This window comes from Sphingomonas sp. BK580 (genome assembly GCF_014194975.1).
Taxonomy (GTDB): domain Bacteria; phylum Pseudomonadota; class Alphaproteobacteria; order Sphingomonadales; family Sphingomonadaceae; genus Sphingomonas.
Genome location: NZ_JACIAY010000012.1, coordinates 111,716 through 157,698, shown reverse-complemented (window position 1 = coordinate 157,698; position 45,983 = coordinate 111,716). Strand labels below are relative to the sequence as shown.

46 protein-coding genes and 1 pseudogene (1 of these 47 cut by a window edge) are annotated in these 45,983 nt (G+C 71.5%); 22 read left to right on the top strand and 25 right to left on the bottom strand.

Annotation, left to right across the window (positions count from 1 at the left end; genetic code table 11):
• Positions 1-137: 137 nt before the first annotated feature.
• Complete coding sequence (locus FHY05_RS18615; RefSeq protein WP_183945926.1) at positions 138-1,748, top strand: glycosyltransferase family 39 protein; 1,611 nt, start codon at positions 138-140, stop codon at positions 1,746-1,748.
• A gap of 351 nt (positions 1,749-2,099) precedes the next feature.
• Positions 2,100-2,240, top strand: coding sequence for a hypothetical protein (locus FHY05_RS18610; RefSeq protein WP_183945925.1), 141 nt, complete (start codon positions 2,100-2,102; stop codon positions 2,238-2,240).
• A gap of 55 nt (positions 2,241-2,295) precedes the next feature.
• On the opposite strand, the gene FHY05_RS18605 is transcribed toward FHY05_RS18610, so the two are convergent.
• From FHY05_RS18605 to FHY05_RS18580, 6 genes are read right to left on the bottom strand one after another with little or no spacing between them, the layout of a single operon-like run.
• Positions 2,296-3,216, bottom strand: coding sequence for a winged helix DNA-binding protein (locus FHY05_RS18605; protein WP_183945924.1), 921 nt, complete (start codon positions 3,214-3,216; stop codon positions 2,296-2,298).
• A 4-nt stretch (positions 3,217-3,220) separates the two neighbouring features.
• On the bottom strand, positions 3,221-4,717 hold the full coding sequence (locus FHY05_RS18600; RefSeq protein ID WP_183945923.1) for an NAD(P)(+) transhydrogenase (Re/Si-specific) subunit beta: 1,497 nt from the start codon (positions 4,715-4,717) through the stop codon (positions 3,221-3,223).
• Positions 4,718-4,731: 14 nt separating this feature from the next.
• Positions 4,732-5,028 carry an NAD(P) transhydrogenase subunit alpha gene (locus FHY05_RS18595; protein WP_183924186.1) on the bottom strand — a complete coding sequence of 99 codons (297 nt, stop codon included), beginning with the start codon at positions 5,026-5,028 and terminating at the stop codon, positions 4,732-4,734.
• Entirely contained in the window at positions 5,028-5,246 is a 219-nt protein-coding gene (locus tag FHY05_RS18590) for a hypothetical protein (protein ID WP_183945922.1), read from the bottom strand. Before FHY05_RS18590 ends, FHY05_RS18595 begins: the two co-directional genes overlap by 1 nt.
• Entirely contained in the window at positions 5,243-6,367 is a 1,125-nt protein-coding gene (locus FHY05_RS18585; RefSeq protein WP_183945921.1) for an NAD(P) transhydrogenase subunit alpha, read from the bottom strand. Before FHY05_RS18585 ends, FHY05_RS18590 begins: the two co-directional genes overlap by 4 nt.
• A 7-nt stretch (positions 6,368-6,374) precedes the next feature.
• Complete coding sequence (locus FHY05_RS18580; protein WP_260181695.1) at positions 6,375-6,581, bottom strand: aa3-type cytochrome c oxidase subunit IV; 207 nt, start codon at positions 6,579-6,581, stop codon at positions 6,375-6,377.
• A 71-nt stretch (positions 6,582-6,652) separates the two neighbouring features.
• Here FHY05_RS18580 and FHY05_RS18575 point away from each other — a divergent pair, with 71 nt between their 5' ends.
• Entirely contained in the window at positions 6,653-8,068 is a 1,416-nt protein-coding gene (locus FHY05_RS18575) for a sigma-54 dependent transcriptional regulator (RefSeq protein ID WP_183945920.1), read from the top strand.
• A 75-nt stretch (positions 8,069-8,143) separates the two neighbouring features.
• On the opposite strand, the gene FHY05_RS18570 is transcribed toward FHY05_RS18575, so the two are convergent.
• Genes FHY05_RS18570 through FHY05_RS18560 form a run of 3 tightly spaced genes read right to left on the bottom strand, consistent with a single transcriptional unit; the run spans position 8,144 to position 9,758 of the window.
• Positions 8,144-8,779, bottom strand: a complete 636-nt coding sequence (locus FHY05_RS18570) for a heme exporter protein CcmB (RefSeq protein WP_183945919.1) — start codon at positions 8,777-8,779, stop codon at positions 8,144-8,146.
• Entirely contained in the window at positions 8,776-9,351 is a 576-nt protein-coding gene (gene ccmA / locus FHY05_RS18565) for a heme ABC exporter ATP-binding protein CcmA (RefSeq protein ID WP_183945938.1), read from the bottom strand. Before ccmA ends, FHY05_RS18570 begins: the two co-directional genes overlap by 4 nt.
• Positions 9,348-9,758: a metallopeptidase family protein gene (locus FHY05_RS18560; protein WP_183945918.1), complete on the bottom strand. Its 411-nt coding sequence runs from the start codon at positions 9,756-9,758 to the stop codon at positions 9,348-9,350. The genes ccmA and FHY05_RS18560 overlap by 4 nt, the downstream gene beginning before the upstream one ends.
• A gap of 65 nt (positions 9,759-9,823) precedes the next feature.
• Between FHY05_RS18560 and FHY05_RS18555 the strand changes: the two genes are divergently transcribed.
• Positions 9,824-10,123, top strand: a complete 300-nt coding sequence (locus FHY05_RS18555; RefSeq protein WP_183924206.1) for a 4a-hydroxytetrahydrobiopterin dehydratase — start codon at positions 9,824-9,826, stop codon at positions 10,121-10,123.
• Positions 10,124-10,278: 155 nt separating this feature from the next.
• Here FHY05_RS18555 and FHY05_RS18550 read toward each other — a convergent pair whose 3' ends face one another.
• Complete coding sequence (locus tag FHY05_RS18550) at positions 10,279-11,061, bottom strand: SDR family oxidoreductase (RefSeq protein WP_183945917.1); 783 nt, start codon at positions 11,059-11,061, stop codon at positions 10,279-10,281.
• Positions 11,062-11,121: 60 nt separating this feature from the next.
• Between FHY05_RS18550 and FHY05_RS18545 the strand changes: the two genes are divergently transcribed.
• Together FHY05_RS18545 and FHY05_RS18540 are read left to right on the top strand one after the other, a co-directional pair.
• Positions 11,122-11,919, top strand: coding sequence for an ATP-binding cassette domain-containing protein (locus FHY05_RS18545; protein WP_183945916.1), 798 nt, complete (start codon positions 11,122-11,124; stop codon positions 11,917-11,919).
• On the top strand, positions 11,916-13,451 hold the full coding sequence (locus FHY05_RS18540; RefSeq protein WP_183945915.1) for an ABC transporter permease/substrate-binding protein: 1,536 nt from the start codon (positions 11,916-11,918) through the stop codon (positions 13,449-13,451). The genes FHY05_RS18545 and FHY05_RS18540 overlap by 4 nt, the downstream gene beginning before the upstream one ends.
• A gap of 135 nt (positions 13,452-13,586) precedes the next feature.
• Here the strand turns inward: FHY05_RS18540 and hemW are convergent, their stop codons facing one another.
• Complete coding sequence (hemW, locus tag FHY05_RS18535) at positions 13,587-14,723, bottom strand: radical SAM family heme chaperone HemW (RefSeq protein ID WP_183945914.1); 1,137 nt, start codon at positions 14,721-14,723, stop codon at positions 13,587-13,589.
• 60 nt (positions 14,724-14,783) lie between these two features.
• Positions 14,784-15,647, bottom strand: a complete 864-nt coding sequence (locus tag FHY05_RS18530) for an oxidoreductase (protein ID WP_183945913.1) — start codon at positions 15,645-15,647, stop codon at positions 14,784-14,786.
• 94 nt (positions 15,648-15,741) lie between these two features.
• Between FHY05_RS18530 and FHY05_RS18525 the strand changes: the two genes are divergently transcribed.
• From FHY05_RS18525 to FHY05_RS18515, 3 genes are all read left to right on the top strand, one after another.
• Positions 15,742-16,644, top strand: a complete 903-nt coding sequence (locus FHY05_RS18525) for a LysR family transcriptional regulator (protein ID WP_183945912.1) — start codon at positions 15,742-15,744, stop codon at positions 16,642-16,644.
• 136 nt (positions 16,645-16,780) lie between these two features.
• Entirely contained in the window at positions 16,781-17,617 is an 837-nt protein-coding gene (locus tag FHY05_RS18520) for an alpha/beta fold hydrolase (RefSeq protein WP_183945911.1), read from the top strand.
• A gap of 179 nt (positions 17,618-17,796) precedes the next feature.
• Positions 17,797-20,736, top strand: coding sequence for a TonB-dependent receptor domain-containing protein (locus tag FHY05_RS18515; protein WP_183945910.1), 2,940 nt, complete (start codon positions 17,797-17,799; stop codon positions 20,734-20,736).
• A gap of 289 nt (positions 20,737-21,025) precedes the next feature.
• On the opposite strand, the gene FHY05_RS18510 is transcribed toward FHY05_RS18515, so the two are convergent.
• From FHY05_RS18510 to fdhD, 3 genes are all read right to left on the bottom strand, one after another.
• On the bottom strand, positions 21,026-23,917 hold the full coding sequence (locus FHY05_RS18510) for a TonB-dependent receptor (protein ID WP_183945909.1): 2,892 nt from the start codon (positions 23,915-23,917) through the stop codon (positions 21,026-21,028).
• A 323-nt stretch (positions 23,918-24,240) separates the two neighbouring features.
• Entirely contained in the window at positions 24,241-26,505 is a 2,265-nt protein-coding gene (locus FHY05_RS18505) for an FdhF/YdeP family oxidoreductase (protein ID WP_183945908.1), read from the bottom strand.
• 6 nt (positions 26,506-26,511) lie between these two features.
• Positions 26,512-27,294 carry a formate dehydrogenase accessory sulfurtransferase FdhD gene (gene fdhD / locus FHY05_RS18500; RefSeq protein ID WP_260181694.1) on the bottom strand — a complete coding sequence of 261 codons (783 nt, stop codon included), beginning with the start codon at positions 27,292-27,294 and terminating at the stop codon, positions 26,512-26,514.
• A 195-nt stretch (positions 27,295-27,489) separates the two neighbouring features.
• Between fdhD and FHY05_RS18495 the strand changes: the two genes are divergently transcribed.
• Positions 27,490-27,669 (top strand): hypothetical protein, encoded by a 180-nt coding sequence (locus FHY05_RS18495; RefSeq protein ID WP_183945907.1) that lies wholly within the window; start codon positions 27,490-27,492, stop codon positions 27,667-27,669.
• Positions 27,670-27,802: 133 nt separating this feature from the next.
• Here FHY05_RS18495 and FHY05_RS18490 read toward each other — a convergent pair whose 3' ends face one another.
• From FHY05_RS18490 to FHY05_RS18480, 3 genes are all read right to left on the bottom strand, one after another.
• Positions 27,803-28,390, bottom strand: coding sequence for a DUF1989 domain-containing protein (locus FHY05_RS18490; RefSeq protein ID WP_183945906.1), 588 nt, complete (start codon positions 28,388-28,390; stop codon positions 27,803-27,805).
• Complete coding sequence (gntA, locus tag FHY05_RS18485; RefSeq protein ID WP_183945905.1) at positions 28,387-29,100, bottom strand: guanitoxin biosynthesis heme-dependent pre-guanitoxin N-hydroxylase GntA; 714 nt, start codon at positions 29,098-29,100, stop codon at positions 28,387-28,389. The genes FHY05_RS18490 and gntA overlap by 4 nt, the downstream gene beginning before the upstream one ends.
• A gap of 162 nt (positions 29,101-29,262) precedes the next feature.
• Positions 29,263-30,318, bottom strand: coding sequence for a YdiY family protein (locus FHY05_RS18480; RefSeq protein ID WP_260181693.1), 1,056 nt, complete (start codon positions 30,316-30,318; stop codon positions 29,263-29,265).
• A gap of 366 nt (positions 30,319-30,684) precedes the next feature.
• Here FHY05_RS18480 and FHY05_RS18475 point away from each other — a divergent pair, with 366 nt between their 5' ends.
• The 5 genes and pseudogenes from FHY05_RS18475 to kdpC all read left to right on the top strand — a co-directional run bounded on the left by FHY05_RS18475 (position 30,685) and on the right by kdpC (position 36,123).
• Positions 30,685-31,545, top strand: a complete 861-nt coding sequence (locus FHY05_RS18475; protein ID WP_183945904.1) for a TorF family putative porin — start codon at positions 30,685-30,687, stop codon at positions 31,543-31,545.
• A gap of 111 nt (positions 31,546-31,656) precedes the next feature.
• Positions 31,657-31,746: a K(+)-transporting ATPase subunit F gene (gene kdpF / locus FHY05_RS18470; RefSeq protein ID WP_132911068.1), complete on the top strand. Its 90-nt coding sequence runs from the start codon at positions 31,657-31,659 to the stop codon at positions 31,744-31,746.
• Positions 31,747-31,759: 13 nt separating this feature from the next.
• A pseudogene (kdpA, locus tag FHY05_RS18465) lies at positions 31,760-33,462 on the top strand (potassium-transporting ATPase subunit KdpA).
• Between the two features lie 13 nt (positions 33,463-33,475).
• Entirely contained in the window at positions 33,476-35,509 is a 2,034-nt protein-coding gene (gene kdpB, locus FHY05_RS18460) for a potassium-transporting ATPase subunit KdpB (RefSeq protein ID WP_183945903.1), read from the top strand.
• Between the two features lie 11 nt (positions 35,510-35,520).
• Positions 35,521-36,123, top strand: coding sequence for a potassium-transporting ATPase subunit KdpC (gene kdpC / locus FHY05_RS18455; RefSeq protein WP_183945902.1), 603 nt, complete (start codon positions 35,521-35,523; stop codon positions 36,121-36,123).
• A gap of 54 nt (positions 36,124-36,177) precedes the next feature.
• Here kdpC and dnaN read toward each other — a convergent pair whose 3' ends face one another.
• Both dnaN and FHY05_RS18445 read right to left on the bottom strand, forming a co-directional pair.
• The gene (gene dnaN / locus FHY05_RS18450) at positions 36,178-37,281 is read right to left on the bottom strand and encodes a DNA polymerase III subunit beta (protein WP_183945901.1); all 1,104 of its coding nucleotides are present in this window, start codon (positions 37,279-37,281) and stop codon (positions 36,178-36,180) included.
• A 241-nt stretch (positions 37,282-37,522) separates the two neighbouring features.
• The gene (locus FHY05_RS18445) at positions 37,523-38,137 is read right to left on the bottom strand and encodes an outer membrane protein (protein WP_183945900.1); all 615 of its coding nucleotides are present in this window, start codon (positions 38,135-38,137) and stop codon (positions 37,523-37,525) included.
• Positions 38,138-38,293: 156 nt separating this feature from the next.
• Here FHY05_RS18445 and FHY05_RS18440 point away from each other — a divergent pair, with 156 nt between their 5' ends.
• The 3 genes from FHY05_RS18440 to FHY05_RS18430 all read left to right on the top strand — a co-directional run bounded on the left by FHY05_RS18440 (position 38,294) and on the right by FHY05_RS18430 (position 40,982).
• A complete protein-coding gene (locus tag FHY05_RS18440) occupies positions 38,294-38,761 on the top strand; it encodes a hypothetical protein (protein WP_221191300.1) in 468 nt (155 codons plus the stop codon).
• A 261-nt stretch (positions 38,762-39,022) separates the two neighbouring features.
• Positions 39,023-40,231: a 23S rRNA (adenine(2503)-C(2))-methyltransferase RlmN gene (gene rlmN, locus FHY05_RS18435; RefSeq protein ID WP_260181692.1), complete on the top strand. Its 1,209-nt coding sequence runs from the start codon at positions 39,023-39,025 to the stop codon at positions 40,229-40,231.
• On the top strand, positions 40,224-40,982 hold the full coding sequence (locus FHY05_RS18430) for a sulfite exporter TauE/SafE family protein (RefSeq protein WP_183945899.1): 759 nt from the start codon (positions 40,224-40,226) through the stop codon (positions 40,980-40,982). Before rlmN ends, FHY05_RS18430 begins: the two co-directional genes overlap by 8 nt.
• Here FHY05_RS18430 and FHY05_RS18425 read toward each other — a convergent pair.
• Positions 40,973-41,152, bottom strand: coding sequence for a hypothetical protein (locus FHY05_RS18425; protein ID WP_183945898.1), 180 nt, complete (start codon positions 41,150-41,152; stop codon positions 40,973-40,975). The two genes, FHY05_RS18430 and FHY05_RS18425, sit on opposite strands and share 10 nt — an antisense overlap.
• A 170-nt stretch (positions 41,153-41,322) precedes the next feature.
• Here FHY05_RS18425 and FHY05_RS18420 point away from each other — a divergent pair, with 170 nt between their 5' ends.
• Positions 41,323-41,562: a DUF6894 family protein gene (locus tag FHY05_RS18420; RefSeq protein ID WP_183945897.1), complete on the top strand. Its 240-nt coding sequence runs from the start codon at positions 41,323-41,325 to the stop codon at positions 41,560-41,562.
• Between the two features lie 190 nt (positions 41,563-41,752).
• Here the strand turns inward: FHY05_RS18420 and FHY05_RS18415 are convergent, their stop codons facing one another.
• Positions 41,753-42,373, bottom strand: a complete 621-nt coding sequence (locus tag FHY05_RS18415; RefSeq protein WP_183945896.1) for a flavin reductase family protein — start codon at positions 42,371-42,373, stop codon at positions 41,753-41,755.
• A 26-nt stretch (positions 42,374-42,399) separates the two neighbouring features.
• On the opposite strand from FHY05_RS18415, the gene FHY05_RS18410 reads away from it, so the two are divergent.
• Together FHY05_RS18410 and FHY05_RS18405 are read left to right on the top strand one after the other, a co-directional pair.
• Positions 42,400-43,092 (top strand): cytochrome b/b6 domain-containing protein, encoded by a 693-nt coding sequence (locus FHY05_RS18410; protein ID WP_183945895.1) that lies wholly within the window; start codon positions 42,400-42,402, stop codon positions 43,090-43,092.
• On the top strand, positions 43,089-43,847 hold the full coding sequence (locus FHY05_RS18405; protein ID WP_409321847.1) for a molybdopterin-dependent oxidoreductase: 759 nt from the start codon (positions 43,089-43,091) through the stop codon (positions 43,845-43,847). Before FHY05_RS18410 ends, FHY05_RS18405 begins: the two co-directional genes overlap by 4 nt.
• A 48-nt stretch (positions 43,848-43,895) precedes the next feature.
• Here the strand turns inward: FHY05_RS18405 and FHY05_RS18400 are convergent, their stop codons facing one another.
• Together FHY05_RS18400 and FHY05_RS18395 are read right to left on the bottom strand one after the other, a co-directional pair.
• Complete coding sequence (locus FHY05_RS18400; protein ID WP_183945894.1) at positions 43,896-44,606, bottom strand: glutathione S-transferase; 711 nt, start codon at positions 44,604-44,606, stop codon at positions 43,896-43,898.
• Positions 44,603-44,893 carry a BolA family transcriptional regulator gene (locus FHY05_RS18395; RefSeq protein WP_183945893.1) on the bottom strand — a complete coding sequence of 97 codons (291 nt, stop codon included), beginning with the start codon at positions 44,891-44,893 and terminating at the stop codon, positions 44,603-44,605. Before FHY05_RS18395 ends, FHY05_RS18400 begins: the two co-directional genes overlap by 4 nt.
• 44 nt (positions 44,894-44,937) lie before the next feature.
• On the opposite strand from FHY05_RS18395, the gene FHY05_RS18390 reads away from it, so the two are divergent.
• Positions 44,938-45,537: a DnaJ domain-containing protein gene (locus tag FHY05_RS18390; protein ID WP_183945892.1), complete on the top strand. Its 600-nt coding sequence runs from the start codon at positions 44,938-44,940 to the stop codon at positions 45,535-45,537.
• A 48-nt stretch (positions 45,538-45,585) separates the two neighbouring features.
• On the opposite strand, the gene FHY05_RS18385 is transcribed toward FHY05_RS18390, so the two are convergent.
• Positions 45,586-45,983, bottom strand: partial view of an ATP-dependent Clp protease proteolytic subunit gene (locus tag FHY05_RS18385; protein WP_183945891.1) — the 3' portion only. 172 nt of this gene lie beyond the right edge of the window; only the last 398 of its 570 coding nucleotides appear in the window; its start codon lies off the right edge, out of view; its stop codon occupies positions 45,586-45,588.

The window sequence follows — 45,983 nt, the reverse complement described above, 5'->3', positions numbered from 1 at the left end:
ACTACCTGATCGTGTCGGCGCTCGCCGGTATCGCGGTGACCACGGTCTGGAACTACGCGATGTCGTCGATCTTCACCTGGCGCAAACGCGGCTGAGTCACAACAACGAGCGACGCGTCAGGCGAGGGGGATCGGGGCATGGAGGCGCAGGCGTCACGCCATCTCAACGCCGGGCGGCACGGGGGCCCCGCTTCAACGCCGGGCAGCCTGATGATCTTGGCCGGCCTCGTGGCCGTCGCGTTCGCATCGCGCGTCGCGCTGGCGGATCACTCGCTCTGGTTCGACGAATACGCCTCGGTGTTCTTCGCGTCCCAGCCGCTCCACCGGCTGTGGGGGCCGTGGATGCTGCGCGAGACCAACCCACCGCTCTACTATACGATCCTGCGCGGCTGGATCGAGGCGTTCGGGCTTTCACGAGCGGGGGTAAGATTACCGGGGATCATTGCCAGTGTAGCCGCGATCGCCGTGCTATTCGGGGTGATCTCCCGCCTATACGGGCGGCGAGCCGGCGTGGCCGCGGCTCTGATCCTAGCCCTTTCGTCCCAGCAACTTTACTTCTCTCTTCAGGTGAGGGCCTACATCTTCCTCTACCTGGCGATAGCGGTCTCCTTTGCCGGCGTCCTGACCCTGGTCAAGGCGACGACGCGTCGAGGCGAGGTCGTGGGATGGCTTTCGTACGTCCTGGGCGCGATCGCGGGAATCTATCTCCATACCACGGCCATCGTGTGGCCCCTCGCCGCAACGGCCGCGATGGTGACGGTCTATCCCCCTCTCAGGCCGCGGAACGCTGCCTTTTCGACGCGGGCGTGGGCCGCGATCGTCCTGGCCAATGCGGCGATCGTCCTTGGCTCCGCCTGGTGGCTCTATATGACCGCCTTGCAGGTCGCGAACCCGAACGGGAACCTGAACTGGATGGAGGGGCTGAGGTTCAAACGGGACCTCACGGTCTACGTCTCCACCGTTTTACAATCCCGGCAGCTGACCGTGGCGCAGCTTCCTGTCGCGATACCGTTCGGCCTCTTCTTCGCGCTGGGAACGTGGAGGAGCCGACGCGAGCCCGGCACCCGGCTCGCGCTGGCCTGCCTGGTCTACGCTAGCGCGCTCTTCGTCATCATCAGTTTAAAGCAGCCCGTCTTTCTTCCGAGGACGATACTTTGGCTGTCGTTGTTCCCGCTCATCATCGCCGCCAACGGGATCGCTTCGCTAGAGTGGCGCGGCTTCGTGATCGCGCTCACGGCGATCATGGTAGCGTCGATCATCGGCCTTTTCATTACCACTCCGGCTCTGGTGAGCGAGGAATGGCGGGGTTTGATCAGACGCGCTTCGGCAGATCGTTCCGCGATCGTGTTTGTGGACGGCGAAGCGATGAGCGTCGTGACTCGGATGGCCTGCCGGGTCGAGCTGGGCTTACCACGATGCCCGTTCCCTGTCGTCACTATCGTTGCACCGGGTCGAACCCTGGACACGTGGGGAAACCAATATGCCGACACGGTCCCACGCGATGCGAGCGGGCAAGCGCTCCTGCCAGATCAATCCCACGCTTACCTTCTCCGGCGACACTATCATGACGCGCTCGCTGACGCGTATTGGGCGGGCGCGTTGCCACGCGCACCTGGAGCCACTCCTGCGATGCCCACGCTCGCGGGACCCTATGATCGGTCGCTGATTGTGGGTCTCGTTAAGCGGTCGGTCATCACCAACGGCCTCCTATATATCCGAGGTGAGAACTCCAGCCGTCCGCACGAGTGATCGCGCTCGGGCGTCCGATGGCGAGTTGCCCGCGGCGAGCTTCGGTGCGGCAGCACCACCGCATTGCCGCGACGCCACGAAGGCCCTCGAGCGTCAGGGGATGCGTTCGAGACACTTACCCAGACGGTTGCCAGCGGCGACAGAGCCGAGTCGCAAGCCAGTCTCAGCTCATCACCCGACGCGGTGTCGCGGGCGGTCACCAGCGCGGCGGTGCGGAGGGCTTGCCGACCACCGAGCAAGGTGCAGCGGCAGCGTCTCGACGTTCCGGTCACCGGGCGCCGCGCGCCTTCCTCCTGCCTCAAGATGGGACAGATGCGTTGGGCCGTCGATCAACGTCGTAGCGAATCACCCTTGCTCGCGCTGTGGGCGGGGGCGGAGGTGATCATGGATGACGCGGCCTTCTTCGTCGAGCTCGCCGAATATGCGGTCGAGCGAGTCGCGGACGTCTACAAGCGTCTGGTCGCTTGGCTCGGCGTCGATCCTGCCCGCTGAGGGCGGTGTGCCTGCCGGTGACATACCGGGCCGAGCGGGCGTGCCATCGCCGCGCTCACGCCAGCGGCAGCCCGGCTTCGGCGAGCGCCCCGAGATAGGCCTCCAAGGCCCGCACCGCCTCGTCGGTCAGCCCGATGAAGACGCGGCGGCGGTCGCCCGGATCGGGCGTGCGCGCGAGCAGACGCCGCTCGGTCAGACGCGTGATCCAGCGCAGCGCGGTGGTCGGCGCCACCGCCGCGGCGATGCACAGGCTCGAGACGGAGACGCGCCGGCCTTCCAGCCGCGCGGCGTAGAGGTCGAGCAGCATGTCCCAGGCGGGATCCTCGCACAGACCCTTGCCGAGGAAACGGTCACGCAGCCGGCGCGCGCGCAGCACGGCGCGCAGCTGGGCGGCGGTCACCGCCACCGCGGCGGCCGGGGCGGCGTGGAAAGCGAGGCGCGGCTCCTCGGCGCGGTCGAGCGCCACGCCGCCGTCGCTCAGCCGGGCGAGCAGCGCCGCGATCCGCGCCACCTCCGCGCTGAGGCGCGCCAGCCGCTCGGAGTCGCGCTCGGGTGAGCGTACACCACCGCCGCCGCGTGCCGCCGCCACTGCGAGCGCGCCGATCCACTCGGCCCGGTCGGGCTCGCACAGCAGCTGGACCGCGCCTGCCTCCTCGCCCAGCGCGGCGACGACGGGATCGATCTGGGCGATCGAGAAAGCGACGATCACGCGCCACCCGCGCGCCGCCGCGAGCGAGTCTACCGCGGCGACCGCGTCATGCGCCAGCGCGTCGTCGGCGTCGGTGAGATCGAGCACCACCGCGGGCGCGTCCTCGCGCAGCGCGAGGGCACCCGGCGCCACGGCGAGCGGGTGATGTGCCACGATCGTGCCGCCGAGCAGCGCGATCGCCTCGCGCGCGTCCAGTGCGCCGGTGCCGTCGAGGCTGGCGAGAGCGAACGCCGGCGCGGTGGCGGCGCCATGGAACGGGAGGGCCATCGCCTCAGTCGAGCGACTTGACGATCTCTTCCACCATCTTCTTGGCGTCGGCGAGCAGCATCATGGTATTGTCCCGGTAGAAGACCTCGTTGTCGACTCCAGCATAGCCGACTCCGCCCATCGAGCGTTTGACGAAGAGAATTGTTTTGGCCTTCTCGACGTCGAGCACGGGCATGCCGTAGATGGGCGAGCTGCGGTCGGTCTTCGCCGCGGGATTGGTGACGTCGTTGGCGCCGATCACGAACGCCACGTCGGTCTGCGCGAACTCGGAGTTGATGTCCTCCAGCTCGAACACCTCGTCGTACGGTACGTTGGCCTCGGCGAGCAGCACGTTCATATGCCCGGGCATGCGCCCCGCCACCGGGTGGATGGCATATTTCACGCGGACGCCGTGCGCCTTGAGCTTGTCCGCCATCTCGCGCAGCACGTGCTGCGCCTGCGCCACCGCCATGCCGTAGCCGGGCACGATGATCACCTGCTCGGCCTGGCTCATCAGGAAGGCGGCGTCCTCGGCCGAGCCGCGCTTCCACGCGCGGTCGCTCGCCGCCGCACCGCCCGCGCCGCCGCCCGCCTCGGCACCGAAGCCGCCCGCGATCACGCTGACGAAGCTGCGGTTCATCGCGCGACACATGATGTAGCTGAGGATCGCGCCGGACGAGCCGACCAGCGCGCCGGTGATGATCATCGCGCTGTTGTGGAGCGTGAAGCCCATCGCCGCCGCGGCCCAACCCGAGTAGCTGTTGAGCATCGACACGACCACGGGCATGTCCGCGCCGCCGATCGGCACGATCAGCAGGAAGCCGATCGCGAACGACAGCAGCGTCACCGTCCAGAACACCCACGGCGACTGGTCGACCGTGAAATAGGCCACCAGCAGCAGGATCGCCGCGAGCACGCCGAGGTTGATCGCGTGGCGTCCGGGCAGCAGGATCGGCTTGCCGCCCATGTTGCCGTTGAGCTTGAGGAAAGCGATCACGCTGCCCGAGAAGGTGATCGCGCCGATCGCCACGCCGAGCCCCATCTCGATCCGGCTGACTGGGTTGATCAGCGCGGCCGCGCTGCCGTCGGGGAAGAGCACCGGCACCGCGATGCCGAACGCGACCGGGTTGAGGAAGGCGGCGGCGGCGACCAGCACCGCGGCGAGGCCGACGAGGCTGTGGAAGGCGGCGACGAGCTGCGGCATCGCGGTCATCGCGATGCGCCGCGCCGCGCCCACGCCGATCACCGCCCCCAGCGCGATCGCGGCGACGATCTCGAACGCCGCGGCATAGTCGACCCGGGCGATCAGCGCCGCGTAATCCGCGCCCTCGATCAGCGTGGCGGTGAGCGGCACGTGCGTGACGAGCGTGGTCACCACCGCGACGCCCATGCCGATCATGCCGAAGCGGTTGCCGCGCTGGCTGGTGGCGGGGCTGGAGAGCCCGCGCAGCGCCAGGATGAAGCACACGCCGGCGACGAGATAGGCCAGCGCGACCCAGGGGTTCACCGCGACGTGCTCCACTTGGCTCTCCCCCCTCACGGCCGCGGTGCCGGCCGCTCCTTCTTCTTGTACATGGCCAGCATCCGCTGCGTGACCGCGAAGCCGCCGAAGATGTTCACGCTGGCGAGCACCACCGCGGCGAGCCCGAGCCATTTCGAGCCGGTGCTCCCCGCCGCCGCGCCCGCGATCAGCGCGCCGACGATGATCACGCTGGAGATCGCGTTGGTCACCGCCATCAGCGGCGTGTGCAGCGCGGGCGTGACCGACCAGACGACGTAATAGCCGACGAAACAGGCCAGCACGAAGATCGACAGGATCGCGACGAAGTCCATCATTGTGCTCCGGCGGTGCGGGTGGCGGCGAGCGTGACGAGGTGGCGCACGGTGGCGTCGGGGTCGTCGAGCACGTCGCTCGCGGCGAGGCGGACGGTGAGCAGGCCGCGCGCGGCGAACCAGGCGTCGCGGAGGGCGCCGCGCGAGGGGCGGTCGCCGCGCTCGTGCGCGGCCCCGCCCGCGACGATCCACCCCGCCGCACCCTTACATCCCCTCACGACACCAGCCTCGCGTTCACCACCGCGCCGCCGCGGGTGAGCCGCACCGCGTCGCCGATCTCGGCGTCGAGCACCGGGCGGCCCTGCTCCTTGTCCCAGAAGGTCGAGAGGAAGTTGTACAGGTTGCGCGAGTAGAGCGCCGTCGAATCGGCTGCGAGCCGCGACGCCACGTTGCGGTGCCCGATGATGCGCACGCCGTGGCGCTCGACGATCTCGCCCGCCACCGCGCCCTCGACGTTGCCGCCCTGCTCCACCGCGAGGTCGACCAGCACGCTGCCGGGGCGCATCGTCGCGAGCTGGGCGTCGCTCACCAGCCGCGGCGCCGCGCGCCCCGGGATCAGCGCGGTGGTGATCACGATGTCCTGCTTGGCGATGTGCGCCGACACCAGCTCGGCCTGCGCCCGCTGGTACTCGGGCGACATCTCGCCGGCATAGCCACCGCTGCCCTCGCCCTCGATCCCCGCCACCGCCTCGACGAACACCGGCTTGGCGCCGAGCGACAGGATCTGCTCTCTCGTCGCCGAGCGCACGTCGGTGGCGGAGACCTGCGCGCCGAGGCGCCGCGCGGTGGCGATCGCCTGGAGCCCGGCGACGCCGACCCCCATCACGAAGACGCGCGCCGCCGAGACGGTGCCCGCCGCGGTCATCATCATCGGCAAGGCGCGGCCATATTCCGCCGCCGCGTCGATCACCGCCTTGTATCCGGCGAGATTGGACTGCGACGACAGCACGTCCATCGCCTGCGCGCGCGTGATCCGCGGCATTAGGTCCATCGCGAGCGCCTCGTAGCCTGCCGCGGCATAGGCCGCGACTCGCGCGCGACCGTCGCCGAACGGCGCCATGATCGCCACCACCCAGGCGCCCGGCGCTACCCCGGCGAGCGACTCGGGCGCGGGCGGCTGCACCGCCAGCACGATCGCGGCGCCCGCCAGCGTCGCGGCGCGGTCGCCCAGCGAGGCGCCGGCGGCGGCATAATCCGAATCGGCGATCGAGGCGCCGGTGCCCGCGCCGGCCTCGACCGCGACCTCGGCACCCAGCGCGATGAACTTGCGCGCGGTCTCGGGCGTGGCGGCGACCCGGCGCTCGCCGGATGCCTGTTCGCTGACGACCGCGATCTTCACGCCGCGGCTACGCGATCAGCCAGATGACGAAGAAGGCGAGGATGAAACAGGCCACCGCGCCGTACTTCAACAGGCCGATCATGCCGGAATAGGTCGCCTCGTGCGCCTTGATGTCGCCGCGCCCCGCGCCACTCTCCGCCATCTTTTCCTCATCGTTGTGACTGTCGTCGTTAACAGCGTAGAGGCGCGGCAGGGCGGAGGCAATATCACCCATCGCGGCTTAAGCCCGCCTTTACTCAGAACGGTTAGGCGATAGGCAGGGAGCCACGGGACGATAGGCCAGACATGACGCGTAACGGACAACGTCTGCTGATGCTGATCGACGAGGACGCGGCACAGCGTCGCGTGATCGCGACGCTCGCCGCCCGCGGCGGGTGGCGACTCGTGTTCGCGGACGATCCCGCCGCGGCGGTGGCGACGCTCGCCACGCCCGACGGCATGCAGCTCGACGCGATCCTGCTCGACCCGGGCAGCGCGGGCTGGGACCCGGCGGCGCTGATCGGCGAGCTGCGCGGCTATCGCGCGCAGCTGCCGATCCTGATGCTCACCGCCCAGGCCTCGGTGGCGCAGGCGGTCGATGCGATGCGCGCGGGTGCCACCGACTATCTCGCCAAGCCACTCGCGCCCGAGCGGCTGCTCCAGGCGCTCGACCGCGCCGTCGCCGCCAACGCCGCGGGCGAGCTGCGCCCCCTGACCGAGAAGATCCCGGCGATGCTGGGCTTCGACGAGATCATCGGCACCGCGCCCGAGTTCCGCGCCGCGCTCACCATCGCCGCGAAGGCGGCGCGCGCGCGCGTGCCCGTGCTGATCGAGGGCGAGAGCGGCGTCGGCAAGGAAGTGGTGGCCGAGGCGATCCACGCCGCCAGCCCGCGCGCGGAGGCACCGCGGGTGTCGCTCAACTGCGGCGCGGTGCCGGCCAATCAGATCGAGAGCGCGCTGTTCGGCCACGAGGAGGGCGCCTTCCCCGGAGCCTTCGAGCGCAAGATCGGCCGCATGGTCGAGGCCGACGGCGGGACGCTGTTCCTCGACGAGGTCGACCATCTGCCGCTCGACGCGCAGCGTCGGCTGCTCGCCGCGCTCCAGTCGGGCGAGGTGCTGCCGCTCGGCGGCCGCCACGCGCGCGCGGTCGACGTGCGCGTGATCGCCGCCACCAACAAGCGCCTGCTCGACGAGGTCGCGGCCGGACGCTTCCGCGAGGATCTCTACTATCGCCTCAACGCGGTCTCGGTGGTGATCCCGCCGCTGCGCGAGCGCGCCGGCGACATCCCCGCGCTGACCCGCCACCTGCTCGAGCGGATCGCGACCCAGCCGGGGCTGCGCCAGCTGTCGATCAGCGACGACGCGGTGATGCTGCTGATGACCTATGACTGGCCGCACAACGTGCGCCAGCTGCAGGACGCCCTATTCCGCGCCGCGGTGCAGTGCGACGGCGACACGCTGACCCGCGCCGACTTCCCGCAGATCGCGGCGCTGGGCCAGCGCGGGCCGCGCGCGGCGAGCCGCGGCACCGAGGCGGCGGGCGTGCCGTTGTTCCGCCCCGACGGCCACCTGCGCACAATCGAGGAGATCGAGGCCGACCTGATCCGGCTGGCGATCACGCACTATCGCGGCCGGATGACCGAGGTGGCGCGGCGGCTCGGCATCGGGCGCTCGACGCTCTACCGCAAGCTCGGCGAGCTCGGCATCGACAGCGCGGCATGAGTCGCGCGGCCCGGCCGCGGCGCGATCGGCGGGGCCGCGGCTGAACCGAGCCGCCGCGCCACGCCGCGGCTGTCCTCAGTCCAGCGCCGCGCGGATCGCCGCGCCGGCGGCGAGCGGCGCGCCGACGAGCAGCACCAGGCTGGTCGCGGCGAGCAGCTGGAGCGCGCCCCCCCCGCCGGTCAGCGCCCCCGCCCCGAAGATCAGCAGCGGCACCGCGAGCGGCAGCATCACCAGTCCCGCCACCGCGCCGGCGCCGCGCACCCCCGCGGTGAGCGCCGCGGTCGCCACCGCCAGCGCGGCCAGCCCGGGCGTCCCGAGCGCGAGACCGGCGAGCACCAGCAGCAGCTGCGCCGCCGAGAGATCGAGCAGCGCCGCCGCCACCAGCGTCGCCAGCAGCAGCGGCGGCGCGAACGCCAGCCAGTGCGCCGCCACCTTGGCGAGCGCGATCGTCACCGGCGTGCGCCCGCGCACCACCAGCTGGTCGATCACGCCGGCGTCGAGGTCGGGCGCGACCAGGCGCTCGACCGGCAGCAGCGCGGCGAGCAGCGCCGCCGCCCAGATCACCCCGCCGCCGACGCGCGCCAGCAAGGTCGCGTCGGGCCCGATCGCGAACGGGAACAAGGTCGCGACCAGCAGGAAGAAGGCGACGAGCAAGGTCGCGCCGCCGCTCGCGTAATGGCGGCGCACGTCGCGCCAGATCAGCGCGGTCACAGCGCCACCTCGATCGCGCCCGGCAGCGCGAGCGGCTGGTGCGTCGTCACCACCGCCGCGCCGCCGGCGCCGCGATGCCCCTCCAGCAGCAGCGCGAGCCGCGCGACCGCGGCGGCGTCGAGCCCGCTCGCGGGCTCGTCGAGCAGCCACAGCTCGGCACTCGTGGCGACCACGCGCGCCAGCGCGGCGCGACGGCGCTGACCCGTGGAGAGCAGCCGCACCGGCACGTCGGCGAGATCGTCGAGCGCGAGCGCCGACAGCGCCGCGGCGACGCGTGTCTCCGCCGCGGGCACGTCGTCCTGCGCCGCCCAGAAGCGCAGCGCCGCGGCGAGCGCGCGCTCGGGGTCGAGCGCGGCGGCCTCGCCCATCCACGCCACGCGCGCGCCGCGCGCCACCGTCCCCGCGGCGGGCGCGAGCAGGCCGGCGAACACGCGCAGCAGCGAGGACTTGCCCGCGCCGTTCGGACCGGTGACCAGCGCCGCCCCGCCGCGTTCCAGCGTCAGCTCGATGCGCTCGGCGAGCAGCCGCCCGCCGCGTGCCACCGCCAGGCCGCGCGCCGCCAGCAGCGTCAATCCGCGACCGCCTCTTCCAGCGCGTGCATGTCGTCGTCGCTCAGCCCGAAATGGTGGCCGATCTCGTGGATGGTGACGTGCGCGACGAGATCGTCGAGCCGCACACCGGTCTCGCACCATTCCGCCAGGATCGCTTGACGGTAGAGGTGGATGCGGTCGGGCAGCGCGGCCCCGTCGAAGGCGCTCTTCTCGCCGATCGGGCGGCCGTGGTAGACGCCGGTGAGGTCGAGCGGGTGGTCGATCTCCAGCGCGGCGAGCGTCTCGGCGTCGGCCTCCTCCTCGACCAGCAGCAGCACGTCGCCGAGGTGGCGTCGGAAGGCGTCGGGCAAACGCGCGATCACCGCGCGCGCGTGCGCCTCGATCGCGTCGGCGGAGGGCGCCGCGCCCATCGGCTCTTGCTCGTTCATTCCCCGCGCCATACCGCTCGCGCTCGGGCCGCGGCAAGCGGCGTGGGCGGCGAGAGGAGCGCGACATGGCGGCGATCGAACAACTCAGCGAGGCCGAGCGCGCCGACGCGCTCGATGGCCTGCCCGAGTGGGACTATGACGACGCGCGCGACGCGATCACGCGCACGATCGTCTTCACCGACTTCGCCGAGGCGTTCGGCTTCATGACCCAGGTGGCGCTGCTGGCGGAGCGCGCCGACCACCATCCCGAGTGGAGCAACGTGTGGAACCGGGTAGAGATACTGCTGACGACGCATGACGCCGGCGGCCTGTCCGAGCGCGACATCGAGCTGGCGACCGCGATCGACGCGATCCTCGGGGGGTGAGCCAAGATCCTCCCCGGCACTGGGGGGTGGCAGCGCGTCAGCGCTGACGGAGGGGGCTCTCCGCGGGCGAGCCGGTGCGTTCGGCGAGAGCCCCCTCCACCACCGCGCTGCGGGCGGCGGTCCCCCTCCCCGCGAGGGGGGAGGATGCGGAACCGTCACCGCATCACGCGCCGCCGCATCGATGCGCGCAGCCGCCCCGGCAGCCAGCGCGCCGCGAAGGCGAGCCGCCGCGCGGTCGGGCCGACCAGCGTGTGGAGCCGGTCCCCCTGCACCGCCGCCCAGGCCTGGTCCGCGACCACCTCGACCGGGGTGAACTCGAGCCCCGCCGCCGCCACCGCCTCGCGCGCGGTGCGGTTCGAACCCGCGACGGGCGCGGACAGCAGCGCGGTGTCGATGAAGCCCGGCATGAGCGAGCGCACGCGGATGCCCTCGCGCGCCCACTCGCCGTCGAGCGCCTCGGTGAGCCCGCGCACCGCGAACTTGGTCGCCGAGTAGGCGGCGAGCCCCGACGAGCCGTAGATCGCCGAGGCCGACGCGGTGTTGAGCAGGCACGACCCCGGCGTCGCGCGCAGGTACGGATAGGCCAGCCGCGCGCCGTAAGCGACGCCGCGGAAGTTGACGTCGATCACGCGGTCGAGCGCCTCGATCGCGATCTCCCCGAAGGCGCCGCCCGCCGCCACGCCGGCGTTGTTGAACAGCACGTCGAGGCGCCCGTCGCTGATCGCGGCGAAGTCGGCGAGCACATGCTCCCACTCGGCCGGGTCGCGCACGTCCATCTGGTGCGTGCTGGTGCGGTCGCGCGGCAGCAGCGCGGCGGTCTCGGCGAGCCCGCGCCGGTCGATGTCGGCGACGCCGACGCGCCAGCCCTCGGCGGCGAAGCGCTGCGCCACCGCGCGACCGATGCCCGAGCCGCCGCCGGTGACGAGTATCGCCTTCATCCTGCTCTCCCGCGTCTTGACGCTTGTTAGTCGCGCAGGCTTCCCGCATCGTCGCGCGCGATGCCAGCACAAAAGCTGCCCCTGCCGGTGAGTGGGCCCGCGATCGCGTTCGAGCGCGTCGCCAAAAACTATCCCGACGGCACCGCCGCCGTCGACGACATCTCGCTGACGCTCGCGCCGGGCAGCCTGGTGGCGCTGGTCGGCGCGTCCGGCTCGGGCAAGTCGACGCTGCTCAAGACGATCAACCGGCTGGTGGAGCCGAGCGCGGGCCGGGTCACGCTCGACGGCGTCGACGTGGCGGACGGGCCGCCGCACGCGCTGCGCCGCCGCATCGGCTATGTCTTCCAGGAGGTCGGACTCTTCCCGCACCTCAGCGTGGCGGAGAATGTCGCGCTGCCGCTGCGCGTCATCGGCCGGCGCGACGACGATCGCGTCGCGGCGATGCTCGACCTCGTCGACCTTCCCGCGGCGCTCGCGACTCGTTTGCCCGCCGAGCTCTCGGGCGGGCAGCGCCAGCGCGTCGGGGTCGCGCGCGCGCTCGTCACCGGGCCGCGGCTGCTGCTGATGGACGAGCCCTTCGGCGCGCTCGATCCGGTCACGCGCGAGGCGCTGATGGAGTCGGTCGCGCGGCTCCACCGCGCGCTCGCGCTGACCACGGTGATGGTGACCCACGACATGACCGAGGCGCTGCTCGCCGCCGACCGCGTGCTGGTGATGGAGCGCGGCCGCGTCGTCGCCGACGAGACCCCTACCGCGCTGCTCGCCGGCGCGGGCGGCGAGCGCGCCGCGGCGCTGGTCGCGGTGCCGCGCGCGCAGGCCGAACGGCTCGCGACCCTCGCGCGGAGAGGCGGGGCATGAGCGAGGCGCTCGCGCGCGTCCCCGCGCTGGCGGCGCAGCACCTGCTGCTCGCGCTCGCCGCGCTGCTGCTCGCGCTCGCGCTGGCGCTGCCGCTCGGGCTGCTCGCGGCACGGCGGCAACACCTCGGCGCGGCGGTGCTGGGCTTCGCCAGCCTGGTGCAGACCATCCCCAGCCTCGCGCTGCTCGCGCTCTTCTATCCCGCGCTGCTGTGGCTCTCGGCGCTGGTCGGCGGCGGCATCCCGGCGCTGGGTTTCCTGCCCGCGCTGCTCGCGCTGACGCTCTACGCGCTGCTGCCGATCGTGCGGAACCTCGTCACCGGGCTCGCCGGGATCGGCCGCGCGCTGCTGATCGCCGCGGACGGCATCGGCATGACCGCGGCGCAGAAGCTGCGCTGGGTCGAGGCGCCGCTGGTACTTCCGGTCGCCATGGCGGGGGTGCGCACCGCCGCGGTGTGGACGATCGGCGCGGCGACGCTCTCCACCACGGTGGGCCAGCCGAGCCTGGGCGACCTCATCTTCGCCGGGCTGCAGACGCAGGCCTGGACGCTGGTGGTGGCGGGCTGCATCGGCGCGGCGGCGCTGGCGCTGGCGGTCGACGCGCTGCTGGGCTTCGCCGAGCGCGCCGCGGGGCGGCGGCAGTGGCGGCGCATGGCGGCGGCGCTGGCGCTGCTGGTCGCCGCCGGCGCGGCCGCGAGCGCGCCCCTGTGGCGCGGCGGCGGCGGCGAGCGCGCCGTGGTGGTCGGCGCCAAGAACTTCTCCGAGCAATATATCCTGGCACGGCTGATCGGCGCGCGGCTGGAGCGCGCGGGGTACAGCGTGACCTATCGCGACGGGCTCGGCTCGGCGGTGGCGTTCGGCGCGGTGGCGAGCGGGGCGGTCGACGTCTACGTCGACTATGCCGGCACCTTGTGGACCGGCGCGATGGCGCGGCGCGACACCCCGCCCCGCGCGCGGCTGGTGGCCGAGCTCGCACGCTGGACCGAGCGGTCGCGCGGCGTCACCCTGCTGGGGACGCTCGGCTTCGAGAACGCTTATGCCTTCGCGATGCGCGGCGCCGACGCGCGCGCGCGCGGCATCGCCTCGCTCGACGACCTGGCCGCCGCCGCGCCGGGGCTGCGGCTCGGGGCCGACCTCGAGTTCCTCGACCGGCCCGAGTGGGCCGCGATCCGCGCCGCCTACCCGCTGCGCTTCGCCGCGGCGACGCCGTACAGCCCGACCTTCATGTACCGCGCACTGGCGAGCGGGCGCGCCGACGTGATCAGCGCCTTCTCCTCGGACGGGCGGATCGCGGCGGAGCATCTCATCGTGCTGACCGATCCGCGCGGCGCGATCCCCACCTATGACGCGGTGCTGCTGCTGGCGCCCGCGCGACGCGGCGACGCGCGCTTCCGCGCCGCGCTGGCGCCGCTGGTCGGGCGCATCCCGGTCGCGGCGATGCGCTCGGCCAACTACCTGGTCGACCGCGACGCCGACAAGGAGTCGCCCGAAGAAGCGGCGGCGTGGCTGGCGACGAAAGTGGGGCTGACGAACTAGCGGATCCCCTCCCCCTCAGGCGAGGGTGTGGGGGTGGGGCCTTACCGCAGGCGCGGCGCTGGAGATCTTCATCGCGCTGGCCGCGGACGCGCCCCACCCCCGCCCTTCCCTGAAGGGGAGGGGGCGCGTTATGCCTCAGCGCACCACGCGCGGCAGGATCGAGTCGAGCAGCAGGATCCCCGCCTCGGTCACGCGCAGCCGCTCGCCGTCGCGCGCGATCAGTCCCGGGAGCGCGCCGATCGCGTCGGCGTCGACGATCGCCTCGATCGCCAGCCCCGTCACCCGCGCCACCCGCGCCAGGTCGACGCCCTCGGCGAGCCGCAGCCCCATCAGCAGCGCCTCGCGCGCGCGCGCCTCAGGGGCGAGCGGCTCCTCGGTGATGAGGCCGTGGCCGTTGCGCGCGACCGCGCCGAGCCAGTTCTCGGGCTTGCGATGGCGCTGCGTCGCGCTCGCCTGGCGCCGGCCGTGCGCGCCGGGGCCGACGCCGGCATAGTCGCGGTAGCGCCAGTAAGCGAGATTGTGGCGGCTCTCCGCGCCGAGCCGGGCGTGGTTCGACACCTCGTAGGCGGGCAGCCCGGCGGCGGCGGTGATCGCGCGCGTCGCCTCGAACAGGTCGGCGGCGGCGTCGCCGTCGGGGATGGTCAGCCGCCCCGCCGCCGCCTCGGTGTGGAAGCGCGTCCCCGGCTCGATCGTGAGCTGGTAGAGCGACAGGTGCTCGGTGCCGAAGCCCAGTGCCTGCCCGAGCTCGCGCTCCCAGGCGGCGAGCGACTGGTCGGGGCGCGCGTAGATCAGGTCGGTGCTCACCCGCGCGAAGTGGCGCTGCGCGACGTCGAGCGCGCCGAGCGCCTCGGCGACGTCGTGCGCGCGGCCGAGGAAGCGCAGCGCGGCGTCGTCGAGCGCCTGCAGCCCGAGCGAGACCCGGTTCACCCCCGCGGCGGCGAGGTCGGCGAAGCGCGCCGCCTCGACCGAGGAGGGGTTGGCCTCCAGCGTCACCTCGAGCTCGGGCAGCGGCGCCCAGGCCGCGGTGGCGGCGTCGATCACCGCGGCGACGGTGGCGGGCGGCATCAGCGAGGGCGTGCCGCCGCCGAAAAAGATGGAGCCGAGCCGTCGCCCCGGCAGCGCCGCCGCCTCATGGGCGAGGTCGGCCAGCAGCGCGTCGCGCCACGCCGCCTGGTCGACCGAGGCGCGGACGTGGCTGTTGAAGTCGCAATAGGGGCATTTCGAGACGCAGAACGGCCAGTGGACGTAGAGCGCCAGCGCGGAGTCGGTCATGGCGCCGCCGCTATGGCCTGCCGCGCCGCGCTTGGCCATGCCGCGCGGCGCGGCCGGCGCTCACCGCGCCGCGCCGATCGTGTCGAGCGCGTCCAGTGCCGCCGCGTCGAGTACGACCGCCGCCGCCGCCAGGTTCTCGCGCAGGTGCGTCACCGACGACGTGCCCGGGATCAGCAGGATGTTGGGCGAGCGGTGCAGCAGCCACGCGAGCGCCACCTGCATCGGCGTCGCGCTCAGCCGCGCCGCGACCGCGTCGAGCGCGCCCGACTGGAGCGGGCTGAAGCCGCCGAGCGGGAAGAAGGGGACATAGGCGATGCCGTCGGCGGCGAGCCGGTCGATCAGCGCGTCGTCCTCGCGGTGGGCGAGATTGTACATGTTCTGGACGCACACCGGCGGCGCGATGGCGCGCGCCTCGTCCACTTGCGCCGCGGTGGCGTTGCTGATCCCGAGGTGGCGGATCAGCCCCTCCTCGCGCATCGCCGCCAGCGCGCCATAGCCCTCGGCGATCGAGCCCTCGCTGCGGCCGTGGCTGCCGTCGTGGACGCGGAAGTTGACCACCGCGAGCTGCTCCAGCCCGAGGTTGCGCAGGTTGTCGTGGACCGCGGCGCGCAGCGCGGCGGGGGACTGCGCCGGGTCCCACGAGCCCTCCGCCCCGCGCACCGCGCCCACCTTGGTGACGATCGTGAGATCCTCGGGATAGGGCGACAGCGCCTCGCGGATCAGCTGGTTGGTGACGTGCGGCCCGTAGAAGTCGCTGGTGTCGACATGGTCGACCCCGGCCGCGACCGCCGCGCGCAGCACCGCCAGGGCGGCGTCGCGGTCGCGCGGCGGGCCGAACACGCCGGGGCCGGCGAGCTGCATCGCGCCGTAGCCGAGCCGGCGCACGTCGCGGTCGCCAAGCCTGTAGGTCATCGTCGAGTCCATGCTGCGTCTCCTCGTTCGTGGACCCGCAGATAGGCGCTTGCGATTGTGCCGATTAGCCGGAAAGATCGGGACGACCCGTACGGGAAGCCGAACGATGAACGCCGATCTCTCCGACCTCGAGGCCTTCGTCGCGGTGGCCCGCGCGCGCGGCTTCCGCGATGCGGCCCGCGTGACCGGGCGCAGCGCCTCGACGCTGAGCGAGGCGGTGCGCCGGCTGGAGGCGCGCGTCGGGCTGCGGCTGCTCCACCGCACCACGCGCAGCGTCGCGCCGACCGAGGCGGGCGCGCGCCTGCTCGAGCGGCTCGCGCCCGCGCTCGACTCGGTCGCGGCGGCGCTCGGCTCGGTCGACGAGCTGCGCGAGCGACCCACCGGGCTGCTGCGGCTCAACGTGCCGGTGAGCGCGGCCAAGCTCGTGCTGCCATCGATCCTTCCCGGCTTCCTCGCCGCCTTCCCCGACATCCGCGTCGAGATCGACGCCGAGGACTCGTTCGTCGACATCCTCGCCTCGGGCGCCGACGCCGGGATCCGCTACGACGAGCGGCTCGAGCAGGACATGATCGCGGTGCCGATCGGGCCGCGCGTGCAGCGCTTCGCCGCCGCGGCCGCGCCGGCCTATCTCGACCGTCGCGGCCGCCCCGCACACCCGCGCGCGCTGCTCGACCATGACGGTCTGGTCGGTCGCTTCTCCAGCGGCGCGCTGGCGAGCCCGTGGGAGTTCGAGCGCGACGGCGAGGCGGTGCGGATCGAACCGCGCGCGCGGCTGATCGCGCGGGTCGCGGGCGCCGCCGACCTGCTGGTCGACGCCGCGACGGGCGGCGGCGGCATCGTCTATCTCTTCGAGGAGTGGCTCACCCCCGCCCTCGCCGCCGGCTTGCTCGAGCCGGTGCTCGCCGAGTGGTGGCCCAGCTTCCCCGGCCCCTTCCTGTATTACTCCAGCCGCCGCCTCGTCCCGCCGCCGCTGCGCGCCTTCGTCGACCATGTCCGCGCGCTCGGCTGAGGCGATCGCGCCGCGCCTGTTCGATTTTCTCGAACGCAGCGCGCGATCTTATCGCGCTCCCCCGAATCGGTTCGCAGGCGTAACTCTCTGATCGCCGGACGCCTTCCGGCGGCAGTCACGAGACAGGGAGCGAGCCATGCCGACCATCACCACGCAGGACGGGACCGAGATCTTCTTCAAGGACTGGGGCGCGAGGGACGCGCAGCCGATCATGTTCCACCACGGCTGGCCGCTGTCGTCGGACGACTGGGACAATCAGATGCTGTTCTTCCTGGCGCAGGGCTATCGCGTGATCGCGCACGACCGTCGCGGCCACGGTCGCTCGGCGCAGGTCGATCACGGCCATGACATGGCCACCTATGCCGCCGACGCCGCCGCGGTCGCGGAGCACCTCGACCTGCGGGACGCGATCCACATCGGCCACTCGACCGGGGGCGGCGAGGTCGCCGCCTATGTCGCGCGTCACGGGTTGCCGCAGGGACGCGTCGCCAAGGCGGTACTGGTCAGCGCGGTGCCGCCGATCATGGTGAGGACCGAGCGTTATCCCGGCGGGCTTCCGATCGAGGTCTTCGACGGGTTGCGCGCCGCCCTCGCCGCCGACCGTGCCTCCTTCTACCGCGACCTGCCCGCCGGCCCCTTCTACGGCTTCAACCGCGACGGCGCGGAGGTGAAGCCGGCGGTGGTCGACAATTGGTGGCGCCAGGGCATGATGGGCAGCGCGCAGGCGCACTACGAGGGCATCAAGGCCTTCTCTGAGACCGATCAGACCGACGACCTGCGCGCGATCACGGTGCCCACATTGGTGCTGCACGGCGACGACGACCAGATCGTCCCTTACCGGAACGCCGGCGTGCTCTCGGCCGAGCTGCTGCCCGACGCGACGCTCAAGATCTATCCCGGCTACTCGCACGGCATGCTGACCGTGAACCACGAGGTGCTCAACGCCGACCTGCTCGCCTTCGTGCGGGGATGATCGCACCGACCGGCCCGAGTTCCTCGGTCGCGACCCGGGCCGGTCACCGACGCAACGACGATGCGCGAGCGACCGCGGCAGACGCCGTGCACGCCCTCACGCGACCGTGTTCGTATAATATATTTGCAAGGATGGATGGTATACGATAAGTTCAGCGCGGGAAAGAAAAGGGGGACCCGATGCTCGTACACCGTCTGCTGCGCTCCACCGCATCGGTCGCGCTCGCCCTCGCCGGCACCGCCTACGCCCAGCCACCGCAGGCGCAGCCCCCCGCGGGCGAGCCCTCGATCACCACCGCACCTGCCCCGGCCGACGCGGAGCCCGGCAGCGGAGAGGTCACCGTCACCGGCACGCGGCTGCGGCAGCCCGGCCTGCAGAGCAACAGCCCGATCACCGACGTCAGCGCCGCCGAGATCCGCCTCCAGGGCGCCACCAACATCGAGAACGTGATCAACCGCCTGCCCCAGGTCACCGCGGCGGCGAACGAGAATGTCTCCAATGGCTCGGACGGCACCGCGCGGATCAACCTGCGCAACCTCGGCGACAACCGGAACCTGATCCTGGTCAACGGCCAGCGGCTGCTGCCGGTGCAGGCCAACGACGTCAACTTCATCCCCGGCTTCATGGTGCAGCGGATCGACGTCGTCACGGGTGGCGCCTCGGCGGTGTACGGGTCGGACGCGATCTCCGGCGTGGTCAACTTCATCCTGCGCGACGACCTCGACGGCGTCCGCGGCGACGTCCAGTACGGCTTCGCCGCACACCACAACGACAACGGCGGGCTGCGCGACCTCGTCCGCCGCAACGGCTATGCCACCGCGCTCAACTCGCCGGTGGACGGACAGCGGCTCGACGCTAATCTCGCGGTCGGCAAGAAGCTCGGCGACCGCGGCAACATCACCGCCTATTTCGGCTATCGCGACGTCAAGCCGATCATACAGGCCAACCGCGACGTCTCCGCCTGCGCGCTCGATCCGACCGACAACAACAGCGCCTTCACCTGCGGAGGGTCGAGCAACAACATGTACGGCCTGTTCCAGCCGCTCACCGGCCCAAATGCCGGCACCGCCTACAACAACACCCGCGACGGGCAGAAGACCTGGGTGCCGTACGATTCCAGCTACCGCTACAATACCGCGCCGCTCAACTACTTCCAGCGCTCGGACGTGCGCTACACCGCGGGCGGCTTCGCCAAATATGAGTTCGACCCCGCCGCCGAGCTGTACGGCAGCGTCATGTTCATGGACGACCACACCTTCTCGCAGGTCGCGCCGTCGGCGCTGTTCCAGGGCACGACCTACACGATCAACTGCGACAACCCGCTGCTCGGCCAGCAGCAGGGGCAGCTCTTGTGCGGCAGCGCCTATGGCAGCGGCGCGACGCAGGACCTGTTCATCGGCTATCGCCCGGTGGCGGGCAACGCGCGGCCGCGCCGGGACGACCTGCGCCGCATCGACTATCGCGCGACCGCGGGGCTGCGCGGCGAGATCGCGCGCGGCATCGGCTACGACGTCAGCGGGCTCTACTCGCGCGCGCTGTTCCGCGAGACCTACATGAACGACATCGACTCGGCGCGCGCCAATCGCGGGCTCCAGGTCGTGTCGGTCAACGGCACGCCGACCTGCACCGCGGTGGTGAACGGCAGCGACCCGGACTGCGTGCCGCTCGACGTGTTCCGCTACAACGGCATCGCCGACTCCGCCTTCGGCTACATCTACCAGCCCTCGTCGACGCGCGGGCTCGACGAGGAGCAGGTGTACAGCGGCTCGATCAACGCCGATCTCACCAGCTACGGCGTCAAGCTGCCCTGGGCCGATCAGGGGCTGGGCGTGGTGCTCGGGGTCGAGCATCGCCGCGAGAAACTGCGCTTCACCGCCGACGCTTTGTCGCAGCAGAAGGGCACCACCGAGTCGTTCGGGCAATTCCACGTGACCGAGTTCTTCTCCGAGGTGCGGCTGCCGATCGCGGAGAACCGCCCTTTCGCCGAGGAACTGTCGATCACCGGCGGCTATCGCTACTCCGACTACAGCAACCTGTCGAAGGGCGTGTCGACCTACAAGGGCGAGGTCTCCTGGGCGCCGGTGCGCGCGCTGCGGCTGCGCGGCAGCTACAATCGTGCGATCCGCGCGCCCAACATCAGCGAGCTGTTCGCGGGCCAGCAGATCGGCAACGTCTCGGCGCAGGACCCGTGCTCGGGCGCGACCCCGCTCGCCAGCGCCGAGCGCTGCGCGCTCACCGGCGTCACCGCCGCGCAATATGGCCGCATCATCGCCTGCCCCACCGACGTCTGCTCGGCGCTGGGCGGCGGCAACCCAGCGCTGCGCCCCGAGGAAGCGGACACCTATACCGCGGGCGTCGTGCTCTCGCCCTCGTTCCTGCGCGGCGTGTCGCTGTCGGTCGACTATTTCCACATCAAGGTGCGCGATTACATCGCCTCGATCCCGACCTCGCTGACGATCAGCCAGTGCGTCGCCACCGGCGATCCGTTCTTCTGCTCGCTGTTCAAGCGCGACCCGCGCAACGGCGCGCTGTTCGGCGAGAACGGCTATGTCGTCTCCACCACGCAGAATACCGGCTCGCTCCAGACCTCGGGCATCGACCTGGGGCTCAACGCCGCCGTGCCGGTGGGCGGGCTGGGTCGCCTCGACCTGTCGCTCGTCGGCACCTGGCTCAACGAGCTGGTCACCGAGCCGCTGCCGGGCCTCGGCTCCTACGACTGCAAGGGGCTGTTCGGCCCGACGTGCGGCCAGCCCAGCCCCGAGTGGCGCCACCAGGCGCGGCTGACCTGGACCACCCCCGACGACAAGGGCGCGGTGTCCCTCAACTGGCGCTACATCGGCGCCACCCGGCTGAGCAGCAACACCGCCGACCCGTTCCTGGCGGGCGACGCCTACACGCTCAACTCGCGCATCGGCACGTACCACTACTTCGATCTCGCCTTCACCGCCAACGTGCGGCAGGGCGTGAGCTTGCGCCTGGGAGTGAACAACCTGCTCGACCGCGACCCGCCCGCGATCGTCCAGGGGCTGCTGTCGGCGTTCGGCAACGGCAACACCTATCCCGGCGTGTACGACGTCGCGGGACGAAGCTTCTTCGCGGGGCTGTCGGCGGAGTTCTGAAGCCGGGCGTCGACTACCCCGGTGCGGGACGTCCTCGCGGGACTCACCCTCGCGCTCCCGCGCACGCAGGCGCCGAGGGGTGCCGATCGTGGCCCGTCGTCGCTCTGCTCGGCCCTGAATGGCCGCCTCCGCGAAGAACGGCTCGGGGGCGGGCGGCCACGAACCCCTCGCGCGGCGGATGCGTTCGCTCCCGCCTCACACCGCGGTGCTCAGGCTCCCCACGCGAGCGGAGCGAGGGCGTCCCGGAAGCCAGCCTCGGAGAGTGACCGCCGCACGCGATCGCTCCGCCTCAGTAGAACAACTTTCGCAGCGACAGCCGCACGGTGCGCCCGATCGGATCGAGATAGCCCGGCTGGAAGCCGATCGGCACCTCGCCCGCCTGGTCGGTGACTCGCTGGCGCGTGTTGAAGAGGTTGTCGAGCTGCAGGCTCACGCGCGTGCCGCGCATCCACGGGTGCGCGCGGACCCAGTCGATTCGCCCGCCCAGGTCGGCGAAGAGACGCAGGTTGGCGGTGGCGAGGCTGCCGAAGTCGAGCGTCTCGGGGGCCGCCGCGGTGCCGCCGTTGACGCGGGTGGCGCTCTGGTAATTGACCGAGATCCGCGCGCCCAAGCCGTTGTTGGTGTAGCCGGCCTGCCCCTCGAGCTCGTGGCGTGGCTGGCCGCCCGCACTGCCGATCGCGTCGCCGTTGAGCAGGTCGAGCACCGGGCCGCTGTCCGCGACCTTGACGCGCTCGGTGAGATGCCAGGTGTGATAGAGCGCGAACTGGAGGCGACCGCCGGCCTGGGCCGCGCCACCGCGGCCGAACCGGCCGAAGCCGCCGCCACCGGGACCACCGCCGCCCGGGCCCCCGCCAGCCCCTGCTCCGCCCGGGGCCGCGCCGCTGCCGCCCAGGGGCGGCGCGCCGTCGCCGCCGCGTGCGGCGCTGCCGTCGGGCCGGGTACGGTCGCCCGCTCCCTCGCGGCCGCCGCCCTCGCCGCCGCGCCGCTCGCCGGGCGGGCGCATCCCCGCGAACGGGTTGGGGCCCGTGCCCGCGCGGAACGCCTCCAGCTCCTTCTGGATCTTCGACTTGAGCCGGAACGACAGGTTGACGCCGTAGCGCAGCTGCGACGTCTCGCGGCGGGCGAAGTTGATCGGGCGCGTGTCGATGCGCAGCAGGTTGCCCTCGGCGTCGCGCGTGTAGCGATCGGGGAAGGCGGCCTCGATCGCCGCGGTGGCGCTGGGGAAGCTGGCGATCGGGTCGTCCGTCGTCTGCCGCGTGTAATCGGCGCGGAAACGGATGTCGCGCGCGCTCCACGGCTTGACGTCGAGCCCGACCTTGAGCGCGTGGCGCTCGTCCTGCACCAGCAAAGGATTGCCGCCGGTCACCGTCGTCACCGTCGCGGTCGTGCCGCGGACATAGTCGAACACGCGCACGCCCGGCGTCGACACCACCGGGTTGCCCAGCTGCGCCGCGGTCGGCGCCTCAGCCTGGTCGGTCACCGAGGCGAGCAGCCGCACCGCCTCGATCGGGCGCCAGTTGGCGCCATAGCCATAGGTCCACAAGGTGCCGAAGTCGGAGACGCGGTCCGCCGCGACATTGCCGTTGAGCGAGAGGTTGCCGAGGAACGCCAGCACGCCCTCGGCGCGGCTGGCGATCGGCAGGTCGAGGTTGAGCTGGGTCGAGGCCAGGTCGCGCCCGATGTCGGCGGCGACCGGCGTGCCGAAGCGCACCGAGCGGCTCGAGAAGTCGCTGGTCGACGCACCGATGCGCAGGCTGGCGTTGGCGTCGCCCGCGGGCAGCGCGAACAGCGGGCCGCTCGCCAGCGCGTCGAGTCCCGCGGTCGTCGTCGTCGAGCGCGCGCTGTTGTCGGCCGAGCGGCCGAGCGTGAGCGGCGCATAGGGGTTGGCGAGCGGGTCGAGCGCGTCGAGCCGCGCCTGAAAGGCGGTGGTGTCGAGCCCGGTCTGGGTGACGGTGTCGCTGGTGTCGCGGTCGACGTTGCCGGTCAGCGACCAGCGCCACCGTCCCTTGTCGCCGTTGAGCGTGCCGCCGAGGTGGAGCTGCGTCGTCTCGACCTGCTGCGTCAGCGGCGCGATCGCGTCGGAGGCGCGGGTCAGCGTCACGGGCACCGCGAAGGGCGAGAAGGGGCTGCCCACCGGCAGCGCGAGGTCGAGCTCGGCGAGGCCGCGCAGCGAGTCGGTGCGGCTGTGGTCGACCGTGGCGTTGAGCGTGGCGGCGACGTTGCCGAAGATCGTCGTCGCGTAGGTGCCGTTGGCGGAGAAGGTGCGCTCGCGCGGCAGCAGCGTGCGATAGGCCGACTGGTCGGTGGCGTTGCGAGTCGCGCTGAACTCGCCGGGCAGCGGCGCGCGCGTCGCGGCGATCGCGGGGACGCCGAGCGACGTGGCGTCGCCGAACAACGGGTCGATCGCGACTCGCCCGCGCGTGGCGACATTGCCCCCGATCGCGGCGGTGTTGGGAGAGGGCAGGATGTCGCGCTCGGCCTCGGTGAGCGAGTCGGCGCGATTGTACTGGACGTGGAGGTTGACCCGGCCCTGCTCGCGGATGCGCAGCAGGTCGAGCTCGCCGCCCGGCGCGTTGCGCCCGCCCTCGGCGGCGAGCCGGTCCTCGATCTCGGCGGTGACCGCGCGGAAGCGGCGGCGCAGCACGAAGTTCACCACACGCTGGTCGGCGCGATAGCCGTATTTGAGCGCGACCTCCTCGGGGAGGATGTCGACGCGCGCGATCGCCTCGGTCGGCAGGTCGCGGATCTCCTGGAAGCCCGAGATCCGCCGGCCGTTGAGCAGCACCACCGGCGCGCCGCCGGCACCGCGGCCCGAGCGCGTCTGCGGGCTGAGCTCGTTGAGCAGCTCGGTAACCGAGCTGACGCCGTAGCTGCGGATGTCGGCGGGAGAGAGCTGTTCCTCGGGCGTGATGTCGCCCACCACCGCGCCGCGCTGGGTCCGCGCCCCGGTGACGACGATGTCGGCGGGCTCGTCCTCGCTCTCGGCGGGCGCCTCGGCCGGGGCGGTGGCGGGAGTGGCCTGGCTCGACTGGGCGGCGGTGGCGGCGCCGGGCGTTGGCGTGGCGGCGGCGCTGCCCGTGGGCGCGACCGTCCCGGGCAGGTCGCGCTGCGGCGGCTGCTGCGCGGCCGCGGGGGCAACGATCGGGGCGGCGGACGCCAGCAGAAGGTAGATCACGCGCATCACTCGCTCCCTGCCCGGCGATACCGGCCGGAGGAGCGCGCTACGGGGGGTTTGTCGCACAATTATGCCGGAGGCGATTGATGTGGGTGGTGCGGGCCTGATCGGCCGTCCCGTGGTGGGGTGGCCGGGCTTTGGCTTGCCCCCGGTACGTCAAGATGCTGTCCGGTGACGCGATCTCGCCCGCGCTGGCGCGCCCCGCGCGGCAGGGTGTAGCCGCTGGTGGGTCCGCCGACCTTGGCCGTCGGCGCCACCCCTCCGTCAGGACGTCGGCCAGCCACCGCCCCGTTCAGACGCGGATCGCGTGAACGTCGGCGCGACCGAGGTTAAGCCACGATCCGCACCGGCACCGACTTGGCCGCGGGCACGTGGCTCTCCTCGGCGTGGTGCGCGAGCGCGATCAGCGGGTTGCACTCCGGGTAATAGGCGGCGATGCAGCCCGGCGGCACGTCATATTCCACCACGATCAGGTCGCCGACGCGGCGCTCGTGGTTGTCGCCCGCGTCGCTCGCCAGCGTCACCTTGGCGCCCGCGGTGAGCCCGGCGCGCGCGATGTCCTCGCGGTTCATCAGCACGACCTGGCGCGTGCCGTTGATGCCGCGGAAGCGGTCCGAATAGCCGTAGATCGTCGTGTTGAACTGGTCGTTCGAGCGCAACGTCAGCAGGCGGTAGCGCCCGTCGCTGTCGTCGAAGCCGGTGGCGTTGAGCACCTCGGGAACGAGGAACTCGGCCTTGCCACTCTTCGTCTCGAACACCCGCTCGGCGGCCTTGTTACCCTTCCAGAAGCCGCCCTTCTCCTCCCGCAGCCGCTCGTTGAACCGCGCGAAGAAGTGCGGGATCGCCTTGGCGATCTCGTCGCGCACCAGCGCATAGTCGCCGACCCAGGCGTCCCAGTCGATCGCGGGGTTGGGCGGGAGCAGCGCCTTGGCGATCCCCGCGACGATCGCCGGCTCGGACAACAGGTGCGGGCTGGCCGGCTCGACCTTGCCGAGCGACGGGTGGATGACGCTGGTCGAATCCTCCATCGTCACGCGCTGCGGGCCGGTCGCCTGCAGGTCGCGCTCGATGCGGCCGAGGCACGGCAGCAGCCAGGTCTCGCCCGCGGCGGGGATGAGGTGGCTGCGATTGAGCTTGGTGGCGATCTGCACCGACAGCTCCAGCCTCGCCCAGCCCTCCTCCAGCAGCTCGGTCTCGGGCGCGGCGCGGACGAAGTTGCCGCCGAGCGAGACGAATGCCTTCACCGTGCCGTCGATGACGCCGGCGCAGGCCTCGACGGTGTCGAGCCCCTTCTCGGTCGGCGGGTCGAAGCCATAGAGTTCCTTGAGCTTCTCGACCGGTGCCAGCTCGGTCTTCTCGGTGATGCCGACGGTGCGCTGACCCTGGACGTTGCTGTGCCCCCGCACCGGGCACAGACCGGCGCCGGGCTTGCCGATATTGCCGCGGAGCAGCAGCAGGTTGACCAGCATGCGGACGTTGTCGACGCCCTTGACGTGCTGGGTCAGCCCCATGCCGTAGATCGCCATCGTCGCCGTGGAGCGTGCATAGGCCTCGGCGGCCTGCTCTAGCGCGGCGCGCGTCAGCCCCGACTCGCGCTCGATCTCGTCCCAGCCGGTCGCCCGCGCGCGCGCCTCGAAGGCGGCATAGTCGTGCGTGTGCGCCGCCACGAAGTCGTGGTCGACGTGGCCGTTCTCGATCACCCATTTGGCGATGCCCATCATCGCGGCGAGGTCCCCGCCCGCCTTCACCTGATGATATTGCGTGGCGATCGGCGTCTCGCTGCGCGTCGCCATCTCGACCGGGTTCTGCGGGTCGGTGAAGCGCTCCAGCCCGCGCTCGCGCAGGGGATTGAACACGATGATCTGGGCACCGCGCTTGTGCACCGAGCGGAGCTGGTGGAGCATGCGCGGGCTGTTGGTGGCGACGTTCTGGCCGAAGTGCAGGATGCAGTCGGTGTGGTCGAAGTCCTCCAGCGTGGTGGTGCCGACCGGCACACCGATCGCCGCCTTGAGCCCGACCGAGGTCGACTCGTGGCACATGTTCGAGCTGTCGGGCAGGTTCTGGTTGCCGTACAGCCGCGCCATCAGCTGGTACATGTACGAGGTCTCGAGGCTGGCGCGGCCCGAGGCGTAGAACACCACCGAGCGCGGCGCGAGCGCCTTGAGTCGCGCCCCGATCGCGGCGAAAGCCTCCTCCCACGGCGCGACGACGTAGCGGTCGGTCGCGCGATCGTATCTCATCGGGTGCGTCAGCCGCCCCGCTTCCTCGAGCCGATAGTCGCTCCAGCCGCGCAGCTCGGTCAGCGCGTGCGCGCGGAAGAAATCGGGCGTGACTCGCTGGCTAGTGATCTCCCAGGCGGTCGCCTTGGCACCGTTCTCGCAGAACTCGGCGGGGTTGGGCGGGTACGGCTTGGACCAGGCGCAGCTGACGCACATGAAGCCACCCGGCTTGTTCTGCCGCACCAGCTCGGCGGTGGTGACCGCCACGTTCTTCTCGCGCGGGACGATGTCCGCCAGCGAGCGCATCGAGCCCCAGCCGCCCGCGGGGCCGTCATAGGGGGTGAAATCGGGGCGATCGTCGTGCTGCTTGGTCATTCTCCCTTAACGCGTGGGAGCGGAAAAGAGCACCGCGTCCGAGCGCGCCAGCGAGACGAGCGTCAACCCCGCCGCGGCGGCACGCTCGAGCGCCAGGCTGGTCGCCGCGGACACCGTCACCAGCGTGGCGCAGCCCGCGAGCGCGGCCTTCTCGACCAGCTCGTAGGAGCAGCGCGACGACAGCAGCGCGAAGCCGTCGTCCCACGCCATCCCGCCGCGCGCCATGGCGCCGATCAGCTTGTCGAAGGCGTTGTGGCGGCCGACGTCCTCGCGCGCGAGCCGGACCGCGCCGGCGCGGTCGCACAGCATCGCGGCGTGCGCGGCCCCGGTGGCGCGATTGAGCGGCTGGTGATCGCGCATCGCCGCCAGCGCGGCGAAGATCGCCGCGGGCGCGACCGGCGCGCCGGCGACGCGCGGCAGCGTGCGGTGGACCGAGTCGAGATTGTCCATCCCGCACAGTCCGCACGAGCTGTCGCTGGCGCGGCGGCGCACGCGGTCGGCCACCGCCGCGGCGCGCGCGGGCGGCACCGCCAGCCGCGCGATGACCCCCTGCGCGGTGTCGATCAGATCGAGCGCGGCGATCTCGCCGGCGTTCGCGACGATCCGCTCGGACAAGGCGAAGCCGGTGGCGAAGTCGCCAAGGTCGGCGGGAGTCGCCATCATCACCGCATAGCCCAAGCCGTTGACCTCGATCGCGACGGGATGCTCCGCGATCACCGCGCGGCGGTGCGGGGTGGCGGTGCCGTCGGCGGCGACGCGGCGAAAGTCACGGTCCATCGCCGCTGCCATGCCGCAGCCGTCGGCGCCGCGCCAGCGCGGGAGCAGCGGGCGACCGCCGCGGTGTTGACCTAAGTGGTGCTGATTCTTCCCGAGTCGCGCCGGGCGTGCTGACGAATGTTGGTGCGTCACGCGGAGATGAGCGCACAATGCCGGGCGAGTCGCAGCGTATCGTGAAACAATCCTCACCCCGGGAGGGATCACGCGATGACCACGATGGACGACCTTGATTACTACCGCCGCCGTGCCCAGCAGGAGAGCGAGGCCGCCCGCCACGCCCGCGACGCGCCGATGCGACGCCTCCACCTCGATCTCGCCTCGCGCTACGCCGAGCGGATCGCCGAGGCGGAGCTGCGCGCACGCGGACCGCGCGTTAGGGTGAACTGAGGAGCGCCCCTGATCTCTCTCCGCCGCGGCGGACGCCAAGGTCCAGGTGGGGGACGTCCACGGCGGCCGCCGGGGCCCTCTTCACCGGCCCTCGGCGTTCACCGGGGCGCTCGACCACGTGACGGTGCCCCCTTCACGCCACGCGATAGTGGATCGGCTTGAAGCTGCCGCCGTTCGACGCCGGCGCCGAGCAGGCGGTGAGCCCGACGATCAGGTCCATGCGCGCCTCCAGCGTGAGATGGTCGCCCGCGCGGCTGGTCGGCGGCAGCACTTCGAGCTTCCCCGTCGCGCCGTCCACTGGCACGTTCATGAAGCAGTTGAACGCCACCGGGATCATGTCCTCGGTCACGCCATACGGCGCGAGCGCCTCGGCGAGATTGCCGAAACAGCCGCGGTGCGGCGGCAGCTCGGGGTAGAAATGGTGGAAGGTGTCGTACGAGCACGGCGTCAGCAGGAAGTCGTGCCGGCCGACCGTGTCCTCGACGATCGACAGCATCGGGCGCGATCGGTTCGAGTAGAGCAGGTGCCCGACGGTGAGCCGGATGGTCTCGGCATAGTCGAAGGTGCGCCCCGAGGAGATCACCTCGCGCACGTCGTCGGCATTGTACGCCAGCAGGTCCGCGACCTGGACGCCGCGCGGATCGATCACCGTGAGCCGCTGCCCCGCCTGCAGGCGGAAGGCGGTGCCGCTGCGCGGCGCGATCTCGATCGTCTCACTCACGCCGGGTCACTCCCGCCGCCGTAATGAAACGGGCAGCGCCACGCCGAATCGACCATGCGGCCGCTGTACTGGCGCGCCTCGCTCAGCTCGCCGTGGCGCGCCAGCATCGGGTTGCGCGATCCCGCCACCTTCTCGTCGCGCACCATGATCGCCTCGCGCATCGTCTCGTAGCGGCCGTCTGCGCGGAGCTGCTCGAACTGGTCGTGCAGGTTGAACACCAGCGTAGGCCGCGCGAACCGGCGCGCCGGGCGCGAGGCGTTGGGGTGGAGGCCGACGACGAAGAAAGCCTCGCCCCCGAAGCTCAGCGAGAAATGCGGGCTGTCGGGATCGTGGCTGACGCGCTGGTCGTAGGACTGGCCGCGCCACACGTCCTTGTCCGAGAGCGACTGGATACGCTCCCACAATGCGGCCTCGAAGGCGGGCTCGTCGAGCTCCTCGGGGCCCTCGAACACCACCGCGAAGCTGCGGAACAGCGTCGGCTCGGCGCGATAGGCGGCGGCGAAGCGGACCAGCCCGTCGTGGATGCGCAGGTCATCCCAGGCGCTGTCGATGCGCGAGCAGGCCAGCACGTCGAGCGTCCCGCGCGCCAGCGCCGCCTTGGCGCCGACGCACGGGAAGGAACGTTCGGCGACGTGGCCGTGGAGCAGCGTCTCGAGCTCCTCCTGCGCCTGATGCGTCCAGCGGAACAACGGTGTCTCGGGGGCGGGCATAGGGCCGAGGATACGGGTGGCGCCGATGAATCGTTCCGTCCAATCAAACTGATACGGATCAATGGGGCAGGTTTGATGCGGGCGCGGGCGGCGCGAGCGGCGGCCATGCTCACGCCGAGGGTGATAAGGCTCGACCTCGGGCACGCCTCCGGACGAGCTTCCTCAGAAACTATACACCAGCGACAATCGGCTGAGCGTGTCGGTGCTGAGCCGGGCGTCGCGCGGCTCGCTCTCATACTGCACGGTGTAGGAGAATTTCGCTGACAGCGGGCCCAGCAGCTTCGCCTCCAGCGCGCTGACGCTGCGCACCGTGCTGTTGTACTGCTCGAGATAGGCCGAGGCCTCCTCGGTCAGCCGCAACCCGCCGATCAGCGCCCAGTTCAGGTTCATGCTGCCGCGCGCGGCGAGGCTGCTCTGCATGAAATCGTCGGTGAAGTCGGTCTGGCGGAAAGCGGGGCCGGCCTCGAGGTCGAGCGTCAGCCCCGAGCGGCGGAAAACGCCGTAACCCGCGCCGACCGAGACCGCGTAGCGGCTGGTATAGCCGAGGAAGCGGTCCGACTCGAACCCGAGATTGCCGTAGATATAGGCGCGGTCGCTGACCTTGTAGTTGGGCTGGTAGCCGAAGGTGTAGCGCTCGCGGCTGGTGACGCCGTCGGTGCGCTGGAAATCGGCCTGGCCGAGCAGCCGGTGGCGCCAGCGCAGCCCCTCGCGGGTGAGGTCGGCCGAGCCGGTCAGCCCGGTGATGTTCGAGTTGCCGGTGGAGATGAAGCCGCCCGCCTCGACCTTGCCGGTCCACAGCTCGAACGCGCTGGCCTGCTGGAGGCGCTCGTCGTGCGCGCGCGCCCGCGCCGCGCGCCAGTCGCTCGCCTGGCGCAGCACCAGGTCGGCCGAGCCGGGATCGCCCGCGCGCGCATATTTGACGATGGTGGCGACCCCCGCCTCGTCGTTGGCGGCGATCGCGGCGTCGAGCATGGCGCGGATCTCGGGCGGGATCGTCGGGCCGGGTATCTTGGCGAGGCTCACGCCGACGTCGCCGAGCGCCGGCGCCGGCACCTCGGGCTCGGGTGCCTCGACGACCACCGGGGGAAGTTCGAGCTCGGGCAGGCGCAGCGTGCCGCGCGCGCGGCGGGCCGCGCGGCGGCTCCTCGCCTGGGCGAGCGGCGCCGCCGCCGCGGCGGGGGCGGTGAGCGTGAGGGCGGAGAGCGTGAGCAGGATCATCGGTCGGTCGAGATCGGTGCGAGTGTCAGCCGCGCGCGATCACGCGCGCCGGGGCTGAGCTGACGATCCGACCGACATTCATCTCTCACACTCCCGAGGCCCGCGCGCGGCATCGCGCGTCCGCGTCGCGGCGCACCTGTGCGGATCCGACCAGGCAGCGCCGATCGCCCCGCGACAGCGCAGCGCATAGAGAGGCTTGGTCGCGGGTGGAAGGGCGCGGCGCGCGCCGGCGCGACGAAGCGCGCGCTATACGCCAACTATACGGGGTTTCGCCCGATCGATCTCGCATTGCTACGATCGCTGCGCCTAATCGGCCTGCCTTGAAGGCGTCGTCGCGTGACGGTGCCGCTTCGGGGAATCAGACGAATGAAGTTGCTCCACGCGGCCGCGCTCGCCGCCATGGCCGGCGCGCCGCCCGCCGCCAGCGCGCAGTCCACGGCCGACACCGCCGCCACGCCGACACCGCCGATCACGGTCAGCGGCGCCGCCACGATCGCGTCGGACTATCGCTTCCGCGGCGTGTCGCAGACCGACCGGCAGATGGCGGTACAGGGCGGCATCACCGTCGCGCACGAGAGCGGCCTGTACGTCGGCACCTGGGCGTCGAATTTGGCGGGCTGGGGCACGTTCGGCGGCGCCAACATGGAGCTCGACCTGATCGGCGGCTACAAGGCCAGACTGGCCGACCACGCCGCGCTCGACGTCGGGCTGACCTGGTACATGTATCCCGGCGGCGCCGACAAGACCGACTTCGCCGAGCCCTATGTCAAGCTGAGCGGCACCGCCGGCGCGGCGACGCTGACCGCCGGCGCCGCCTATGCGCCGAAGCAGCAGGCGATCGGGCGCTGGTACCGCACCGGTGCCGACGCCGCGGCAGGCGTCTACACCGACGCCGGCGCCAAGGACGACAACCTCTATCTGTGGGGAGACGGCGCGCTGGCCCTCGCCGGCACGCCGCTCACCGCCAAGGCGCATATCGGCCACAGCTGGGGGCAGGACGGGCTCGGCCCCAACGCCACCGCGGTGGCGCCGACCGGTTCCTACTGGGACTGGTCGCTCGGCGCCGACGCGACCTGGCATAACCTGACCTTCGGCCTGAGCTACGTCGACACCGACCTCTCGGGCCGGTCGTCGGCCTATCTGCGGCCGAGCTTCAGCAAGGGGCAGGACGGCACCGGCAACATCGCCGGCGGCACCGTCCTGGCCTCGCTGACCGCCGCCTTCTGACACGGGAGAGGATGGGATGCAGGACCTGCTCTGGGTCGCGATCATGGTCGGGCTGGTGGCGCTGACGCTCGCCTATGTCCGCCTGTGCGACAACGCCTGAGGAGACGCGACATGACGCTCGACCTCTGGCTGGCCGCGCTCACCGCGCTCGGCCTCCTCGTCTACCTGGTGGCGGTGCTGCTCCGCCCCGAGCGCTTCTGAAGGAGGCGGTCCGATGACCATGCAGGGCTGGTTCCTGATCCTCGCCTTCACCGGCGTGCTGCTCGCGCTGACCAAGCCGGTCGGCCTGTGGCTGTTCGCCTTGTACGAGGGGCGGCGCACGCCGCTCCACCGCGTGCTCGCGCCGGTCGAGCGCGGTATCTACGCGCTCGCCGGGGTCGACCCCGACGAGGAGCAGGGATGGCGCCGCTACGCGCTGCACATGCTGCTCTTCAACGTCGCGCTGATGCTGTTCACCTATGCCGTGCTGCGGCTCCAGGCGGTGCTGCCGCTAAACCCACAGGGGCTGGGCGCGGTCGGCGAGCATCTGTCGTTCAACACCGCGATCAGCTTCACCGCCAACACCAACTGGCAGAGCTACGGCGGTGAGAGCACCATGTCGAACCTCAGCCAGATGCTGGGGCTGACGATCCACAACTTCCTGTCCGCGGCGACGGGCATCGCGCTCGCCTTCGCGCTCTTCCGCGGCTTCGCGCGGCGCGAGACCAAGACGATCGGCAACTTCTGGGCCGACGTCACCCGCGTCACGCTCTACCTGCTGCTGCCGCTCTGCGTCGCGCTCGCGCTCTTCTACATCGCCAGCGGGGTACCGCAGACGCTCGCGGGCGTCGTCGACGTCCAGACGCTGGAGGGCGCGCGCCAGTCGATCCTGCTCGGGCCGGTGGCCAGCCAGGAAGCGATCAAGATGCTCGGCACCAACGGCGGCGGCTTCTTCAACGCCAACAGCGCACACCCGTTCGAGAACCCGACCGCGCTGACCAACTTCGTGCAGATGCTGTCGATCTTCCTGCTCGGCGCCGGGCTGACCTGGTGTTTCGGCAAGGCGGTGGGCAACCCGCGGCAGGGCTGGGCGATCCTCGCGGCGATGATGATCCTGTTCCTCGCCGGCACCGCGGTGACCTATGCCGCCGAGGCCGCGGGCAACCCGGTTCTCCACCAGCTCGGCGTCGCGGGCGGCAACATGGAGGGCAAGGAGGCGCGCTTCGGCATCGCCGCCTCGGCGCTGTTCTCGGTGATCACCACCGCGGCCTCGTGCGGCGCGGTCAACGCGATGCACGACAGCTTCACCGCGCTGGGCGGGATGATCCCGCTGTTCAACATGCAGCTCGGCGAGGTCGTCGTCGGCGGCGTCGGCGCGGGATCTACGGCTTCCTGCTGTTCGCGATCCTGGCGGTGTTCGTCGCCGGGCTGATGGTCGGGCGCACGCCCGAATATGTCGGCAAGAAGATCGAGAGCCGCGAGGTGAAGCTGGCGGTGCTGGCGATCGCGGTGCTGCCGCTCGTCATCCTCGGCCTCACCGCGCTCTCGTCGGTGCTGCAGCAGGGGCTGGCGGGGCCGCTCAACAAGGGGCCGCACGGCTTCTCGGAGATCCTCTACGCCTTCACCAGCGCGGTGGCGAACAACGGCTCCGCCTTCGCCGGGCTGACCGCGAACACGCCCTATTACGACGGGCTGCTCGGCGTCGCGATGTGGATCGGGCGCTTCTTCATCATCGTGCCGATGCTCGCCATCGCGGGCAGCCTCGCCGCCAAGAAGTACACGCCGGAGAGCGCGGGCTCGTTCCCGACCACCGGCGGCCTGTGGGTCGGGCTGCTCGTCGGGATCATCCTGATCCTGGGCGGCCTCACCTTCCTGCCGAGCCTCGCGCTCGGTCCGATCGCCGATCATCTCGCGATGATCCGCGGCCAGCTGTTCTGAACCGGGGGCCAATATGGCGAAGATCCAGACCAAGAGCCTGTTCACGGCCGACCTCGTCGTGCCCGCGATCACGGCAAGCTTCCGCAAGCTCAACCCGAAGGAGCTGATCCGCAATCCGGTGATGTTCGTGACCGCGTGCGTGGCGACGCTGCTGACGGTCACGATCAACATCGGCGGCGACGGGCTGACGCTCGCGTTCAAGGCGCAGCTCGTCGCGTGGCTGTGGCTGACGGTGCTGTTCGGCACCTTCGCCGAGGCGCTGGCGGAGGGGCGCGGCAAGGCGCAGGCGGCGAGCCTGCGCGCCACCAAGGCCGAGCTCAGCGCCAAGCGGCTGAAGGGAGACGGGCGCGTGTACGACGAGGTGGCGGCGAGCCAGCTCCGCGTCGGCGACATCGTGCTGGTCGAGACGAACGACCTGATCCCCTCGGACGGCGAGGTCGTCTCGGGCGTCGCCTCGGTCAACGAGGCCGCGATCACGGGCGAGAGCGCGCCGGTGATCCGCGAGGCGGGCGGGGACCGCTCGGCGGTGACCGCGGGCACGCGCGTCATCTCCGACGAGATCCGCGTGAAGGTGACGGTGGAGCCCGGCAAGGGGTTCCTCGACCGCATGATCGCGCTGGTCGAGGGCGCCGAGCGGCAGAAGACGCCGAACGAGGTGGCGCTGACCGTGCTGCTCGTCGGGCTGACGATCATCTTCCTGATCGCGGTCGCGACGATCCCCGGCTTCGCCGCCTACACCGGCGGCAGCATCCCGGTGGCGATCCTCGCCGCGCTGCTGATCACGCTGATCCCGACCACGATCGCGGCGCTGCTCTCGGCGATCGGCATCGCCGGCATGGACCGGCTGGTGCGGTTCAACGTGCTCGCCAAATCGGGTCGCGCGGTCGAGGCGGCGGGCGACATCGACGTGCTGCTGCTCGACAAGACCGGGACGATCACGATCGGCGACCGCCAGGCGAGCGAGTTCCGCAGCGTCGGCGGCGCCAGCGAGGTCGAGCTGGCCGAGGCGGCGCTGCTCGCCAGCCTCGCCGACGAGACTCCGGAGGGCCGCTCGATCGTGGTGCTGGCGCGCGACCGGTTCGGCCTGCAGCGACCGATGCCCGCTGGCGCCGAGGTGATCCCGTTCACCGCGCAGACCCGCGTCTCGGGCGTGCGAATCGGCGACACGCTGATCCAGAAGGGCGCGGTCGACTCGATCCTGCGCGCCAACGCCGGCGCGGGCGAGACCGCCGCGGCGACCGAGCTGCGCCGCCTCACCGACGAGATCGCGCGCGCCGGGGGCACGCCGCTGGCGGTGGCGCGGGACGGCCGCCTGCTCGGCGCGATCTTCCTCAAGGACGTGGTCAAGGCCGGCATCCGCGAACGTTTCGGCGCGCTGCGCACGATGGGCATCCGCACGGTGATGATCACCGGCGACAACCCGCTCACCGCCGCGGCGATCGCGGCCGAGGCCGGCGTCGACGACTTCCTCGCGCAGGCGACGCCCGAGGACAAATTGGCGCTGATCCGGCAGGAGCAGACCGGCGGCAAGCTCGTGGCGATGTGCGGCGACGGCACCAACGACGCGCCCGCGCTGGCGCAGGCCGACGTCGGCGTGGCGATGAACACCGGCACGCAGGCGGCGCGCGAGGCGGGCAACATGGTCGATCTCGACAGCGATCCGACCAAGCTGATCGAGGTGGTCGGGCTCGGCAAGCAGCTGCTGATGACACGCGGCGCGCTCACCACCTTCTCGGTGGCGAACGACGTGGCGAAGTATTTCGCGATCATCCCCGCCATGTTCGTCGCGCTCTATCCCGGGCTGGGGGTGCTCAACGTGATGGGACTGGCGACGCCGCAGTCGGCGATCCTCAGCGCGATCATCTTCAACGCGCTGATCATCCCGCTGCTGGTGCCGCTCGCGCTCAAGGGCGTGACGTACCGGCCGATGGCCGCGGGCCCGCTGCTGGCGCGCAACCTCGCGGTCTACGGGCTCGGTGGCCTGCTCGCCCCGTTCGTCGGCATCAAGCTGATTGACCTCGTCGTCGGCGGCCTGGGCCTCGCCTAAGGAGATAGAAGATGGGCAAGGATTTCTCTTCCGCACTGCGGCCGGCGATCGTCATGACGATCCTGTTCGCCGCTCTTCTCGGCATCGCCTATCCGCTCGCCATGACGGGCATCGGACAGGCGATCTTCCCAAACCAGGCCAACGGCAGCCTGGTGCACGATCCACGCGGTACCGTCATCGGCTCGACCGTCGTGGGTCAGGCGTTCACGACCGAGCGCTACTTCCAGTCACGTCCCTCGGCGGCGGGCAAGGGCTACGACGGTCTGTCCTCCTCGGGTTCCAACCTCGGCCCGGCGAGCCAGGTGCTCGTCGACCGGGTGAAGCTCGACGTGGCGAAGCGGCGCGCGGAGGGCATCGCGGGCCTGCTCCCGGCCGATCTGGTGACCGCGAGCGGCTCGGGGCTAGACCCCGATCTCTCGCCGGCGAGCGCGCTGGCGCAGGCGCCGCGCATCGCACGCGTGCGCGGCCTGGCGGTGGAGCGGGTGCGCGAACTCGTCGCGGCGCAGGCGGAGGCCCCGATGCTCGGCGCCTCGCACGTCAATTTGCTCGCGCTCAACCGCGCGCTCGACTCGCTGTCGAGCACGACAGTCGGGGCGCGACCGGGCGTCCGCTGACGGCGGCCGGGTGCGCTCCCATCCCGCGAGCCAGGCGGCTCGCGAGATGGCACCTCACACGCGCATCGGCATCAGCACGTAGAGCGCGGGGCTCTTGTCGTTCTCGCGGATCAGCGTCGGCGCGGCGGCGTCGGCGAGGTGGACCTCCACCAGGTCGGTGTCGATCTGGCCGAGGATGTCGAGCAGATAGCGGCTGTTGAACCCGATCTCGAACGGCATCGCGGCATAGTCGCCCGGCACTTCCTCCGCCGCGGTGCCGTTCTCCGGGCTGGTCACCGACAGCGTGATCTTGTCGCGGTCCAGCGCCATCTTCACCGCCCGCGTCTTCTCGGTAGCGATGGTCGAGACGCGGTCGACGCCCTGCATGAAGCTCTTGGGATCGAGCTTGAGGATCTTGTCGTTCGCGGTCGGGATCACGCGGCTGTAATCGGGGAAGGTGCCGTCGATCAGCTTGGAGGTGAGGATCGCGCTGCCGAGATCGAAGCGGATCTTGGTGCCCGACAGCGACACGCCGACCGAACCGTCCACCTCGTCGAGCAATTTGCGGAGCTCGGCGATGCACTTCCGCGGCACGATCACGTCGGGCATGGCGGCGGCGCCCTCGGGCTGGTCGACCGTCACGCGCGCCAGCCGGTGCCCGTCGGTCGCCGCCGCCTTGAGCACGCCCTCGGCAACGTGAAGGAAGATGCCGTTGAGATAATAGCGCGTCTCCTCGGTGGAGATGGCGAAGCGCGTCTTGTCGATGATCTGCGTGAGCGTGTCGACCGGCAGCTCGAACTGGACCGGCAGCTCGCCCTCCGCGATCACCGGGAAGTCGTCGCGCGGCAGCGTGCCGAGCGAGAAGCGCGCGCGCCCCGCCACGATCGTGACGCGGCCCTCGGCCGCGGCGAGCGAGACCTGCGACCCCTCGGGCAGCTTGCGCGCGATGTCAAACAAGGTGTGCGCCGAGACCGTGGTGGCGCCGGGCTGGTCGACCGCGGCGGCGACGCTCTCGTTGATCTGGAGGTCGAGGTCGGTCGCCATCAGCCGCAGCTGGCCCTCGGCGGTGGCCTCGAGCAGCACGTTGGAGAGGATCGGGATGGTGTTGCGGCGCTCCACCACCGATTGCACGTGGCTCAGCCCCTTGAGCAGCGTCGCGCGTTCGATCGTCGCCTTCATCGTCACGTCCCCCGGGCCCGCAGGTCACTCACCAGGGGCAATTGGCCGACTCGTCCTAGCCAAAAGTGAAGGGCCGGAGCAAGCGCCCCGGCCCCTCGCGTCTATATGAGTGCGCGGTGCGCCCCGTGTTCCTGCGAACGCAGGAACCCAGGGTCACGCAGGCCGGCGCTCTCGGCTCTGGGCTCCTGCGTGCGCAGGAGCACGTCTGCCTCCGTGGCGTCTTGGCCTCACCGGGCTAGTCTCAGAAGCGGATACCGAGGCCGGCCATCAGCTGGTGACGGTCGAGGTCGATGTTGTAGCCCTCGATCTCGCCGTAGTGCGAGTAGCGATACTCGCCCTTCACGAAGGCGGTCGGGGTGAGCTTGTACTCGAGCCCGGCGCCCAGGCGGAAGCCGTCGAGGTCGGCCTTGTCGACCAGTTCGCTGTCCGCGCCGGTGTTGGGCTGGTAGCGGCTCTCGACGCGCGCGTTGGTGTAGCCGCCCTTGGCGTAGATCATCGCCGCGGGCGAGATCACGTAGCCGAGCCGGCCGCCGATATAGAGGTCGCGTCCCGCCTCGACCGAGAAGCGGTCGCCCGCGGTCACCTCGTTGTAGCTGCGGCTCTTGGTGGTCGCGTCGGTGATCTCGCCGTCGATCCCGTAGACGATGTTGCCGCGCTGGAAATCGTAGCCGAGCAGCGCGCCGTAGGTGAAGCCCTCGCGACCCTCGGAATCGCCGTCGCCGCCGTCCTGCAGATTGTCGTAGCCGGCGAGCGCCTCGAGCCGCGGGCCGCTGAAGTCGCCGTTCTGTGCCAGCGCGGGGGTTGCCAGCGCGACGCCGAACGCGGCCGCGGCGGTGGCAAATGCAAGCTTACGCATGTCTCACTCCAGTCCTCTCGCCCCGACCCTGGGGCGTGCGGGGTCAATTAGTTAACGCGCGCGTCGTTGCATGAACCTCACATAAACAGGAAAAACCGTTGCTTATGGGCCACAGCGCTTCGTAGGTGAGCGAAGGGAGGCGGAGGAGGCAGGATCTTGCTGATCGCGGTAGCGCTGGCATTGGCGGCGGAGCGCGGTGCTCTCGGCGTGTGGGAGCGCTGGGCGGCGCTACGCGAGGGCGCGCCGCCACGCTGCTACGCGATCGCGCAGCCGGTGCGCGACGACGGGTCCACCGATCGCCGCGGCGGTTTCGCCAGCGTGGTGGCGCGTGCCGGCCCGGCGCGCGCGCCCAGCGTGTACTTCCGCCTGTCGCGTCCGCGCGGCGCCGACGCCCGCGTGACGCTGGCGGTAGGCGAGCGGCGCTTCGCACTGGCGGGCGACGTGACGAGCGCGCGCGCGCCGGACGCCGCTACCGACCGCGCGATCGTCGCGGCGCTGCGCGCGGGACGGCTGATGACGCTCACCACTGCCGACCGCGCGGGGCGCGCCATCGCGGACAGCTACACGCTCGCCGGCGCGCCCACCGCGATCGACGCGGCGCAACTGGGATGCGCCGGCGGGTGAGAACGCTGCTTCTAGGGCGAGCGAGTGAAGGGTGTTGGCGGCCGGAGCATCCCCCCTTGAAGGGGTAAGGGCGCAGCACGACGAAGCGGTGTCGCGTGTCGTGAGACCAGCAGGAACCGCGGGCCGGGTCACCCCTCCGTCAGCCCTGCGGGCTGCCACCTCCCCCTGCGAGGAAGAATCGATACGCCCGTCGTGGCAGAAGCAGATCCCGCCGCCCACGCCGAACTGGAAAATCGCGCACACATCGCCTATGTGCGCGCGATGCTGACAGAGCCGGCCGCCGCCATGCCCATCCCGGGGCACATCGATCCCGTGCCCGTCCCGCGCGCCGCGGCGACGCGCCCCGACGGTCGCGTCGACCTGATCGGCCTGTCCAAGGACCAGCTGCGCGAGACGCTCGCCGCCGCCGGGCTCGAGCCGCGCCAGGCCAAGCTGCGCGCCAAGCAGATCTGGCACTGGATCTACAATCGCGGCGCCACCGATTTCGCGCTGATGACCGACATCGCCAAGGCGCAGCACCCGTGGCTGACCGAGCGCTTCGTGATCGGCCGCCCCGAGGTGGTGGAGGCGCAGGTCTCCAGCGACGGCACGCGCAAGTGGCTGCTGCGCTCGCCCGACGGGCAGGACTATGAGGCGGTGTTCATCCCCGACGCCGACCGCGGCACGCTCTGCGTGTCGAGCCAGGTCGGTTGCACGCTCAACTGCACCTTCTGCCACACCGGCACGATGCGGCTGGTGCGCAACCTGACCGCGGGCGAGATCGTCGGCCAGGTGATGCTGGCGCGCGACTCGCTCGGCGAGTGGCCGAGCCAGCCCGAGGGCCGCATGCTCACCAACATCGTGATGATGGGCATGGGCGAGCCGCTCTACAATTTCGACGCGGTACGCGACGCGCTCAAGCTCGTCATGGACGGCGACGGCCTCGCGCTCAGCAAACGCCGAATCACGCTCTCCACCTCGGGCGTGGTGCCGATGATGGCGCGCGCGGGCGAGGAGATCGGGGTCAATCTCGCGGTGTCGCTCCACGCGGTGACCAAGGAGGTGCGCGACGAGATCGTGCCGCTCAACCGCAAATACGGCATCGAGCAGCTGCTCCAGGCCTGCGCCGACTATCCCGGCGCCAACAACGCGCGCCGCATCACGTTCGAGTACGTGATGCTCAAGGACAAGAACGACTCGGACGCGGAGGCGCACGAGCTGGTGCGGCTGCTGCGCCACTATCAGCTGCCCGCCAAGGTCAACCTGATCCCGTTCAACCCCTGGCCCGGCGCCGCCTACGAGACGTCGACGCCCGAGCGCGTGCGCCGTTTCAGCGAGATCATCTTCGAGGGCGGCATCTCGGCGCCGGTGCGCACCCCGCGCGGCCGCGACATCGACGCCGCCTGCGGCCAGCTCAAGACCGCGGCCGAGAAGAAGAGCCGCGCGGAGCTCGACCGGATCGCGGCGGAGAAGCAGGCGGCGCTTGGCTGAGTGGGGCGCGGTCGCGCTGGCGGCCGGGGCGGGCGCGGTCGGCGGCGCGATGAACGCGCTGGCGGGTGGCGGCACCTTCGCCACGCTGCCGGCGCTGCTCGGCCTCGGCCTGCCCGCCAACGTCGCCAATGCCACCTCCAACGTCGCGCTGCTGCCCGGCGCGGGGGCGAGCGTGTGGAGCTTCCGCGACGAGCTCGGCCCGGTCGCGGGCGTGTCGCTGCGCCGGCTGGCGGCGGTGACCTTCCTCGCCGGACTGGTCGGCAGCACCTTGCTGGTGGTGACGCCCAGCCGCGCCTTCGACCTGATCGTGCCGTGGCTGCTGCTGGTGGCGCTGGTGGCGATCGTGCTCGGCCCGGCCGGGGCGGCGTGGCTGGCGCGACGGGTCACGATCGGGCGGCGCAGCCTGTTCGTCGCGCAGGCGCTGCTCGGCACCTATGGCGGCTATTTCGGCGGCGGCGTCGGGATCATGCTGACCGCGACCTACGGCCTGCTCGCCGGCGCCAGCCCGCGCGCGCTGTTCGCGCCGCGCACGCTGATGCTGGCGATGGCCAATGCCGCCGCGGCGCTGGTGTTCATCACCACCGGGCTGGTGCGCTGGCAGGCCGGAGCGCCGATGCTGCTCGGCGGGACCCTCGGCGGCTGGGCCGGCGCGAGCGTGGGCAAGCGACTGCCCGCGGGGGTGGTGCGCGGCTGGACGATCCTGGTCACCGCCGCCACCACCGCGGTGTTCTTCTGGCGCGCCTACGGCTGAGGCCGGCGCGGCACCCCGCCGGGCTCGCCGGCGCGCTGCTGCTTCGCCAGCGAGCGATAGTGCGCGACATTCTCGCCGACGAAGATTACCACCCAGATCAGCGCGACGAAGGCGGCGAGCAGCGCCAGCACGCGCAGCGCGCGGCGGCTCGGCATCTTGGGATCGGACATGCAGGAGCTCCGTCATCGGCGAGCGGTTCAGCCTAGGCGGGGCCACGCGGCGCGCACTCACCTCGATCAGACGAGGCGCGCCGGGCGCGCGGGAGAAACGGCATCCTTCCTAACCTTCATTGAGGACGCTTGATCGAGATCAAGCTTATCACGGCGGAAAGGAGCCGCTGATGCAGCGCTATTTCTTCAACGTGCGCGACGGCGTCTCGCACCCCGACGCGATCGGGCAGGAGTTCAGCACGCTGGCGGACGCTCGCGCGGCGGCCGTCCGCTTCGCGGCCGACGTGATGCGCGACGAGGTCGATGCGCTGCTGCGCGGCGAGGACTGGCGGGTCGAGCTTCTCGACCAGCGCGGCGGGCTGCTGTTCTCGGTGATCGTCGCCACCGTAGGAACCGCGCCGGTGGCGTAGCGCGCGCAAATCCTTCCGGTTCGGGGCGGTGGCAGCGCGCAGCGCTGACAGAGGGAGCTCGCCGCGGGTGTTATGAAACGTGGAGGGCGACACCGCTGCCGTCTGCCGTAACGCCTGCGGCCATCCCCCCTCCAGCAGCCTTCGGCTCGTCCCCTTCGCCCTGTCGGGGAAGACCTCCGCGCCCCGCGCCTCAGCCCTTCGGCCGCTCCAGCCGGAACAGCTGCTCGGGGGTGATCTCGAAGTAATCCGCCGGGCCACCGCCGCGCGTGATCGGGCGCGCGCGCGCGGTCTGGTAGACACCGTCGTCGAGCAGGGCGCGGTCGAGATGGACCGCCACCGCTTCGCCCAGCACCAGCCACGACGGCAGCTGATCGCCGGCGCGCGACTCGAGCTGCACCACCTGGGTGACGACGCACTCGAACTGCACCGGGCTGGCCGCCACGCGCGGCGGCCGCACCTTGGCGGAGGGCAGCGTCTCCAACCCGGCCAGCGCGAACTCGTCGGTCTCGGGCGAGGTGGCGGCCGAGGTCGCGTTCATCGCCTCGGCGAGGTCGCGGATCGCCAGGTTCCACACGAACTCGCCGGTTTCGCGCGCGTTGGCCAGCGAGTCCTTGGCGCCCACCGAGCAGAACCCGACGATCGGCGGCCTGTAGTTGAACAGGTTGAAGAAGCTGTAGGGCGCCAGGTTGCGCACCCCGGCGCGCGACACGGTGCTGATCCAGCCGATCGGGCGCGGCGCGACGATCGCGTTGAGGGGATCGTGGCGCAGGCCATGACCCTGCTCGGGCTCGTAGAAATGCCATTCGGTCATGGGCTAACCTCTGCTAGGCTGGGTGCATGGGTGCAACCGCCATTCGCCGTCACCGGCTCGCCACGCGGCTGTGGCACTGGCTCAACGCGGTCGCGGTGATCGTGCTGATCGGCTCGGGGCTGGGCATCTCCAACGCGCACCCGCGGCTCTACTGGGGACGCTACGGCGCCAATTTCGACCATGCCTGGGCGCAGCTGCCGCGCTTCCCCGCGTGGCTGACCATCCCGGCCAACTACAATCTCGCGATCTCGCGGCGCTGGCACCTGTTCTTCGCGCTGGTGCTGGCCTTCTCGCTGCTCGGCTACATGATCGTGAGCCTGATCAACCGCCACTTCCAGCGCGACCTGCGCCTGCGCCGCCGCGACCTCGCGCCAGCGCATATCGCCGCCGACGTGCGCGCTCACCTCGACCTGCGCTTCCACGATCCCGAGGCCCCGGGCGAGTACAACGTGCTGCAGAAGCTGAGCTACGTCGCGGTGATCTTCGTGCTGCTGCCGCTCGTCATTCTCACCGGCCTGGCGCTCTCGCCGGGGATGGACGCGGCCTGGCCGTGGCTGCTCGAGCTGTTCGGCGGGCGCCAGTCGGCCCGCTCGCTCCACTTCCTCGCGATGGCGGGTCTGGCGCTGTTCACCGTCGTGCACCTGACATTGGTCATCCTCGCCGGGATCGGCAACGAGCTGCGCTCGATGATCACCGGCTGGTGGCGGGTGCCCGAATGATGTGGCGGCGGCGCCAGCTGCTCGCGCGCGGCGCGGCCGGGGGGAGCGCGCTGCTGCTCGGCGCGTGCGACCGCGTCATCCAGCAGCCCGAGGTCCGCACGATCCTGTTCAAGGGCGAGGACATCCATCGCGGGCTGCAGCGCGCGCTGTTCGACCGCGACGCGCTCGCACCCGAGTTCCGCCCCGACCAGATGTCGCCGCGCTTCCGCACCAACGGCACGCGCGACCCGGGCACCGACGCCTACGCAGCCCTGCGCGACGGGCGCTTCGCCGACTGGCGGCTGACGGTGGACGGGCTGGTGGCGCGCCCGCTCGCGCTGTCGCTGCGCGATCTGGGCGTCTTCCCGCAGCGCGCCCAGATCACGCGGCACGACTGCGTCGAGGGATGGAGCGCGATCGGCAAGTGGCAGGGGCCGCGGCTCGCCGACGTGCTCCGCGCCGCGGGGCTGAGCGACCGCGCACGCTACGTCGTCTTCACCTGCGCCGACTATTACGGCGGCGCGCCTTATTACGAATCGATCGACCGGGTGGACGCCTTCCACCCGCAGACGATCCTGGCCTGGGCGATGAACGACCGCTTCCTCGACGTCGGCCACGGCGCGCCACTGCGGCTGCGGGTCGAGCGCCAGCTCGGCTACAAGCAGGCGAAATATCTGATGCGCCTCACCGCGGTGGAGTCGCTCGCCGGCGTGGGCAAGGGGCGCGGCGGCTATTGGGAAGATAACGTCGACTACGACTGGTGGGCGGGGATCTGAGCGAGGGAGTCACCGATCGAGCCTCCCCGTCGGGGAGGTGGGACGCCCTCACCCGTCGTCGAGTTCGGGATAGTGGCGGAAGATGCCCTCCTCGCTGAACGCCAGCCGCCGCTCGCTGGCGAGATAGGCCTTCACCGTGGGGAGCGCGGCGACGCGGTCGTGCAGCTTCGCGAGCCCTGTGTAGCGCGGGGCCAGCGTCGCCATCCGCCGCGGGAAGGCGTAGCGCAGCCCCGCGATCACCTGGAACAGCGAGGTGTCGACATAGCTCCAGCGCTCGCCCGCGACCCAGTCGCCCGCGACGGCACGCGTCGCCGCCTCGAAATGGTCGAGGAACTTGGGGATGCGCTCGTCGCGGAATGGTGCCGCGGCGCGCGCCGCCTCGGGTTTCTGCTCCTCGTAATAGGCCATGGCCGCGACCGGGTGGTGGACGTTGTGCGCCTCGGCCACCAGGTCGGCGACGGTGAGCTGGAGCTGGTGGAGCCAGTAGCGCGTCGCCGCGTCGCCCGGTGCCAGCCCGTGCCGGTCGCCGAGGTAGAGCAGGATGTCGGCGACCTGCGCCACCGCGCGGCCGTCCGCCACCAGATACGGCGGCGCGAACGGCGCGAAGGGCGCGTGCGCGGCCATGTCGGCCAGCATCGCCTCCATGCCGTGCGCGCGCGCGCTGTCCTCATAGGCGATCCCGCCGGCCTCGAGCGCGAGCCGGACAAACTCGCCGCGGCCCTGGATCGTCGGCCAGTACCAGAGCCGGTAACCGCTCACGCCGGCTCGCCCGGCGCGGTGGCGCGGATCGCGAGCGCGTGGACGTGGTCGGCGAGCAGCTCGGCGAGCGCGCGGTTGACCAGCCGCTGGCGCTCGACCCGCGACCGGCCGGTGAAGGCGGGGCTCTCCACCACAACGCGGAAGTGGCTCTCGCCGCTGCCGTCGTCGCCGGCGTGGCCGCGGTGATGCGCACTCTCGTTGATCACCTCGAGCCGCGACGGAGCGAGCGCCGCGGTGAGACGGGCGGTGATCTCGGCCGCGATCGGCCCGGTGGAAGCGTCGGTCATCCTTCCCATATACCGTCCTTTGTCCGGGAAGCGACGGCAGTTCAGTGAAGCCCAACAAGGATCGACCGCAGACGAGGTTCCACGGCCGCGTGGAAGGCGCGGCGCAGGCCTGCGCGCATCCCGGCTGCGCCGCCGCCGGCGAGTTCCGCGCACCGCCGCTGGAGGGGCCGGCCAACGCCGAGGGGCCGCCGCGCTTCCGCTGGTTCTGCCTCGACCATATCCGTGCCTTCAACGCGGGCTACAATTACTTCGACGGGATGACCGCGGAGGAGATCCACCGCGCGCAGCGGCCGCTGGCGGGGTGGGAGCGCGAGACGCGGGCGTTCGCGCGCGCGGGCAGCGGCGACCAGGGGCCGCGCTGGGCCGACTTCGCCGACCCGCTCGACGCGATCGGCGCGCGCTTCCGCCGCACCGCCGCGCCCGAGCGCACCGATGGCAAGCCGTTGTCGGGGGAGGATCGCCGCAACCTGGAGACACTGGGGCTGGCGGCGGACGCCGACCGCGCCGCGTTGCGCCGCCGCTATTCCGAGCTGGTGCGCCGCTATCACCCCGACCGCAACGGCGGTGACCGCAGCCACGAGGCGATGCTGGCCAAGGTGATCAGCGCCTATCACCAGCTCCGCCAGGCGCCGGCGTTCGCGTGAGGTGCCCCGCCGCGGGTCAGCCCGTGGGCTGGCCGCGCGGCGGGAACGTCAGATCACGTCGAGCACCAGGCCGAGGTCACGGGCCTCGTTCGCCTCGATGTACCAATTGTCCGGCGCGCGCTTCTTGAGCTCGTCGAGCGTCACCTGGCTGCCGCGGACGAGGTCGGCGAAGCCCTCCTCCTGGATGCGGATCGAGTCGGCGATCTCGTTGAGCTTCGCCTTGAGGACCGGCGGGATGGTGTTGAGCGGGCCGGAGAGCTGGAGCGTGCTGGTCATGCTGCGCTCGTGGATCATCAGGCGCGAGTTGCGCGTGAGGAAGCGGCACTCGACCGGGAAGGCCGACATGAAGGTCGCGCCGGCGGAATAGACCGCGACCTTGCCGAGGAACAGCGCCTCACGACCGGTGTACTCGCGCAGCAGGCGGATCGAGTCGCCCATCGCGCGCG

Excerpts from the sequence above, each read along its gene's own strand:
- FHY05_RS18615 (WP_183945926.1), top strand. The coding sequence starts at position 138 with ATGGAGGCGCAGGCGTCACGCCATCTCAACGCCGGGCGGCACGGGGGC.
- FHY05_RS18605 (WP_183945924.1), bottom strand. The coding sequence starts at position 3,216 with ATGGCCCTCCCGTTCCATGGCGCCGCCACCGCGCCGGCGTTCGCTCTC.
- FHY05_RS18595 (WP_183924186.1), bottom strand. The coding sequence starts at position 5,028 with ATGGACTTCGTCGCGATCCTGTCGATCTTCGTGCTGGCCTGTTTCGTC.
- FHY05_RS18580 (WP_260181695.1), bottom strand. The coding sequence starts at position 6,581 with ATGGGTGATATTGCCTCCGCCCTGCCGCGCCTCTACGCTGTTAACGAC.
- FHY05_RS18575 (WP_183945920.1), top strand. The coding sequence starts at position 6,653 with ATGACGCGTAACGGACAACGTCTGCTGATGCTGATCGACGAGGACGCG.
- FHY05_RS18560 (WP_183945918.1), bottom strand. The coding sequence starts at position 9,758 with ATGAACGAGCAAGAGCCGATGGGCGCGGCGCCCTCCGCCGACGCGATC.
- FHY05_RS18555 (WP_183924206.1), top strand. The coding sequence starts at position 9,824 with ATGGCGGCGATCGAACAACTCAGCGAGGCCGAGCGCGCCGACGCGCTC.
- FHY05_RS18550 (WP_183945917.1), bottom strand. The coding sequence starts at position 11,061 with ATGAAGGCGATACTCGTCACCGGCGGCGGCTCGGGCATCGGTCGCGCG.
- FHY05_RS18545 (WP_183945916.1), top strand. The coding sequence starts at position 11,122 with ATGCCAGCACAAAAGCTGCCCCTGCCGGTGAGTGGGCCCGCGATCGCG.
- FHY05_RS18540 (WP_183945915.1), top strand. The coding sequence starts at position 11,916 with ATGAGCGAGGCGCTCGCGCGCGTCCCCGCGCTGGCGGCGCAGCACCTG.
- hemW (WP_183945914.1), bottom strand. The coding sequence starts at position 14,723 with ATGACCGACTCCGCGCTGGCGCTCTACGTCCACTGGCCGTTCTGCGTC.
- FHY05_RS18530 (WP_183945913.1), bottom strand. The coding sequence starts at position 15,647 with ATGGACTCGACGATGACCTACAGGCTTGGCGACCGCGACGTGCGCCGG.
- FHY05_RS18525 (WP_183945912.1), top strand. The coding sequence starts at position 15,742 with ATGAACGCCGATCTCTCCGACCTCGAGGCCTTCGTCGCGGTGGCCCGC.
- FHY05_RS18520 (WP_183945911.1), top strand. The coding sequence starts at position 16,781 with ATGCCGACCATCACCACGCAGGACGGGACCGAGATCTTCTTCAAGGAC.
- FHY05_RS18515 (WP_183945910.1), top strand. The coding sequence starts at position 17,797 with ATGCTCGTACACCGTCTGCTGCGCTCCACCGCATCGGTCGCGCTCGCC.
- FHY05_RS18510 (WP_183945909.1), bottom strand. The coding sequence starts at position 23,917 with ATGCGCGTGATCTACCTTCTGCTGGCGTCCGCCGCCCCGATCGTTGCC.
- FHY05_RS18505 (WP_183945908.1), bottom strand. The coding sequence starts at position 26,505 with ATGACCAAGCAGCACGACGATCGCCCCGATTTCACCCCCTATGACGGC.
- fdhD (WP_260181694.1), bottom strand. The coding sequence starts at position 27,294 with ATGGCAGCGGCGATGGACCGTGACTTTCGCCGCGTCGCCGCCGACGGC.
- FHY05_RS18495 (WP_183945907.1), top strand. The coding sequence starts at position 27,490 with ATGACCACGATGGACGACCTTGATTACTACCGCCGCCGTGCCCAGCAG.
- gntA (WP_183945905.1), bottom strand. The coding sequence starts at position 29,100 with ATGCCCGCCCCCGAGACACCGTTGTTCCGCTGGACGCATCAGGCGCAG.
- FHY05_RS18480 (WP_260181693.1), bottom strand. The coding sequence starts at position 30,318 with ATGATCCTGCTCACGCTCTCCGCCCTCACGCTCACCGCCCCCGCCGCG.
- FHY05_RS18475 (WP_183945904.1), top strand. The coding sequence starts at position 30,685 with ATGAAGTTGCTCCACGCGGCCGCGCTCGCCGCCATGGCCGGCGCGCCG.
- kdpF (WP_132911068.1), top strand. The coding sequence starts at position 31,657 with ATGACGCTCGACCTCTGGCTGGCCGCGCTCACCGCGCTCGGCCTCCTC.
- kdpB (WP_183945903.1), top strand. The coding sequence starts at position 33,476 with ATGGCGAAGATCCAGACCAAGAGCCTGTTCACGGCCGACCTCGTCGTG.
- kdpC (WP_183945902.1), top strand. The coding sequence starts at position 35,521 with ATGGGCAAGGATTTCTCTTCCGCACTGCGGCCGGCGATCGTCATGACG.
- dnaN (WP_183945901.1), bottom strand. The coding sequence starts at position 37,281 with ATGAAGGCGACGATCGAACGCGCGACGCTGCTCAAGGGGCTGAGCCAC.
- FHY05_RS18445 (WP_183945900.1), bottom strand. The coding sequence starts at position 38,137 with ATGCGTAAGCTTGCATTTGCCACCGCCGCGGCCGCGTTCGGCGTCGCG.
- rlmN (WP_260181692.1), top strand. The coding sequence starts at position 39,023 with ATGCTGACAGAGCCGGCCGCCGCCATGCCCATCCCGGGGCACATCGAT.
- FHY05_RS18425 (WP_183945898.1), bottom strand. The coding sequence starts at position 41,152 with ATGTCCGATCCCAAGATGCCGAGCCGCCGCGCGCTGCGCGTGCTGGCG.
- FHY05_RS18420 (WP_183945897.1), top strand. The coding sequence starts at position 41,323 with ATGCAGCGCTATTTCTTCAACGTGCGCGACGGCGTCTCGCACCCCGAC.
- FHY05_RS18415 (WP_183945896.1), bottom strand. The coding sequence starts at position 42,373 with ATGACCGAATGGCATTTCTACGAGCCCGAGCAGGGTCATGGCCTGCGC.
- FHY05_RS18410 (WP_183945895.1), top strand. The coding sequence starts at position 42,400 with ATGGGTGCAACCGCCATTCGCCGTCACCGGCTCGCCACGCGGCTGTGG.
- FHY05_RS18405 (WP_409321847.1), top strand. The coding sequence starts at position 43,089 with ATGATGTGGCGGCGGCGCCAGCTGCTCGCGCGCGGCGCGGCCGGGGGG.
- FHY05_RS18395 (WP_183945893.1), bottom strand. The coding sequence starts at position 44,893 with ATGACCGACGCTTCCACCGGGCCGATCGCGGCCGAGATCACCGCCCGT.